This window comes from Pseudomonas paraglycinae, from assembly GCF_021601625.1.
GTDB classification, from domain to species: domain Bacteria; phylum Pseudomonadota; class Gammaproteobacteria; order Pseudomonadales; family Pseudomonadaceae; genus Aquipseudomonas; species Aquipseudomonas paraglycinae.
The window spans coordinates 1-56048 of sequence record NZ_BQHR01000005.1 but is presented as its reverse complement, the minus strand read 5'-3'; the positions used below and the strand labels follow the sequence as shown (position 1 = coordinate 56048).

General features: G+C 60.2%; 53 protein-coding genes and 4 tRNA genes. 26 read left to right on the top strand and 31 right to left on the bottom strand.

The annotated features are described in order from the left end of the window. Window positions 1–112 precede the first annotated feature (112 nt). From clpB to L6D82_RS08930, 6 genes are all read left to right on the top strand, one after another. Complete coding sequence (gene clpB / locus L6D82_RS08955) at window positions 113–2677, top strand: ATP-dependent chaperone ClpB (RefSeq protein ID WP_102716614.1); 2565 nt, start codon at window positions 113–115, stop codon at window positions 2675–2677. Window positions 2678–2975: 298 nt separating this feature from the next. Beyond that, window positions 2976–3051, top strand: a tRNA-Asn gene (locus L6D82_RS08950). A gap of 9 nt (window positions 3052–3060) precedes the next feature. Continuing rightward, window positions 3061–3137, top strand: a tRNA-Pro gene (locus L6D82_RS08945). A 5-nt stretch (window positions 3138–3142) separates the two neighbouring features. Further along, window positions 3143–3218: transfer RNA gene (locus tag L6D82_RS08940), tRNA-Lys, on the top strand. 97 nt (window positions 3219–3315) lie between these two features. Continuing rightward, window positions 3316–3392, top strand: a tRNA-Pro gene (locus L6D82_RS08935). A 160-nt stretch (window positions 3393–3552) separates the two neighbouring features. Further along, window positions 3553–5175 (top strand): methyl-accepting chemotaxis protein, encoded by a 1623-nt coding sequence (locus L6D82_RS08930; protein WP_236188785.1) that lies wholly within the window; start codon window positions 3553–3555, stop codon window positions 5173–5175. 71 nt (window positions 5176–5246) lie between these two features. On the opposite strand, the gene L6D82_RS08925 is transcribed toward L6D82_RS08930, so the two are convergent. The 5 genes from L6D82_RS08925 to L6D82_RS08905 form a co-directional block, all read right to left on the bottom strand. Then, a complete protein-coding gene (locus tag L6D82_RS08925; RefSeq protein WP_007959573.1) occupies window positions 5247–5654 on the bottom strand; it encodes an HvfA family oxazolone/thioamide-modified RiPP metallophore in 408 nt (135 codons plus the stop codon). Between the two features lie 211 nt (window positions 5655–5865). Next, window positions 5866–7164, bottom strand: a complete 1299-nt coding sequence (locus L6D82_RS08920) for an NAD(P)/FAD-dependent oxidoreductase (protein WP_064599500.1) — start codon at window positions 7162–7164, stop codon at window positions 5866–5868. A gap of 63 nt (window positions 7165–7227) precedes the next feature. Beyond that, on the bottom strand, window positions 7228–7401 hold the full coding sequence (locus tag L6D82_RS08915) for a DUF3094 family protein (protein ID WP_003228304.1): 174 nt from the start codon (window positions 7399–7401) through the stop codon (window positions 7228–7230). 51 nt (window positions 7402–7452) lie between these two features. Next, window positions 7453–7980 (bottom strand): MOSC domain-containing protein, encoded by a 528-nt coding sequence (locus L6D82_RS08910; protein WP_102686306.1) that lies wholly within the window; start codon window positions 7978–7980, stop codon window positions 7453–7455. After that, entirely contained in the window at window positions 7977–8603 is a 627-nt protein-coding gene (locus tag L6D82_RS08905; protein WP_007959580.1) for a DUF1780 domain-containing protein, read from the bottom strand. The genes L6D82_RS08910 and L6D82_RS08905 overlap by 4 nt, the downstream gene beginning before the upstream one ends. 130 nt (window positions 8604–8733) lie before the next feature. On the opposite strand from L6D82_RS08905, the gene L6D82_RS08900 reads away from it, so the two are divergent. From L6D82_RS08900 to L6D82_RS08890, 3 genes are all read left to right on the top strand, one after another. Beyond that, window positions 8734–9201, top strand: a complete 468-nt coding sequence (locus L6D82_RS08900; protein ID WP_085689765.1) for an FAD/FMN-containing dehydrogenase — start codon at window positions 8734–8736, stop codon at window positions 9199–9201. After that, window positions 9198–9887 (top strand): energy-coupling factor ABC transporter permease, encoded by a 690-nt coding sequence (locus L6D82_RS08895; protein WP_085747732.1) that lies wholly within the window; start codon window positions 9198–9200, stop codon window positions 9885–9887. Before L6D82_RS08900 ends, L6D82_RS08895 begins: the two co-directional genes overlap by 4 nt. Window positions 9888–9952: 65 nt before the next feature. After that, entirely contained in the window at window positions 9953–10168 is a 216-nt protein-coding gene (locus L6D82_RS08890; protein WP_007959584.1) for a hypothetical protein, read from the top strand. Between the two features lie 6 nt (window positions 10169–10174). On the opposite strand, the gene yacG is transcribed toward L6D82_RS08890, so the two are convergent. The 5 genes from yacG to pilB are packed head-to-tail and all read right to left on the bottom strand — an operon-like array spanning window position 10175 to window position 14786. Continuing rightward, window positions 10175–10375 (bottom strand): DNA gyrase inhibitor YacG, encoded by a 201-nt coding sequence (yacG, locus tag L6D82_RS08885; RefSeq protein WP_011335983.1) that lies wholly within the window; start codon window positions 10373–10375, stop codon window positions 10175–10177. After that, window positions 10372–10995, bottom strand: coding sequence for a dephospho-CoA kinase (gene coaE, locus L6D82_RS08880; protein WP_007959586.1), 624 nt, complete (start codon window positions 10993–10995; stop codon window positions 10372–10374). The genes yacG and coaE overlap by 4 nt, the downstream gene beginning before the upstream one ends. Next, window positions 10992–11864 (bottom strand): prepilin peptidase, encoded by an 873-nt coding sequence (locus tag L6D82_RS08875; RefSeq protein ID WP_102686305.1) that lies wholly within the window; start codon window positions 11862–11864, stop codon window positions 10992–10994. The genes coaE and L6D82_RS08875 overlap by 4 nt, the downstream gene beginning before the upstream one ends. Window position 11865: 1 nt before the next feature. Continuing rightward, a complete protein-coding gene (locus L6D82_RS08870; RefSeq protein WP_085747735.1) occupies window positions 11866–13083 on the bottom strand; it encodes a type II secretion system F family protein in 1218 nt (405 codons plus the stop codon). 2 nt (window positions 13084–13085) lie between these two features. Continuing rightward, a complete protein-coding gene (gene pilB, locus L6D82_RS08865; protein ID WP_085747736.1) occupies window positions 13086–14786 on the bottom strand; it encodes a type IV-A pilus assembly ATPase PilB in 1701 nt (566 codons plus the stop codon). Window positions 14787–15012: 226 nt separating this feature from the next. On the opposite strand from pilB, the gene L6D82_RS08860 reads away from it, so the two are divergent. Further along, entirely contained in the window at window positions 15013–15435 is a 423-nt protein-coding gene (locus L6D82_RS08860; RefSeq protein ID WP_236188784.1) for a pilin, read from the top strand. A 297-nt stretch (window positions 15436–15732) separates the two neighbouring features. Beyond that, entirely contained in the window at window positions 15733–16089 is a 357-nt protein-coding gene (locus L6D82_RS08855; protein ID WP_011335977.1) for a BON domain-containing protein, read from the top strand. Window positions 16090–16256: 167 nt separating this feature from the next. Here the strand turns inward: L6D82_RS08855 and L6D82_RS08850 are convergent, their stop codons facing one another. The 14 genes from L6D82_RS08850 to dksA form a co-directional block, all read right to left on the bottom strand. Beyond that, window positions 16257–16553, bottom strand: coding sequence for a DUF2845 domain-containing protein (locus L6D82_RS08850; RefSeq protein ID WP_085747738.1), 297 nt, complete (start codon window positions 16551–16553; stop codon window positions 16257–16259). Beyond that, on the bottom strand, window positions 16553–19504 hold the full coding sequence (locus L6D82_RS08845; RefSeq protein WP_236188783.1) for a DUF748 domain-containing protein: 2952 nt from the start codon (window positions 19502–19504) through the stop codon (window positions 16553–16555). Before L6D82_RS08845 ends, L6D82_RS08850 begins: the two co-directional genes overlap by 1 nt. 133 nt (window positions 19505–19637) lie before the next feature. Then, complete coding sequence (locus L6D82_RS08840; RefSeq protein ID WP_085747740.1) at window positions 19638–20654, bottom strand: class I SAM-dependent rRNA methyltransferase; 1017 nt, start codon at window positions 20652–20654, stop codon at window positions 19638–19640. A gap of 145 nt (window positions 20655–20799) precedes the next feature. Then, window positions 20800–22737, bottom strand: a complete 1938-nt coding sequence (gene acs, locus L6D82_RS08835) for an acetate--CoA ligase (protein ID WP_236188782.1) — start codon at window positions 22735–22737, stop codon at window positions 20800–20802. A gap of 114 nt (window positions 22738–22851) precedes the next feature. Continuing rightward, a complete protein-coding gene (gene pgi / locus L6D82_RS08830) occupies window positions 22852–24516 on the bottom strand; it encodes a glucose-6-phosphate isomerase (protein ID WP_011335972.1) in 1665 nt (554 codons plus the stop codon). Window positions 24517–24865: 349 nt separating this feature from the next. After that, the gene (gene panC, locus L6D82_RS08825; protein WP_236188781.1) at window positions 24866–25726 is read right to left on the bottom strand and encodes a pantoate--beta-alanine ligase; all 861 of its coding nucleotides are present in this window, start codon (window positions 25724–25726) and stop codon (window positions 24866–24868) included. Beyond that, complete coding sequence (gene panB / locus L6D82_RS08820; protein WP_102718631.1) at window positions 25723–26523, bottom strand: 3-methyl-2-oxobutanoate hydroxymethyltransferase; 801 nt, start codon at window positions 26521–26523, stop codon at window positions 25723–25725. Before panB ends, panC begins: the two co-directional genes overlap by 4 nt. Window positions 26524–26843: 320 nt before the next feature. Next, entirely contained in the window at window positions 26844–27329 is a 486-nt protein-coding gene (folK, locus tag L6D82_RS08815) for a 2-amino-4-hydroxy-6-hydroxymethyldihydropteridine diphosphokinase (protein WP_236188780.1), read from the bottom strand. 3 nt (window positions 27330–27332) lie between these two features. Next, entirely contained in the window at window positions 27333–28733 is a 1401-nt protein-coding gene (locus L6D82_RS08810) for a polynucleotide adenylyltransferase PcnB (RefSeq protein WP_007959609.1), read from the bottom strand. A gap of 734 nt (window positions 28734–29467) precedes the next feature. Further along, window positions 29468–30904 (bottom strand): sigma-54-dependent transcriptional regulator, encoded by a 1437-nt coding sequence (locus L6D82_RS08805; RefSeq protein WP_085747746.1) that lies wholly within the window; start codon window positions 30902–30904, stop codon window positions 29468–29470. A gap of 22 nt (window positions 30905–30926) precedes the next feature. Beyond that, entirely contained in the window at window positions 30927–33881 is a 2955-nt protein-coding gene (locus tag L6D82_RS08800) for a sensor histidine kinase (protein WP_236188778.1), read from the bottom strand. Then, the gene (locus L6D82_RS08795; protein WP_003176118.1) at window positions 33865–34041 is read right to left on the bottom strand and encodes a hypothetical protein; all 177 of its coding nucleotides are present in this window, start codon (window positions 34039–34041) and stop codon (window positions 33865–33867) included. The genes L6D82_RS08800 and L6D82_RS08795 overlap by 17 nt, the downstream gene beginning before the upstream one ends. A 77-nt stretch (window positions 34042–34118) precedes the next feature. Continuing rightward, window positions 34119–35015 carry a tRNA glutamyl-Q(34) synthetase GluQRS gene (gene gluQRS / locus L6D82_RS08790; protein WP_085747747.1) on the bottom strand — a complete coding sequence of 299 codons (897 nt, stop codon included), beginning with the start codon at window positions 35013–35015 and terminating at the stop codon, window positions 34119–34121. 83 nt (window positions 35016–35098) lie between these two features. Continuing rightward, complete coding sequence (gene dksA / locus L6D82_RS08785) at window positions 35099–35542, bottom strand: RNA polymerase-binding protein DksA (protein ID WP_039771633.1); 444 nt, start codon at window positions 35540–35542, stop codon at window positions 35099–35101. 334 nt (window positions 35543–35876) lie between these two features. Between dksA and L6D82_RS08780 the strand changes: the two genes are divergently transcribed. Next, entirely contained in the window at window positions 35877–37049 is a 1173-nt protein-coding gene (locus L6D82_RS08780; protein ID WP_236188774.1) for a pyridoxal phosphate-dependent aminotransferase, read from the top strand. After that, window positions 37049–37762 (top strand): DNA/RNA nuclease SfsA, encoded by a 714-nt coding sequence (gene sfsA, locus L6D82_RS08775; RefSeq protein ID WP_102686298.1) that lies wholly within the window; start codon window positions 37049–37051, stop codon window positions 37760–37762. The genes L6D82_RS08780 and sfsA overlap by 1 nt, the downstream gene beginning before the upstream one ends. On the opposite strand, the gene L6D82_RS08770 is transcribed toward sfsA, so the two are convergent. After that, window positions 37759–38076, bottom strand: a complete 318-nt coding sequence (locus L6D82_RS08770) for a Rieske (2Fe-2S) protein (protein WP_085747750.1) — start codon at window positions 38074–38076, stop codon at window positions 37759–37761. The genes sfsA and L6D82_RS08770 overlap by 4 nt on opposite strands. A gap of 162 nt (window positions 38077–38238) precedes the next feature. On the opposite strand from L6D82_RS08770, the gene L6D82_RS08765 reads away from it, so the two are divergent. The 4 genes from L6D82_RS08765 to L6D82_RS08750 are packed head-to-tail and all read left to right on the top strand — an operon-like array spanning window position 38239 to window position 41785. Next, the gene (locus tag L6D82_RS08765; protein ID WP_236188772.1) at window positions 38239–39111 is read left to right on the top strand and encodes a heme/hemin ABC transporter substrate-binding protein; all 873 of its coding nucleotides are present in this window, start codon (window positions 38239–38241) and stop codon (window positions 39109–39111) included. A 50-nt stretch (window positions 39112–39161) separates the two neighbouring features. Further along, entirely contained in the window at window positions 39162–40145 is a 984-nt protein-coding gene (locus L6D82_RS08760; RefSeq protein WP_178083780.1) for a FecCD family ABC transporter permease, read from the top strand. After that, window positions 40145–40912 carry a heme ABC transporter ATP-binding protein gene (locus L6D82_RS08755; RefSeq protein WP_134021086.1) on the top strand — a complete coding sequence of 256 codons (768 nt, stop codon included), beginning with the start codon at window positions 40145–40147 and terminating at the stop codon, window positions 40910–40912. The genes L6D82_RS08760 and L6D82_RS08755 overlap by 1 nt, the downstream gene beginning before the upstream one ends. Window positions 40913–40933: 21 nt before the next feature. Beyond that, window positions 40934–41785, top strand: a complete 852-nt coding sequence (locus L6D82_RS08750; RefSeq protein WP_236188762.1) for a ChaN family lipoprotein — start codon at window positions 40934–40936, stop codon at window positions 41783–41785. Window positions 41786–42011: 226 nt separating this feature from the next. Here the strand turns inward: L6D82_RS08750 and L6D82_RS08745 are convergent, their stop codons facing one another. The 4 genes from L6D82_RS08745 to L6D82_RS08730 form a co-directional block, all read right to left on the bottom strand. Next, window positions 42012–42794, bottom strand: coding sequence for a Crp/Fnr family transcriptional regulator (locus L6D82_RS08745; protein ID WP_134021092.1), 783 nt, complete (start codon window positions 42792–42794; stop codon window positions 42012–42014). A 15-nt stretch (window positions 42795–42809) separates the two neighbouring features. Then, entirely contained in the window at window positions 42810–43082 is a 273-nt protein-coding gene (locus L6D82_RS08740) for a TfoX/Sxy family protein (protein ID WP_003228231.1), read from the bottom strand. 220 nt (window positions 43083–43302) lie between these two features. Next, entirely contained in the window at window positions 43303–43647 is a 345-nt protein-coding gene (locus L6D82_RS08735) for a pentapeptide repeat-containing protein (RefSeq protein WP_007959639.1), read from the bottom strand. Between the two features lie 91 nt (window positions 43648–43738). Continuing rightward, complete coding sequence (locus L6D82_RS08730) at window positions 43739–45295, bottom strand: bifunctional aminoglycoside phosphotransferase/ATP-binding protein (RefSeq protein ID WP_236188758.1); 1557 nt, start codon at window positions 45293–45295, stop codon at window positions 43739–43741. A 118-nt stretch (window positions 45296–45413) separates the two neighbouring features. Between L6D82_RS08730 and mrcB the strand changes: the two genes are divergently transcribed. From mrcB to L6D82_RS08715, 3 genes are read left to right on the top strand one after another with little or no spacing between them, the layout of a single operon-like run. Then, a complete protein-coding gene (gene mrcB / locus L6D82_RS08725) occupies window positions 45414–47738 on the top strand; it encodes a penicillin-binding protein 1B (RefSeq protein WP_007959641.1) in 2325 nt (774 codons plus the stop codon). 16 nt (window positions 47739–47754) lie between these two features. Beyond that, entirely contained in the window at window positions 47755–48501 is a 747-nt protein-coding gene (locus tag L6D82_RS08720; RefSeq protein WP_236188757.1) for a tetratricopeptide repeat protein, read from the top strand. Continuing rightward, window positions 48501–48836 (top strand): YqcC family protein, encoded by a 336-nt coding sequence (locus L6D82_RS08715; protein ID WP_064599443.1) that lies wholly within the window; start codon window positions 48501–48503, stop codon window positions 48834–48836. Before L6D82_RS08720 ends, L6D82_RS08715 begins: the two co-directional genes overlap by 1 nt. An 18-nt stretch (window positions 48837–48854) precedes the next feature. Here the strand turns inward: L6D82_RS08715 and L6D82_RS08710 are convergent, their stop codons facing one another. Then, window positions 48855–49271, bottom strand: a complete 417-nt coding sequence (locus L6D82_RS08710) for a DUF4124 domain-containing protein (protein ID WP_236188756.1) — start codon at window positions 49269–49271, stop codon at window positions 48855–48857. Window positions 49272–49671: 400 nt separating this feature from the next. On the opposite strand from L6D82_RS08710, the gene L6D82_RS08705 reads away from it, so the two are divergent. The 6 genes from L6D82_RS08705 (at window position 49672) to msrQ (ending at window position 55660) form a co-directional block, all read left to right on the top strand. Then, window positions 49672–51396 (top strand): acetolactate synthase 3 large subunit, encoded by a 1725-nt coding sequence (locus L6D82_RS08705; RefSeq protein WP_085608788.1) that lies wholly within the window; start codon window positions 49672–49674, stop codon window positions 51394–51396. 2 nt (window positions 51397–51398) lie between these two features. Then, a complete protein-coding gene (ilvN, locus tag L6D82_RS08700) occupies window positions 51399–51890 on the top strand; it encodes an acetolactate synthase small subunit (protein WP_003176102.1) in 492 nt (163 codons plus the stop codon). A gap of 48 nt (window positions 51891–51938) precedes the next feature. Next, window positions 51939–52955 carry a ketol-acid reductoisomerase gene (gene ilvC / locus L6D82_RS08695; protein WP_007959661.1) on the top strand — a complete coding sequence of 339 codons (1017 nt, stop codon included), beginning with the start codon at window positions 51939–51941 and terminating at the stop codon, window positions 52953–52955. A 148-nt stretch (window positions 52956–53103) separates the two neighbouring features. Continuing rightward, entirely contained in the window at window positions 53104–53961 is an 858-nt protein-coding gene (gene pssA / locus L6D82_RS08690; RefSeq protein WP_039771608.1) for a CDP-diacylglycerol--serine O-phosphatidyltransferase, read from the top strand. A gap of 62 nt (window positions 53962–54023) precedes the next feature. Beyond that, complete coding sequence (gene msrP / locus L6D82_RS08685; RefSeq protein WP_102686289.1) at window positions 54024–55037, top strand: protein-methionine-sulfoxide reductase catalytic subunit MsrP; 1014 nt, start codon at window positions 54024–54026, stop codon at window positions 55035–55037. Then, window positions 55037–55660, top strand: coding sequence for a protein-methionine-sulfoxide reductase heme-binding subunit MsrQ (gene msrQ / locus L6D82_RS08680; RefSeq protein ID WP_007959665.1), 624 nt, complete (start codon window positions 55037–55039; stop codon window positions 55658–55660). Before msrP ends, msrQ begins: the two co-directional genes overlap by 1 nt. Before the next feature lie 110 nt (window positions 55661–55770). Here msrQ and L6D82_RS08675 read toward each other — a convergent pair. Beyond that, the coding region (locus L6D82_RS08675; RefSeq protein WP_236188754.1) for a hypothetical protein at window positions 55771–56048 on the bottom strand (278 nt) is incomplete at its 5' end.

Below are 56048 nucleotides of genomic sequence, written 5' to 3'. Positions count from 1 at the left end.
ACTCCCTGACGCTTGAATCTTCCAGAATCGACCGCATCTATAGCGGTATCTGGCAGGTTTCTTTATTCAGGATGGTTTTTTAGGTCCGGCCTGCTCAAAAGGAAGGTGACCCATGCGTATAGACCGTTTAACCAGCAAATTGCAGTTGGCGTTGTCCGATGCCCAATCCCTGGCTGTCGGCCACGATCATCCTGCCATCGAGCCGGCGCATTTGATGCAAGCCATGCTTGAACAACAGGGTGGTTCGATCAAACCCCTGTTGATGCAGGTGGGCTTCGACGTCAACAGCTTGCGTAAAGAGCTGACCAAAGAGCTCGATCAATTACCGAAAATCCAGAACCCGACCGGCGACGTGAACATGTCGCAGGATCTGGCGCGTCTGCTCAATCAGGCCGACCGTCTGGCCCAGCAGAAGGGCGACCAGTTCATTTCCAGCGAGCTGGTGCTGCTCGCCGCGATGGACGAGAACAGCAAGCTCGGCAAGTTGCTGCTCGGCCAGGGCGTGAGCAAAAAGGCGCTGGAGAATGCGATCAACAACCTGCGCGGTGGCGAGGCGGTGAATGATGCCAACCACGAAGAGTCGCGTCAGGCGCTGGATAAATACACCGTCGACCTGACCAAGCGCGCCGAAGAAGGCAAGCTTGACCCGGTGATCGGCCGTGACGACGAGATCCGTCGCACCATTCAGGTTCTGCAACGCCGCACCAAGAACAACCCGGTGCTGATCGGCGAGCCTGGCGTGGGTAAAACCGCGATTGCCGAAGGGCTGGCCCAGCGCATCATCAACGGTGAAGTGCCGGACGGCCTGCGTGGCAAACGCCTGCTGTCTCTCGATATGGGTGCGCTGATTGCCGGCGCCAAGTATCGCGGCGAGTTCGAAGAGCGCCTGAAAGCGCTGCTCAACGAGCTGTCGAAGCAGGAAGGGCAGATCATTCTGTTCATCGACGAACTGCACACCATGGTCGGCGCCGGTAAAGGCGAAGGCTCGATGGACGCCGGCAACATGCTCAAACCGGCCCTGGCCCGTGGTGAGCTGCATTGCGTCGGCGCGACCACGCTCAACGAGTACCGCCAATATATAGAGAAGGACGCGGCCCTCGAGCGGCGCTTCCAGAAAGTGCTGGTGGACGAGCCGAGCGAAGAAGACACCATCGCGATCCTGCGTGGCCTCAAGGAGCGTTACGAGGTTCACCACAAGGTGGCGATCACCGACGGCGCGATCATCGCGGCAGCCAAGCTCAGCCATCGCTACATCACTGACCGGCAACTGCCGGACAAGGCGATCGACCTGATCGACGAGGCGGCCAGCCGCATCCGCATGGAGATCGACTCCAAGCCGGAAGTGCTGGATCGTCTGGAGCGGCGCCTGATTCAACTGAAAGTCGAATCCCAGGCACTGAAGAAAGAAAGCGACGAAGCGGCGATCAAGCGCCTGGAAAAACTCCAGGAAGAAATCGTCCGCCACGAGCGTGAGTATTCGGATCTGGAAGAAATCTGGAACTCGGAAAAAGCCGAGGTGCAGGGTTCTGCACAGATTCAGCAGAAGATCGAACAGTCCCGTCAGGAACTGGAAGCCGCGCGCCGTAAAGGCGACCTGAACCGCATGGCCGAGTTGCAGTACGGGGTGATCCCGGATCTGGAACGCAGCCTGCAAATGGTCGACCAGCACGGCAAGAGCGAAAACCAGTTGCTGCGCAGCAAGGTGACCGAAGAGGAAATCGCCGAAGTCGTTTCGAAGTGGACCGGTATTCCGGTGTCGAAAATGCTCGAAGGCGAGCGCGACAAGCTGATGAAGATGGAAAGCCTGTTGCATCAACGCGTGATCGGCCAGGACGAAGCAGTGGTTGCTGTGGCCAACGCGGTGCGGCGCTCCCGTGCCGGGTTATCCGACCCGAATCGCCCGAGCGGCTCGTTCATGTTCCTCGGCCCGACCGGTGTCGGTAAAACCGAGCTGTGCAAGGCGCTGGCCGAATTCCTCTTCGACACTGAAGAGGCGATGGTGCGGATCGACATGTCCGAGTTCATGGAGAAACATTCCGTGGCGCGGCTGATCGGTGCACCACCGGGCTATGTGGGCTACGAAGAGGGCGGTTACCTGACCGAAGCGGTACGGCGCAAGCCTTACTCGGTGATCCTGCTGGACGAAGTCGAGAAGGCGCACCCGGACGTTTTCAACATCCTGCTGCAAGTGCTGGAGGATGGCCGTCTGACCGACAGCCACGGCCGTACGGTGGACTTCCGCAATACCGTGATCGTCATGACCTCCAACCTCGGTTCGATGCAGATCCAGGAACTGGTCGGCGATCGTGAAGCACAGCGGGCAGCGGTGATGGATGCGATTTCCACCCACTTCCGTCCGGAGTTCATCAACCGGGTCGACGAAGTGGTGATCTTCGAGCCATTGGCGCGGGATCAGATCGCGGGCATTACCGAGATCCAGCTGGGCCGTCTGCGCAGCCGTCTGGCCGAGCGCGAGCTGAAGCTGGAGCTGAGCCCGGAAGCGATGGACAAGCTGATTGCCGTCGGCTACGACCCGGTCTATGGCGCACGGCCGCTGAAGCGGGCGATCCAGCGCTGGATCGAGAACCCGTTGGCGCAGTTGATCCTGTCGGGACGCTTCATGCCGGGCGAGACTGCGACCGGTGTGGTGGAGAACGACGAGATCACGTTCAACTGACGCTCGACGGTGGTGAAGTAAGGAAGGCCTCGCGATGCGAGGCCTTTTTTTTCGCCAGGCTGTTGAACTCAAAGGAAAAGGCTTGTAAAGTGCGCCCCGCAGTCAGTCACCAACACGGTTTCAGCTCACTGGGCAGAAATCTGAAATAAGTTGCAAATCATTAACTTGAAAGCAATTTAGGGGGTTGACAGAGGTGTTCTAGGTTGTAGAATAGCGCGCCTCAGACACACGAACGCAGCGATGCGAAAACGATGTCGAGAAGCTGCAAGTTTCACCGTTGTAAATTGAAATATGTAGTTCCGTGATAGCTCAGTCGGTAGAGCAAATGACTGTTAATCATTGGGTCCCAGGTTCGAGTCCTGGTCACGGAGCCAATTTCAAACCGGGGTATAGCGCAGTCCGGTAGCGCGCCTGCTTTGGGAGCAGGATGTCAGGAGTTCGAATCCCCTTACCCCGACCATTTTTGGGTCGTTAGCTCAGTTGGTAGAGCAGTTGGCTTTTAACCAATTGGTCGTAGGTTCGAATCCCACACGACCCACCATTTTTGAAACCAGGTAATACTGGGATCGAATCTTAAGATCAGAAGCCAAAAGCGCTGATCGAAGAAGGCGATCTTTGAAAGGTCGCCTTTTTTTTACCGGGGTATAGCGCAGTCCGGTAGCGCGCCTGCTTTGGGAGCAGGATGTCGGGAGTTCGAATCCCCCTACCCCGACCATATTAAAAATCCTCGTATCGAAAGATACGGGGATTTTTTTTGCCCTGCGGAAATGTTTCATTCAAGTCGTCATACAACTTGCCGATAGCCCGCTAACGAAAGGGGCCTGCCGCATCAAGCGCTCCTGAATTCTGCCAATACAAGAAAAAGGGCGTTCGTCATGTTGCTTCGTCAGTTGAATATTGCTCCCCGTGCCGCCCTGAGCTTTGCCCTGATTGCGGTGCTCGTGGCGTTGCTCGGGGTGTTTGCGCTGGGGCAGATGTCGAGCATCCGCGACAGCGAAGTGGCGGTAGAGACGCAGTGGCTGCCGAGCATTCGCGGCGGCGACGAGATCCGCGAAATCATGTTGCGCATTCGCACCATTTCCCTGCGCATGGCGCTGGATCAGGATCCGGCCAACATCGCCACCTACCGCAGCCAGATGGACACCCGCGACAAGGAACTGAGCGAGAAAATCGCCGCCTACGACCGGCTGGTGACCACCCCGGAAGGCCAGCAGTTATACGATCAGTTCAAGAAAACCTTCGCCGCCTACCGCACCGGCATCGCCCAGTCGTTCACCCTCGCGGAGCAAGGCAAGCGCGATGAGCTGACCAAGCTGCTGCTGGTCGACATGAAAACCGTGGTCGACGGCTCCGGTAAGCAACTCAACGATCTGGCCGATCTGTTCGCCCGCCAGGTCGCCGCCGAAAGCCAGAACTCTGCCGCCCACTACGAAACCTCGCGCACCATCGTGACCTTGTTCATCGCTCTGGCGGCGTTGGCAACCGTGGCCCTGGCCATGTTGCTGACCCGTAGCATCGTTCGCCCCTTGAGCGCCGCCGTCGACGCTGCCGAGCACGTCGCCAGAGGCGATCTGACCCGTCCGATCGAAACCCACGGCAATGATGAAGTCAGCCGCTTGCTCAAGGCGTTGGCGACCATGCAGCAGAACCTGCGCGAAACCCTGCAGGGCATCAGCGGCTCGGCCACGCAACTGGCGACTGCTTCCGACGAACTGAGCGCGGTGACCCACGACAGCACGCAAGGGCTGCAACAGCAGAACAACGAGATCGAACAGGCCGCCACCGCCGTCAACGAGATGACCACGGCGGTCGAGGAAGTTGCCCGCAATGCGGTGTCGACGTCTGACGCTACCCGCCAGTCCAGCGAGTCGGCACAGTTGGGCCAGGAACGGGTCAGCGAAACTGCTGGGGCCATCAACGCCCTGGCCAGCGAAGTCGAGCACACCGGCGAACTGGTGCAATCGCTGGCCAATCAGTCGCAAAACATCGGCAAAGTGCTGGACGTGATCCGAGCGATCGCCGAACAGACCAACCTGTTGGCGCTCAACGCAGCCATCGAAGCCGCGCGGGCCGGGGAGAGCGGGCGCGGATTTGCGGTAGTTGCCGATGAAGTCCGGGCGCTGGCTTATCGCACGCAGCAATCGACCCAGGAAATCGAGCAGATGGTGCAGGGCATGCGCAGCGGTTCGAGCCTGGCGTTGGAGTCGATGCAGGCCAGTGCCTCGCGCGCCGCCACCCTGGTGCTGGCCGAGCGGGCCGGTGAAGCGTTGCAGACGATCACAGCCTCGGTCCACGAAATCCACGAACGCAATCTGGTAATCGCCAGCGCCGCCGAAGAGCAGGCGCAGGTGGCGCGGGAAGTGGATCGCAATCTGGTGAACATTCGCGATCTGTCGGTGCGCTCGGCGGCGGGTGCCGATCAAACCAACGCATCCAGCCATGAACTATCGCGACTGGCCAACGCCTTGCAGGGCATGGTGCGACGCTTCCAGCTGTAATCGTGCAGGCGTGAAAAAGCCGCGCTTCTCGTCAGAGATCGCGCGGCTTGTTTTGTCGGGCAGGCTGAAAATCAGGCACCATCCTGGTCTTTCAGGTGTTCGAACAGGCCTTTCGGCATTTTCTTGCCATTGGCTTCGAAATTGGCCTTGACGTTGTTGTACGCCTCTTGCTCGTCGATGAAGCCGTCGTGGTTGGTGTCGATCTTGTCGAAGTCGGACTTCGGCGCGACCTTCAGGAACTCGGCGCGCGAGACCTTGCCGTCGCCATCGGTGTCGGTCTTGGCCATCGACGCATCGCCGCATTTGCCTTCACCGCATTTGCCTTCCGGGGTTTTCACCGAGGTTTCAGCCGAGGCAACCATGTAGCCCTGGGCCAGCGGTTGCGCGGCGAACACCGAGCCGGACAGCATCAGGCCGCCGGCCAGTACGGCACCGACCAGGCCAAGGGAGTTTTTGCCGATTTTCGAAGTACGGGACATTGCATTCTCCTTCGGTTGCACTGCGCAACCACACGTTAAGGGCGATCAAGCCGGAGCAGTTGTGCTCGGGTGTGGCCATTAAGCGGTGGCGGTGTATCGCGTCTGTGTCGAGGAGCGGGACGTTTGTAAGCGAAGGTGGGGAAAGCAGGGGGCAGATACAGTAGAAGACAAAACACCGTGAGGGCGAGCCCGCCCCCACGGTGTTATTACATCAGTGCAGCTTCAGGCGTGGCTCGGTGCCGCGTCCGATCTTGCTGCCCAGCATCAGCATCGCCGTGCGGAACGGCCCGTACAGCGCCATCTGGTGCATGCGGTACAGCGACACGTAAAACATCCGCGCCAGCCAGCCCTCAAGCATCACGCTGCCGGTCAGGTTGCCCATCAGGTTACCCACCGCCGAAAAACGCGACAGCGAAATCAGCGAGCCGTAGTCGGTGTACTTGTACTCCGGCAGGGTCTTGCCTTCGATGCGCAGTTTCAGCGACTTGGCCAGCAGCGAGGCCTGTTGATGCGCGGCCTGGGCCCGAGGTGGAACGTTGCGATCCGAGCCCGGTTGCGGGCAGGCGGCGCAGTCACCGAAGGCGAAAATGTTTTCGTCGCGGGTGGTCTGCAGCGTCGGCAGCACTTGCAGCTGATTGATGCGGTTGGTTTCCAGACCGTCGATGTCCTTGAGGAAACCCGGTGCGCGGATCCCGGCGGCCCAGACTTTCAGACTGGCCTTGATCTCGTTGCCATCGGCGGTGATCAGGCTGTCGGCGGTGACCTGACTGACCGACGCGTTGGTCATCACGTTGACCCCGAGTTTCTCCAGAGTCTTGTGCACCGGCCCGCTGATGCGCTCAGGCAGGGCTGGCAGCACCCGTGGCCCGGCTTCGATCAGGGTGATGTGCATGTTTTCCGGTTTGATTCGGTCCAGACCGTAAGCCGCCAGTTCATGGGCGGCGTTGTGCAGCTCGGCCGCCAGTTCGACACCCGTGGCGCCGGCGCCAACGATGGCCACGCTGATCTGCTGGACCACATCGGTCTGCCCGGCGTGAGCACGCAGATAGTGATTGAGCAGTTGCTGGTGGAAGCGCTCGGCCTGTTTGCGGGTGTCGAGGAACAGGCAGTGTTGCGCGGCGCCCTGGGTGCCGAAATCGTTGGTGGTGCTGCCGACCGCGATCACCAGCGAGTCATAGGGCACTTCCCGCGCCGGAACCAGCTCAACGCCGTTTTCGTCGTAGGTGGCAGCCAGCTGGATCTTCTTCTGCTCACGATCGAGCCCGCTCATGCGCCCCAGCTGGAACTCGAAGTGGTTCCATTTGGCCTGGGCGACATAGTTGAGTTCGTCTTCGGAAGAGTTCAGCGATCCGGCGGCCACTTCGTGCAACAGCGGTTTCCAGATGTGCGTGAGGTTCGCGTCAACCAGCATGATGCTGGCGGTGCCGCGTTTGCCCAGAGTCTTACCCAGACGGGTAGCCAACTCCAGACCGCCGGCGCCGCCGCCGACAATGACAATACGATGGGACATAGGGATAGCTCGCAAGGTTTTGAAAGGAAATCGGTACGGCTACCCGAGCGAGCGCGATGCAGCTCATAGCGTCAGGTAACTGATAAGTCGGCTCAACAGGCCCAGACCAATAGTCACTGCCAGCACCAGCACCAGGAGCATCCACGGCCGGAATGGCCGGCGCTCGACACGGTGTTGGGACAACTGCAGGTACTCTTCGACATGCTTCTGGTCTTCGGGGTTCAGGCGGCTGGTCATAAAGGCCTCGTCAGGTAGACGTTACTGAATGAGAACACGCTACAGCGGTTTTCAACCGGGATTGAACGCAGCATAGCCACTGTCCGGGACCGGTTCGACAGACACACTGTCCCCGAGGCGAATGATCCCGCTTTGTAACACTCGTGCGGTGATTCCGCCATGCCCGCGCACGGCCTGGAATGTTCCGGGGCCAAGGTTGTTTTGCAGGCGCGCACACGGCTGGCACCAGCCCGTGGTTTCGAAAATCGCCTGACCAATGCGAAAGCGCCGCCCCTTGAGGCTGAACAGGTTGATCCCGCTTATAACGAGATTGCGCCGCAGATCTTCAGGCGTGACCGGTTGTTCGGCCGACCGGCCCATCAGGGCGCTGATCACGGCCAGATGCTCCCACTGAATCAGCGTCACCTGCCGCGCATTGCGCACCCCGGGACGAGCGTGATCGCCAGTGAGCCCGGCTTCAAGCCGCGCCTCCACCGCATCGAGCGCAAGCATCGGCCCCCGTGACTCGGGGCGCACGCCAATCCAGCGCACGCATCCGGTCTGCGGAACATCGGCAATCAATTGTTGAAGTGGCGTCACAGGCTGATCCCGACATCGAACACGATGCTGCGCCCCAGGTTACCGCGCAGAAAGTCCGGGGCATCGGGATGGGCGAACAACACCCGGGCAAAGGTCGGCCCGACCAGCGACAGCGAACGCCAGCCCTGACGCAAATATTCGGTGGGCGGCGGAAAATGGCTGTTGAGGTCGAGCACTTCGCGTTTGAGGCTGGCGAAGGCAATGATGTCCAGCTCGCCGAGATCCATGCCGCGTTCCTTGTAGTTGTGCGCTTTCTTGCGCAAGGTCGGCGCCAGTCTCAGCAGAAATTCATTGGCCGGAATCCGCCGCGGCTTGGCTTCACGCCTCACCAGTTGGCTGAGGGAAAACGCACTGCGCCGACGTTGCAGCTCATCGCGCCATTCGTCGTTCAGCCGACGACCTTCGTCGAGGACGAAAAACACCTCGAAATTGGCGTCGCGAAACAAAACGTCCGGCGGCTCACCGGCCGGGGCGAATTCGTCGGCGCGATAAGGAATGTTCAAGCCTTGCAGCAGGCGCTGGCAGACCCAACGCTCACGCTCCCATTTGCGGGCATTGGACAGGAATGCGTTGGCTTGCTCGGCCGCGATGGTCAGCAGGCGTAAATAATCTGAGTCATCCATAGGCCCTAGCTTAGCGTTCAATTGCGACAAGCAGAAAGCGTTCGCGCGGCAAAGTGCATCAGTGGGCAGTCGGGAGGGGCGGTGTAGACTGAGGGCACCGTGTATTAACGTCGAATGAAAGGGGCTGAATGTGAAATTTCGCTGGCTGTTGTTGTTCGCTGTCGTTCCGCTATGGGCCCATGCGCTGGAAATAGGTGAGCGACTGGCACCCTGGACGCTGCTGGACCAGTACGATCAGCCGTTTACTCTCGATGACCGCACTACGACGCTGTTGGTGGCGCGTGACATGGACGGTGCGAAACTGCTCAAGCAAGCCATGGCCGATCAGCCCAAGGGCTATCTGGAGGCGCGGCACGCGGTGTTTGTCGCCGATATCCAGCGCATGCCGGCGCTGATCGCGAAGATGTTCGCCGTTCCGGCGATGCGTGATTACAGCTATCGAGTGTTGCTTGATCGCGAAAGTCGCGTGGCCTCGCGCTACCCCGGGGCCGAAGGCGCGGTGCTCTGGCTGCAGCTCAAGGACGGGCGTTTGCTGGCCCGGCACGAATACACCCAGGCGGCTGAACTACGTGAGGCGCTGGAGCAGGCTCGCCCATGATCGGCGCCGAGCTGCTGTCGTCTGCGAGCCTGCTGCTGGGATGGTTGATTTACCTGCCGGTGCTGCTCTGGGCGATTGTCCGCGCACCGTGGGTCGAGCTGTTCAGCGATAACCGCCGTCAGCATTTGCTGTTCGGCACGGTATTCGCGTTGTTTCTGCTGTGGCTGGTGCGCAGGGATTTCGACACCGGCGTGTCCTACCACTTCATCGGCATGACGGCTGTGACGCTGCTGCTGGACTGGCCGCTGGCGATCGTCGGCGGACTGGTGGCGCAACTGGGACTGGTGCTGTTGGGGCGTCAGGACCTGGTGGCCGTCGGGGTCAATGGCGCCTTGCTGATCCTGTTGCCGGTGCTGATCACCGAATGCGTGGCAATCCTGGTCGAGCGCGCCCAGCCGCGCAATCCGTTCGTGTACATCTTCTGTTCCGGTTTTTTCGCCGCCGCGCTATCGGCGTTGTTGTGTCTGACGCTGAGTCTGACGTTGCTCTGGTACGACGGCCTCTTTGCCATGCCGGAATGGCTGGAGGATTTCATCGGTTACCTGTGGTTGCTGATTTTTCCCGAAGCCTTCATCAACGGCATGGTGGTCAGCGCGTTGGTGGTGTTCTGCCCGGAATGGCTGGAGACCTTCAACCGCACACGCTACCTTTCGGCGCCGTGGAAGGACGACGATCCCAAGTCTTGATCCACATCAAATCGACTCTGCGCGCGGCATTTCATGCTCGGCCAAATCCCTTCAGGAGCAGCGGCATGAGCGTGTACGAGTGGGCGAGGCAGGAAACCCGGCAGAGTCTGGAGATGGCGCAGGAGGTGGGATTCGATCCGGGCCTGAGCCTGCGCGCCTTGCTCAGTGCGGTGGTGCAGCAGAGCAAGGCGGTGCGCAATGCCGAAGACCTGGCCGACGAGTTGCGTTTTCTGGCGGAAAACCTCGACGACGATCAGGACTACGGCTTCATGCGGCCCTGAGCGGGATCAGTGACGCGGGTCGAAATCGCCGGAAAACAGTTCGTCCTCGGCATCCGGGGCCACCGGAATCTTGTGCTCTTCCGACGCCCAGGCGCCGAGGTCGATCAGTTTGCAGCGGTCCGAGCAGAACGGACGGTATTTGTTTTCCGGGGTGAATTCCACGGGCGCGCCGCAAGTCGGGCAGTTGACGGTTGGGGTCTGGCTCATGATTGGCCTCCGGATAAAGTCAGGTAAAAGTGATGCAGGCGCTCGACCTCGCTGTGCAGCCAGGCGAGGTCGCGGTCGTTGACCACCACGTCGTCGGCACGGCTGACGCGGTCTTCGCGGCTGGACTGGGCCTTGAGGATCGCCTGAACCTGCTGTTCGCTGGTCTGGTCACGCTGCAAGGTGCGTTCGATCTGCAGTTGTTGCGGGGCGTCGATCACCAGGATTCGCTGAGTCATCGCGTATTGCCCTGATTCGATGAGCAGCGGCGAGACCAGAATCGCGTAAGGCGATTGTGCCAGCGCCAGATGATGGGCGATTTCCTCGGCGATCAGCGGATGCAGCAGCGCTTCGAGCCAGCGCCGTTGCTCCGGCACCTCAAAGATAAGTTTGCGCAGGGCCGCACGATCCAGCGTGCCGTCGGCCTGCAACACATCGGGGCCGAAGTGTTCGGCGATCTTCGCCAGCGCCGGACGGCCCGGTTCGACCACCCAGCGCGCCGCGTGGTCGGCGTCCACCACGTGGATGCCAAGATCGATGAAGTGCTGGGCGGCAGCGCTTTTGCCGCTGCCGATGCCGCCGGTCAGGCCGAGAATCCAGGGTTTTTCCACAGGGGTATTCATTTCAAACCGACAAACTGCCAATAGAAGCCGGTTATTTGACCACCCCAGAGCAAGGCAATCCAGCCGGCAATTGCCAGATACGGGCCGAAGGGAATCGGCGTCGAGGTTTTCTGGTCCCGCAGCTTGAGCAAAATCACCCCTAGCACGGCACCCACCAGCGAGGACAAGAGGATGGTCAGCGGCAAAATCTGCCAGCCGCCCCAGGCCCCAAGCAGCGCCAGCAGCTTGAAATCGCCGTGACCGATGCCGTCCTTGCCGGTGATCAGCTTGAACAGCCAGAACACCGACCACAGCGCCATATAACCCAGCACCGCGCCCCACAGGGCGTCGTGCAGCGTTACGAACAGCTCGAAGCTGTTGACGATCAGCCCCAGCCACAGCAGCGGCAGCACCAGCACGTCGGGCAGTAACTGATGCTCGGTGTCGATCAGGCTCATGGCCAACAGGCCCCAGGTCAGCACGATCAGCAGGCACGCCGGCCAGCCGAAACCCAGGTGCCAGGCAATGAATGCCGAGAGCAGGCCGCAGACCAGTTCGGTGAGCGGGTAGCGCTTGCTGATCGGGGCGCTGCAACTTGAGCAGCGCCCGCGCAGGAACACGTAACTCAACACCGGAATGTTTTCCCACGCGCGGATCCGGTGGCCACAGTGCGGGCATTGCGAGTGCGGCAGCATCAGGTTGTAAGTGGGCAACGGCGCTTCAACGGGCAGCCCCAAAACATCGTGAGCCTGCTGGCGCCATTCACGCTCGAGCATTTTCGGCAGGCGCCAGATCAACACATTGAGGAAACTGCCGACCACCAGCCCCAGCAGCAGGGCGGTGAAGACAAAGGCCAGTGGATAGAGACTGAAGAGTTCGTCGATAGGCATGTCAGATCGCTGAGCCGAGTTGGAAGATCGGCAGGTACATCGCCACCACCAGACCGCCGACGATCACCCCGAGCACCACCATGATGAACGGCTCCATCAGGCTGGTGAGGTTGTCGACCATGTTGTCCACTTCGTCCTCGTAGAAACCCGCGACCTTGTCGAGCATCTCGTCCAGTGCGCCGGACTCTTCGCCGATGGCGGTCATCTGCACCGCCATGTTCGGGAAGATGCCGGTGGAGCGCATCGAGAAATTCAGCTGCATGCCGGTGGAAACGTCCTGACGGATACGCAGCACGGCGCGCTTGAACACCACGTTGCCGGTGGCCCCGGCCACCGAGTCCAGCGCTTCAACCAACGGCACGCCGGCTGCGAAGGTGGTCGACAGGGTCCGGGCGAACCGCGCCACTGCGGACTTGTACATCAGCGTGCCCACCAGCGGCAGCTTGAGAAACCAGGCGTCACGCCGGTCGCGCATGGCCTGGGATTTTTTCAGGGCATGGCGGGTGCCGAAAAAACCGGCCACCAGCAGACCAAGAATCGCCCACCACCATTGCTGCATGAATTCGGACAGGCTGATCACCATCAACGTAAAGGCTGGCAGTTCGGCACCGAAGCCAGAGAACACCGACTGAAACTGCGGCACCACCTTGACCAGCAGAATCCCGGTAACCACCGCCGCCACCAGCACCACGGCCGACGGGTAGGTCATGGCCTTCTTGATCTTGGCCTTGAGGCTTTCGCTCTTTTCCTTATAGGTCGCGACCCGTTCCAGCAGGGTGTCGAGCGCGCCGGACTGTTCACCGGCATCCACCAGGTTGCAGTACAACTCGTCAAAATACTGAGGCTTCTTGCGCAGCGCGGCGGCGAAGCTGTTGCCGGCGGCGACTTCCTGTTTCACCTCGTCGACCAGTTTGCGCATGGCCGGGTTCTCGAAGCCTTCGCCAATGATGTCGAACGACTGCAACAGCGGTACGCCGGCCTTCATCATGGTCGCCATTTGCCGGGTGAACAGGGCAATGTCCTGGGCCTTGATGCGCTTGCCGAAGCTCAGCAACGAGGCGGATTTCTTGCGCACCTTCCCGGGGTTGATGCCTTGCTTGCGCAACTGGGCCTTGACCAGTGCGGGGTTCTGGCCACTCAACTCGCCGGTCACCTTGCTGCCTTTGCGGTCCGTACCTTCCCAGGCGTAGATGCTGATTTTCGCTGCCTTGACCGCCATGTTCAGTCCTTGGTGACCCGGTTGATTTCTTCAAGGCTGGTGATGCCTTGCATGGCCTTGATCAGGCCCGAGGTGCGCAGGTCGTTGAAGCCGTCCCGGCGCATCTGGGTATCGATTTCCAGTGAGTTGCCCTCGGCCATGATCAGCCGTTGCAGTTCGGGGGTGTTCTTCACCACTTCATAAATCCCCACGCGACCCTTGTACCCGCCGTTGCAGTGATCGCAACCGGCGGGCTCATAGATCGTGAAATGGCCGATGCGTTCCTCGGGGAAACCTTCCTTGATCAGGGTTTCGCGGGGGATCTCGATGGGTTTCTTGCAGTGGCTGCAGAGTTTTCGCGCCAGACGCTGGGCAATGATCAGGCTCACCGAGGTCGCGATGTTGAAGCCGGGGATGCCCATGTTGTGCAGGCGGGTGAGGGTCTCTGCTGCGCTGTTGGTGTGCAGGGTGGACAGCACGAGGTGACCGGTCTGGGCGGCCTTGATCGCGATTTCGGCGGTTTCGAGGTCGCGGATCTCGCCGACCATGATCACGTCCGGGTCCTGACGCAGGAACGAGCGCAGGGCCTGGGCAAAGTCCAACCCTTGGCGTGGATTGACGTTGACCTGGTTGATGCCTTCCATGTTGATCTCCACCGGATCTTCGGCGGTGGAGATGTTGATGTCGACGGTATTGAGGATGTTCAGCCCGGTGTACAGCGACACGGTTTTGCCGGACCCCGTGGGGCCGGTTACCAGAATCATGCCTTGGGGCTGCTTGAGGGCGGCCATGTACAGGTCTTTCTGTTCCGGCTCGTAGCCGAGGGCATCGATGCCGATCTGGGCGCTGGAGGGGTCGAGGATCCGCATCACCACTTTCTCGCCCCAGAGCGTGGGCAGGGTGTTGACCCGAAAATCGATCGACTTGCTCTTCGACAGACGCATCTTGATCCGCCCGTCCTGGGGTTTGCGCCGTTCTGAAATGTCGAGGCTGGCCATGACCTTCAGGCGCGCGGCAATGCGCCCGGCGAGCTGAATCGGCGGCTTGGCCACCTCCCGCAGAATGCCGTCGGTGCGCACCCGCACCCGGTAGTTCTTTTCGTAAGGCTCGAAGTGCAGGTCGGACGAGCCGCTCTTGATCGCGTCCAGCAGCATCTTGTGCACGAAGCGCACCACCGGAGCGTCGTCGGCGTCGATTCCGCCGAGGGTGTCCTGTCTGCTGTCGTCGGCCGACTCGATGTCCAGCCCGTCGAGGTCGACATCGGCCATCTCCTCCAGGCCGGTGGCGTGGGTGTCGAAGAATTTTTCAATGGCGTCGGTGAGTTTGTCGTCTTCGACCAGAATGGCTTCGGTGCTCAGCCCGGTGCTGAACTGAATGTCATTGATCGCCTGGTGATTGCTCGGGTCGGAAATCCCCACGAACAGTTTGTTGCCGCGCCGCCAGAGGGGCAGGGCGTGGTGCTGGCGCACCAGTTTTTCACTGACCAGGCCCTTGGGCTGGGTTTCCTTGTCGAGACAGTTGAGGTCGAGAAATGCCATGCCGAAATGCTCCGAGGCTATTTCGGCGACCTGCCAGCTCTTCACCAGTTTGTTCTGCACCAGGTAACTGACCAGCGACAGGCGATTGCGCTGCGCCTGCTGCCAAGCCTGCTGGGCACTCTTTTCCGTGAGCAATTCGGCCTGGACCAGTTGTTTGGCCAGACCGCTCAGAGCGATGTCATTCATGGGGTTTCCACGTGCTTGCCGTTCATGACTTATAGCCTAGTCAAGTGACAGCGCCAAACACCCGGGGTGCAGGTGACAAAAAGTGTCAGATAGTGCGGTTACGGGCTGTAGGAATCGGCACGATGTCCGGTTCACGCCCAGCAGGCCGGGGCTGCGAGCGCTTGGCACGGGCTGTGCTGATTCCTGTTCAGATCATGAGATTCCGACTCATGCATGGAGCGTGTCTATGAAGAAACAACAAGGTTTCACTCTGATCGAGCTGCTGATCGTTGTGGCGATCATCGGTATTCTCGCGACTGTGGCGCTGCCGCAGTACTCCAAATATCAGGCGCGGTCGAAGGTGACGGCGGGGCTGGCCGAAATCTCGGCGATGAAAGTGCCGTTCGAAGACATCATCAATCAAGGGACGAACCCCACGCTGGCTGCCGTTAAAGGCGATGCGGGCACTACCACCTCCAACTGTACACTGACCGCCTCGGGGACAGCTGCAGATGGAGCGGGCACCATCGTTTGTACGCTGGCCAATGCGCCGGCACCGGTGGTGGGCAAAACCATCACGCTCACACGAACCGCTGCCAACGGCTGGTCGTGTGCAACGACCGTTGCGCCGGACTACTCCCCTAAAGGCTGTACAGCAAGCGGTACCTGATCCATTTGGAAGTCCGAACGATGCCCCGCTCTGCGGGGCATTTTCGTTATGTCGACTACCTGGCAAAAGGTTCAATAATTTCAGTGCTTTAGGAACTTTTCGAAAAGCCGCAACTTGCATGTAAATATTTCACCGGTCATGCAATTTGCATGATTCCGAAAATATTCATAGTTTTTAAGTTGTTGATTTATAAGGGATTATTAAGATTTTAAAAGTTGGCACAACGTTCGCAATATCTACGGTAACCCTGCTGACAAGACACGCAGCAGACTTTCCAGAAAAACAGGAGTTACTCGTATGAAGAAGTTCGCTATCACTGCCGCTGCTGCTACCGCGCTGACCCTGACCATGGCTTCCGGTGCATTTGCTCAATCGACCCAGACCACTCAGGCTCCAATGACTTTGGCTGCCGGTGAAGTCACCAAGGCTAAAGAAGCTACTTCCGATACCTGGATCACTACCAAAGTCAAAAGCGACCTGGTAACCGAAAAAGGCATTCCTGGTACCGACATCAAAGTCGAAACCAACAAAGGTGTGGTTTCCCTGTCTTCTGACGTCGCTATCACCGAGGCTCAGAAAACCACCGCAGTGAACATCACCAAGAAAATCAAAGGCGTGAAAGCGGTCTCCGCTGACGGCCTGAAAGCCGAGTAAGGCAAGACTTCTCGCCTGAACCGGGAGAAGACGCGACAGGCGGGCCGAGCAATACGTCTGCCGCACTTTAGAGTTCATGCGACCGGCCACACGGAATGTGGCCATTACAGGCCCCGGCACATGTGTCGGGGCCTGTTCTATTCAGGGGCCGGAAAAGGCGGGGAAGGTCAATTGCCGCGTTTGCTGTTGATCTGCTTCAGGCGATTGCCTTCAAAGCGCAGGTATTGATACATGCCGTTGCTCGGGCCGTAGGTCCATTCCTCGACCTGAAACTCTTCACGACGGTTGGCGCTGCGTTTGTAACCGAGCAGATCGCGACCAACCGGCTCACCACATTTTTGCAGCACCTCGCTGGCGCGGTCGCCAAGGCTGACGAGTTGGCTGCCGCAGCGCAGGGTATCGGACGCCGCAGCCTGGCTGGCGATCAATGCCAGCCCCATTGCAGTCAGCCAGTTTCGGTTCATCACTCGGCATCCAGATGCATTTGCGTCACCACTCGCCCGTCGCTCTCCGCTTCGCCGAGATTGGCGTCGATGAAGTACACGCGATCGTCGGCCAGTTGGCCTTTATCCACCAGGTAGTCCTTGATGCTGCTTGCACGGTCCTGACCGAGCTGGCGCAACAGCACGTCGCTGGAGCTCCAGAACTTGATCACGTCGGCACGCATTTTCGCCGTGCGTTCTTCCTTGCCCAGATCCTTCCATTCGGCCGGTGGCTGGGTTTTCAGACGGGTGCGATAGATGCCCTCAAGCAGCGGGCCTTTTTCGTTATCCGGTACCTGAATCAGCGAAGCCTGAGCCGGCACCTTGTCGCCCCGGCGCTGGAGCATCTTGTAGTAGTTGTACTGGTATTCACGTTCCAGGCGCTGTTCTGCGAGCAACGGACCGTCGCTGCTTTTTGCCGCGGTGCCTTCGATTTCCAGGCGCAGGGCCGGACGCTCCTTCAGCGCTTGCGACAGCTTCACCAGCGCCGCTTCGGCGTCCTTGCTCAGGTCGCTGGATCCCGGTGCGAAGGACACGGTGCCGAGGTCTTCCGAGCTGCCACCGCTGACCAGTCCGCCGATCAGCTTGAACGGTGCGGCGGCGGCCTTGACGATCAGGTTGCGCAGGGTCTGCCAGACAATCGGCATCACGCTGAATTGGGGGTTGTTCAGGTCGCCGGTGACCGGCAACTCAATGGAAATCTTGCCGTCGACGTCCTTGAGCAGGGCGATCGCCAGTTTCAGTGGCAGGCTCACGGCATCCGGGCTGTCGACTTTCTCACCCAGTTGCAGTTGCTCGACCACCACTTTGTTCTCGGCCTTGAGCTGGCCTTTGGTGATGAGGTAATGCAGGTCGAGGTTGAGCCGGCCCTTGCGGATCCGGTAGCCGGCGAACTTGCCGGAGTAGGGAGTCAGGGTGGTCAGTTCGACGCGTTTGAAACTGGTGGCGATGTCGAGACTGGCCATCGGGTCGAACGGGTTGACCGCGCCCTTGATGGTCACCGGCGCATAGCGGTCGACCTTGCCCTTGATGTCGACGCTGGCCGGTTTCGCCTGACGGCTGTCGATGGTGCCGATCTGGCCGTTGAGCTGCTGGATCGCGGTGGCGAAGTTGGGGGTCAGGCTGAAGTCGGCGAAGTTGGCCGAGCCGTCGTTGATCGCGATGCCGCCGATGTGAATACCCAGCGGTTTGTCATTGCTCGCCGGTTTCGCCGCGGCGGTCTTCGCCCCGGAATCGGCCGGCTGCGGAATGAGCAGGTCGTCAATGTTGGTGGTGCGATCATCGTTGATCATGAACCGCGCATACGGCTGGAACAGGTTGACCCTGTCGATCGACAGGCTGTCGCCGTGCTGATAGTTCAGGCCTTCGACCACCACCTGCTGCCATTTGAGGAAGTCGCGGGTTTTCAGGGTGTCGAGGGTGTGCAACTGATCGACCTGAGCACGACCGGTGACGCTGAGGGCCAGCGGGTCAGTGCTTTTCAGGTTCACTTTCAGGTCGCTGCCGAGCATGCCGCTGCGCAGTTCGAGACGAATGAACGGGTTGATGTAGGACTGCGCGACCCGCAGGTCGATGTCCTGGGTTTTCACGTTGAGCTGCGCGCTGACCGGGGCCAGATTGACCACGCCGTCGGCGCTGATCTTGCCTTGCTTGCCCAGACCGGTATCGAGTTTGAGGTTGAAAGGCGAGCCGTTGAGGCTGTCGAAGTTTTGCAGATCGACGTTCAGCGGGGTGACGTCCAGGGTGACTTCCGGCTTCGCCGAACGGTCGGCCAGATGCACTTTGTAGTCACGCAGTTGCACGTCCTTGATCAACACTTGCCACGGTTTGCTCGGCGCGGTCGGTTCAGGTTTCGGCGAGTCGGCGGCCGCCGGGGTGCTTTTCGGCTCCGCTGCAGCTTTGGCAGCGGGTTTCGATGGCTGGCTGGCGAACAGTTTTTGCCAGTCCAGTTTGCCGTCCGCTTCCAGCGCCGCCCAGGTTTCCAGTTTCTGACTGCGGATCTTGCCGACCACCACTTGCTGTTTGGCCAGGTCCACCGTGGTGTCGCTGACGTCGAGACGCTCGAGTTTCGCCAGCTGACGTCCGTCCGGCGCCTTGATCGCGAACGGCGCGATGTTGACCGCGACGTTGCTCAGCAGCAGTTCGGTTTCCTTGGACAGGTTGAGCTGGTAGTCGGTGCTCAAGCTGACGACACCCTCTTCCAGCACCAGTGGCACGGCGTCGCGCACGTAAGGCCAGAAGGCTTTCATCTTGCCATCGGTGATCTTGAGGGTGCCTTCGGAGGCGATCGGGATCAGGGTGAAATTGCCTTTCCAGTCGATCTGCCCACCGGCCGGGCCGATCGCGACGAGGGTCATGTCGGCGTTGTCTTCGGGCAGGGTGCTGAGGTTTTTCAGCTCGAAGTCGAGCTTGTCGTAGAGAAATTCGATCGGCTCGCTGGGCCGCGCATCCACAAAATGCAGGTTGCCGCCAGCCAGCTGGATGCGGTCGATGCGCAGCGGAAACGGTTTGGCGTCGGGATCGGCCGGGGTGGGCTCGCTGGCCGGGAGCTTGAACAGACCGAGAAGATTGAGCTGACCGTCTTTGGCGAACAGGATCTCGGTTTTGGATTTTTCCAGTTCGATGTCGGACAGATGCAGGGCTTTGGTCCACAGACTGTCGAGTTGCAGGTTGGCGTACAGACGTTCGAAGCCGACCTGTTCCTTGCCCGGCTCGCCGATCACCAGGCCCCACAGTGTGAGTTCAAGGCTGAACGGGTTGAGTTCGATGCGCTGCAGATGCGCCGGTACCGTGGCGTAGTTGGCCAGTTGCTGATTTACCACCCTGAGCGCAATGCCCGGCAAAATCAGGAACCCCAGCAGGCTGTAGAGGGCCAGGGCAGTCAACAGGGCGCCAATCGCGCGAATCAATCCTTTGGGCATGTGCGGCTTCATCTGTCTGAATCGGAGTGCCTTGGAGTATGGCACGCGATTCCGGTTCCGAAGTACATCGCACGAGACAGGATTGTTCAGATTTGTCTGCAATTTCTGTAGGAGCTTCCGAAGGCTGCTCCTGCAGGGGTAAAGATCAGAGCTGCAGAATCAGCGTCTTCAACGGCGGTTGTTGATCCATCGACGGGAAGTCCCGGCCCGGAGTCATCACGCTCCATTCACGCACCGGCCGCCCGGCTTTTTCGGCGCAGCGCAGCACTTGTTCGCGCCAGTCGTCCATGCTGACTTTCGCCAGATTGTTGCAGCAGATCAGCACACCATTTTCGGCGGTGGTCAGCAGGGCCGGCTTGAGCAGGCTTTGATAATCGCGCAGCAGGTCGACGGTGCCGAACGCGCTCTTGGCCCACGCGGGCGGGTCGAGGAGCACCAGATCGTACTGGCGCTGTTCCAGGCGCTGATAGCTCGGCAGTTTCTGCCCGCGACGCTGACTGATCGGCAGGCCGGCGAGTTGGCGGATCGCCGGGAAGTAGTCGGACTGGATGAATTCCATGGTCGGCAGTTGCGGATTGAGCTGACCGTTCTCGCGCCCCACCGCCAGATTGCCCTCGGCGAAATCCAGGTTGCACACCTCACGTGCACCGCCGGCTGCTGCGCTGAGGCCGACGCCGCAGGTGTAGGCAAACAGGTTGAGCACGCTTTTGCCCTTGGCGTGATCCTTGACCCAGCCGCGGGTGTTGCGCAGGTCGAGGAACAGCAGCGGATCCTGTCCGGCATGGCGTCCGCGCACACGATAATTCAGGCCCCATTCGTGGCCGACCAGATCGGCCAGCGCGGCGTCGTCGGCGCGGTAGACGCTGTCTTCACGGTCGATTCGCGAGTTGCCACGGGAGCGGTCGTTGTAGACCAGCAGGGTTTCAAGGCCCAGGGTCTGGTTGACCATGGCGTGCAGTTGCAGCAGGTCTTCGCGTGCCAGGGTCTGGTGGAAACTTTGCACCATCAGTTGCGGGCCGTAGCGGTCGATGGTCAGGCCACCGGCACCCTCCTGGCTGCCGTGGAACAGCCGATAGCAGTCGGTGCCCTGGCGGTGCAGCTCGGCGAGCAGATCCTGGCGTTGATCGAGGGCGGCGCGCAGCGCCAGGTTCAAGGAAGACATGCGGGCGCCTTGCTGGAGGGAATCGGGGCGCGGGAGTTTAGCAGTTTGGCAGGCAATCGAGGGGTTCCCATCGCGAGCAGGCTCGCTCCCACAGACGATCATTAGTCCCTGTGGGAGCGAGCCTGCTCGCGATGCTTCTGCGCGCTTACTGATTCAAGCGTTTATCGATCAAGCCCTGCACCACGCTCGGATCCGCCAGAGTCGAAGTGTCGCCAAGGCTGTCGAGTTCGTTGCAGGCGATCTTGCGCAGGATCCGCCGCATGATCTTGCCCGAGCGGGTCTTCGGCAGGGCCGGGGCCCACTGGATCAGGTCCGGTTTGGCGAAGCTGCCGATTTCCTTGCTGACGTGGGCCAGCAGTTCTTTCTTCAGCTCATCGTTGGGTTCGGTGCCATTCATCGGTGTGACGAACGCATAAATCCCCTGACCTTTGACGTCGTGGGGATAACCGACCACGGCGGCCTCTGCAATGCTGTCGTGCAGCACCAACGCACTTTCCACCTCGGCGGTACCGATGCGATGGCCGGAGACATTGATCACGTCATCGATGCGCCCGGTGATCCAGTAATCGCCGTCCTCGTCGCGGCGGGCGCCGTCGCCGGTGAAGTAGTAACCGGGATAGGGCTTGAAGTAGGTGTCGACCATGCGCTGCGGATCGCCGTAGACGCTGCGAATCTGCGCCGGCCAGCTCGACTTGATCGCCAGCACGCCACTACCGGCGCCCTTGATCTCCTTGCCGTGCTCATCGAGCAGCACCGGTTGCACGCCGAACATCGGCTGGGTGGCGCAGCCCGGTTTGATCCGCCGGGCGCTGACCAGCGGGCTGAGCATGATGCCGCCGGTTTCGGTCTGCCACCACGTATCGACAATCGGGCAGCGCTGTTCGCCTACGACGTTGAAATACCATTCCCACGCTTCCGGGTTGATCGGCTCACCGACACTGCCGAGCAATCTGAGGCTTTGTCGCGAAGTTTCCTGCAAGGGCCCGGCGCCTTCACGCATCAATGCGCGCAGGGCGGTGGGGGCGGTGTAGAAGATGTTGACCTTGTGTTTGTCGATTACCTGCCAGAACCGCGAAGTGCTCGGGTAGCTCGGCACGCCTTCGAAGATCAGGGTGGTGGCGCCATTGGCCAGCGGGCCGTACACGATATAGCTGTGGCCGGTGACCCAGCCGACGTCGGCGGTGCACCAGAACACTTCGCCGTCGCGGTAATCGAGGACGTACTTGAAGGTCATCGCCGCTTGCAGCAGGTAACCGCCGGTGGTGTGCAACACGCCCTTGGGTTTGCCGGTGCTGCCGGAGGTGTAGAGGATGAACAGCGGGTCTTCGGCGTCCATCGGTTCTGGCGGGCAATCGTCGCTGACGTCGCGCACGGCCTGGTGATACCAGAGGTCGCGACCTTCGACCCAGTCGACTTTGTTCTGGGTACGCTCGACCACCACGACGGTGCTGACATTCGGACAACTCTGCAGGGCTTTGTCGACGTTCTGTTTCAGCGGCACGAATTTGCCACCGCGCACGCCCTCGTCGGCGGTGATCACGGTGCGGCAGTCGGCGTCGAGAATGCGGTCGCGCAGGGAATCCGGAGAGAAACCGCCAAACACTACCGAGTGAATCGCGCCGATCCGCGCGCAGGCGAGCATGGCGTAAGCCGCTTCGGGGATCATCGGCATGTAGATGCACACCCGGTCGCCTTTTTTCACGCCACGGCTTTTCAGCACGTTGGCCAGGCGGCAGACGTGGTGATGGAGTTTGCTGTAGGTGATTTGCGTCGATTCGGCGGGGTCGTCGCCTTCCCAGAGGATGGCGGTCTGATCGCCGCGCGTTTCCAGATGGCGGTCGATGCAGTTGTAGCTGACGTTCAGCTTGCCACCGGCAAACCAGGCGGCGTCGCCGGTCTTCAGGTCATAGCGCTGGACGGTCTGCCACGGCGTGCTCCAGTCGAGGAAGCGGGTGGCCTGTTCGGCCCAGAAGGTGCTGGGGTGTTCAATGGATTCGCGGTACAGGCGCTGGTAGTCGTCCTGACTCAACTGTGCAGCCCGGCGGACGGCATCGGCTTTGGGGAACGTGCTGATATCGAACATGACGGTTCCTTATTCTTGTTGTGCGACAAGGATAAAGATGCGCCGAGAGCGGTGAGGGTTCAATACCTGTAAACAAACACCCCCTCATGGCGAGGGGGTGTGTTCAAGGCTGGATCAGCCGCGGTGACGGCCGCGGAAGTAGTTGATCAGGCCCTGGGTGGACGCGTCTTCAGCGGCGGTTTCTTCGCTGCCGACCAGACGGTTGTAGACGCCCTTGCCCAGTTCCTTGCCCAGTTCCACGCCCCACTGGTCGAAGGCGTTGATGCCCCAGACCACGCTTTGCACGAAGACTTTGTGTTCGTACATCGCCACCAATGCACCGAGACGACGCGGGCTGATGCGTTCTACCACCAGGGTGTTGCTCGGACGGTTGCCCGGGATCACCTTGTGCGGTGCGAGTTTCTGCACCTGGTCTTCGCTCATGCCCTTGTCGCGCAGTTCCGCTTCGGCTTCCGGCAGGGTCTTGCCGAGCATCAGCGCCTGGCTCTGCGACAGGCAGTTGGCGTACAGCCACTGATGGTGGTCGGAGACCGGGTTGAAGCTGACGATCGGCACGATGAAGTCGGCCGGGATCAGTTGGGTCCCTTGGTGCAGCAACTGGTGATAAGCGTGCTGACCGTTGCAACCGACGCCGCCCCAGATCACCGGGCCAGTGTCGGTCGACACCGGGGTGCCGTCCTGACGCACGCTCTTGCCGTTGGATTCCATGTCCAGCTGTTGCAAGTGCTTGGTGATATTACGCAGGTAGTGGTCGTACGGCAGGATCGCGTGGCTTTGCGCGCCCCAGAAGTTGCCGTACCACACGCCGAGCAGGGCCAGCAGCACCGGCATGTTCTGTTCGAACGGCGCGCTCTGGAAATGCTGGTCCATGGTGTAGGCACCGGACAGCAGTTCCTTGAAGTTGGACATGCCGATGGCCAGCGCGATTGGCAGGCCGATGGCGGACCACAGCGAGTAACGACCGCCGACCCAGTCCCACATCGGGAAGATGTTTTCTTCGCGGATACCGAAGGCCACGGCGGCGGCATTGTTGCTCGATACGGCGATGAAGTGGCGATACAGCTCGGCTTCCGAACCACCCTGGGCCAGGTACCAGGCGCGTGCGGCCTGGGCATTTTTCAGGGTTTCGAGGGTGTTGAACGATTTCGACGAAACGATGAACAGCGTGGTCTCGGCGCGCAGTTTCTGCGTCAGCTCGTGGAACTCGCTGCCGTCGATGTTCGCCAGGTAATGGCAACGCACGCCTTTCTGGGCGTAGGACAGCAGGGCTTCGGAGACCAGCTCGGGGCCGAGGAACGAGCCGCCGATGCCGATGTTCACCACGTCGGTGATCGGCTTCTCGGTGTAACCGCGCCACAGACCGTCGTGGATGCGGCCCACGAGATCGGTGATCTGGTTCAGCACCTTGTGTACCTCAGGCATCACGTTGACACCGTTGACCGACAGCTTGTCGCCGACCGGGCGACGCAGGGCGGTGTGCAGCGCCGGGCGGCCTTCGGAGGAGTTGACGATTTCGCCGTCGAACAGCGCCTTGATCGCGCCCTTGAGATCGACTTCGTTGGCCAGACCCACCAGCAGATTGCGGGTCTCGGCGTTGATCAGATTCTTCGAATAGTCGAGAAACAGTCCGCAGCTGCTGAGGGTGAACTGATTGAAGCGCTGCGGATCGGCGTTGAAGGCTTCGCGCATGCTGAAATCCTGCATGGCTTGGCGGTGATCTTTCAACGCTTGCCAGGCAGGCAGAGCGGTAACGTCATGAGGAGTGCGGTAGTACGCCATCGCTGCGGTTTTCCTTTTTACTTGAACGGCCTTTTGAACTCTGAAAAGACCTCCCCGCCATGTTTGGGCGAGGGGGCAACTGCGTCGACACGATTACTTGGGCGCAGGGCGAATACAGTAAACCCAGCGCCGCGATCTGTCTTGGCTTTGTCTGACCTGTTTTCGGTACTTTTTTAACATTGATAACAGACGGGGCCGACAGACGGCGAGTAATGCGAGCAAGTCCCTGCTTATCGCGTGGCGTCGAACGGCAGGAAGTTTGCCCGATGGGCAGGTGCTCAGCAATACGGTCTGGAAGCGCGTGCAAACGCTGTGGGAGCGGGGTTGCTCCCACAGCGCTTGCCGGTGTTCAGGCGGGGGTATCGAGATTCAGGTGCAGGTTGTCGATCAACCGGGTGGTGCCGAGGAAGGCCGCGACCAGAATCACCAGATCGCGATCCTCGGCCGTTGCCGGGCGCAGGGTCAGGGCGTGGCGGATCTCCAGATAATCCGGGCGCAGGCCGGCGGCTTCCAGTTGCTGGCGTTGCGCCTGGATCAGGGCAGGGAAGTCGCGTTCACCTTGCTTGATCGACTCGGCAATGCTGCTCAGGGTGCGATAGACCACCGGCGCCACAGCGCGCTGTTCTTCACTGAGGAAACCGTTGCGCGACGACAGCGCCAGACCGTCGGCGGCGCGTACGGTCGGCTCGCCAATGATCTGGATCGGCATGTTCAGGTCATGCACCAGCGCGCGGATTACCGCCAGTTGCTGGAAGTCTTTCTGGCCGAAGATCGCCAGGTCCGGCTGGACCATGTTGAACAGCTTGCTGACCACCGTCGCCACGCCTTCGAAGTGCCCCGGACGGCTGGCGCCGCACAGGCCTTCGGACAGTTGCGGCACGCTGACCCGGGTCTGACCGGCCATGCCGTCGGGGTACATTTCCTCGACGGTCGGGGCGAACAGCAGATCGCATCCGGCTTCCAGCAGTTTTTCCTGATCTGCCGCCAGGGTGCGTGGGTACTTGTCGAGGTCTTCGCCGGCGCCGAACTGCAGCGGGTTGACGAAAATGCTCGCAACCACGAAGTCCACTCGCTGTTTGGCCTTGGTGATCAGCGCGATGTGGCCGCTGTGCAGGTTGCCCATGGTCGGCACGAAGCCGATGCGCTTGCCTTCACTGCGGGCGCGCGCCACGGCGGCGCGCAGTTCACGTACGGTTTTGACGGTGTTCATGCAGAGAATCCGTGTTCGATCCCGGGGAAAGTGGTGGCTTTGACTTCACTGACGTAAGCCTTCAGCGCGGACTGGATGCTGTCCTGACCCTGCATGAAGTTCTTCACGAATTTCGGCACACGGCCGCTGATCGACAGGCCGAGCATGTCGTGCAGCACCAAGACCTGACCGTCGGTATTCGAACCGGCGCCAATGCCAATCACCGGGATTTTCACGGCCTGGCTGATTTCAGCCGCCAGTTCGCTCGGCACGCATTCGAGCAGCAGCATGGCTGCACCGGCCTGCTCCAGCGAGATCGCGTCGGCGCGCATCTGGCGTGCCTGGTTCTCGTTGCGACCTTGCACTTTATAGCCACCGAGAATGTTCACGGCTTGCGGGGTCAGGCCCATGTGGGCGCAGACCGGCACACCGCGTTCGGCCAGCAGGCGGATCGAATCCGCCAGCCACAAGGCGCCTTCGACCTTGACCATGTGCGCGCCGGCCTGCATCAGCAGGGCGCTGTTGGTCATGGTTTGCTCGAGGGTGGCGTTGGCCATGAACGGCAGGTCGGCCAGGATCAAGGCATCAGAGTTGCCGCGTTTGACGCTGGCAACGTGGTAGGCCATTTCTGCGGTGGTCACCGGCAGGGTGCTGTCGTGACCCTGCAGGACCATGCCGAGGGAGTCGCCCACCAGCAGCACTTCGACACCGGCCTCGTTGCAGGCGTGGGCGAAGGTCGCGTCATAGCAGGTCAGCATGGTGATCTTTTCACCTTTCTGCTTGAGGCTCTGGAGCGTGGTCAGGGTGATGGCTGGCATGTAAGAAATCCTCGTTCAGGCGCTTTGGAAACTACTGCGAGTAACGCGCGTGATTCGTCATCTATTCAGGCGCACGCTCTTTTGTCGTGCTTATAAGGCCTGGATTGCGCCCTTGTATGCCGGGTTGGCGGCAGCGGGACGCCTATAGTCGTGATGAGGCCTCAGGAAGTCAATTGCATGTGTTACCGCATTGTTACGAGGGGAGTGTTACCGGCGTTACTGATGCGATTCAGCGGGCCGGCGGGCCTGATCTGCGGGGTTTTTGTCCTACAAGAACGCAAAATGCGGGAGCCGGTTGGCTCCCGCATCAGCGGTTTGTATCAGGCGTGAGAGAGGCGTTCTAGGCCGACGAACGGGCAGGCTGCGAGAAGATCGGCAAGATCACGGCCATCGGCCAGACGCAGATATTCGGGCGCCAGTTCGGCGAGGGGATAGAGAACGAACGCGCGTTCCTGCATGTGGTAATGCGGGACTTTCAGGCGCGGCTCGTCGATCAGGCGATCACCGAACAGCAGAATGTCCAGATCCAGCGTGCGCGGGCCCCAGCGCTCCAGGCGTTCGCGGCCCTGATCGTTTTCGATCGCCTGCAAGGCATCGAGCAGATCCAGCGGGGCAAGCGCGCTGTCGAGTGCGGCAACCGCGTTGGTGTAACGCGGTTGGCCAGGCAGCAGCGAGTCGCTTTGGTAGAAGGCAGATACGCCGACCAGTTCGGTCTCGGGCAATTGCCCCAGCGCGTCGACCGCGCTGCGCAGTTGTTCGGCCGGGTCAGCCAGGTTGCTGCCCATGCCGATGTAGATGCGTTCCATGCCTTATTCGCCCGTGGCGCTCGGTGCGCCAGCGCGTTTGCGTTTGGAGCCGCTGCTGCGGCGACGCTTGCGCGGTGCGCCACTGGCGTCATCACCCTTGCCACTGAGGTCGCGGATCATGTCGCGACGTTCGCTGTCGTTGGCGTCCTGATAATCGGTCCACCATTCACCCAGGCCATCGGTCTGCTCGCCAGCGCTTTCACGCAGCAGGAGGAAGTCGTAGCCGGCGCGGAAGCGCGGATTGTCCAGCAGCAGGTCGGCGCGTTTGCCGCTGCGGCGTGGCAGGCGTTCCTGCATGTCCCAGATCTCGCGGATCGGCATGGTGAAGCGTTTTGGAATCGCGATGCGCTGGCACTGTTCGGCGATCAGTTCGTGAGCGCCTTCCTGCATGGCTGGAATTGGCGGCATGCCGCGCTCTTGCAGACGTAGCACTCGGGCCGGCAGGGCAGGCCACAGCAGGGCAGCAAACAGGAACGCCGGGGTTACCGGTTTGTTCTGCTTGATCCGCAGGTCGGTGTTGGTCAGTGCTTCGCTGATCAGCGTGTGGGTATATTCCGGGTTGTGTTCCAGCGCATCGGCACTGGCCGGGAACAGCGGCGCGAACAGTTGCAGGTCGACCAGCATCTCGAACGTGATCGCGCCATGACCGGAGAGGAACAGCTTGAGCACTTCCTCGAACAGGCGGGCCGACGGAATCTCGCGCAGCATCGGCGCCAGTTCGCGGATTGGCTGGACGGTGTGCTTCTCGATACCGAAATTGAGCTTGGCGGCGAAACGCACGGCCCGCAGCATCCGCACCGGGTCTTCCTGGTAGCGTTGCTTCGGGTCGCCGATCAGACGGATCAGGTGATTGCGGATGTCGTGTACGCCGTTGGCGTAGTCGAGGATGCGCTCGCTGACCGGATCGTAATACAGGGCGTTGATGGTGAAGTCGCGGCGTTGCGCGTCTTCTTCCAGGGTGCCGTAAACGTTGTCACGCAGAATGCGCCCGCTCTCGTTGCGCGAAGACTGGTTGCTGTCTTCGTCGTCTTCGTTTTGCGGGTGATTGGCGCGGAAGGTCGCGACTTCAATGATTTCGCGACCGAAATGGATGTGTACCAGCTTGAACCGGCGGCCGATGATCCGCGCATTGCGGAATTCGGCGCGAACCTGCTCGGGGGTGGCGCTGGTGGCGACGTCGAAGTCTTTGGGCGTGATGCCCAGCAGCATGTCTCGCACGCAACCGCCAACCAGGTAGGCCTGGTAGCCGGCGCCCTGCAGACGTTCGACGATGTTGACCGCGTAACGGCTGAATTGCGCCTTCTGCAGCGAGTGTTGGCCGCTGTTGAGGACTTCAGGCGTGCTACGGATGTGTTGCGTACGACGCAGGGGAGTTCGGAATGACTGGAACAGCTTCTTCAGCATGGGATGCACTGTTTGAAGGAATGTTCGGCCATACCAGAGAATGACCGCATGATGGGCCGGGATTCTAGCATTTAGTCGAGGGATGGTGTAGGACGCTGCCGTTTTGCGCTGAAAGCCGCAGTCTAGAGGGGGTGGAGATGCGTCAGAAGGGGGGATTTGCCAGAAAGGAGAAACTACAAGGGGAGCCGAAGCTCCCCAAGAAGTAGTTGCGTGCTCTTTTTATTATTGATTCGGGCTTCTTGTTTTTGTTGAGTGCCCTCGCCATGAAGCTTTTCCTTCATGACCCTCCCAATCGGGAGCCAAGAGCAAACGGATTGCTTTGGTCGCTGTGTTGCAGTGATCTTGCGATCCAACCAGTACAGGCTCTGTCTTAAGACAGTTTTTGTTGTTCTCGGCCTGGTCGTGGGGCTAGCCCCAAATACAACGCCTCTCCAAAAGAATCAGTTAGCTGCGCCTCTCGCCGTCTTGTTTTTATTGTGCGTGAGTCGATTCGTCTTATTTTTATTGTCTTGTGCATTGCTTGTTATTGTTCTTGTACCAAACATATAGCAGGTGCCGTGCCAACTTTTGCGAACCCCAATAAAACAAGGGGTTAGGTCGATATAACCATTTTCGCAGGTCGAAAAAAAGCCGGGGTTTCGTTACCGATAACCCCGGCTTCTGTTACGTGAAAAGACTGAGGTAACAGTTTTTTCACCTCTTCAACGGTAGCCCGCACACTCGACAGGTAACGTTCAGCTCTCGCTGGCGACCCCGGTCTTGCGCCGTGGAATGCCCAGACGCTGACGGCGTTCCCACAGGCATTTGCGGCTGACGCCCAGTTTGCGCGCCAGTTCGGTCTCGGTCATGTGGTCCTGATGCTCGAGTACGAAATGCTGGAAGTAGTCTTCCAGTGACAGGTCTTCGGTCGGCTCGTGGCTGCTGTTGCTGGCGTTACCGGCCGTTTGCGCCGGCAGGCCGATGAATTCGTCGTCCTCCAGATCGCCCAGCTCGATGTCGATACCCAGCAGGTCGGCAGAGATTTCCGGGCTTTCGCTCAGAATCACCGCGCGCTCGACGGCGTTTTCCAGCTCCCGCACGTTACCCGGCCAGGAATAGTGCCGGATCGCCTGTTCGGCATCGGCGGCAAATTTCAGGTCGGTGCGGTTGATGCGGGCGCTCTGACGAGCGAGAAACGCATTGGCGATTTCGTTGACGTCGGCGCCACGCTCGCGCAGGGCCGGCAGTTTCAATGCGATCACGTGGAGGCGGTAGTACAAGTCTTCACGGAACTGGCCGATTTTCGCCAGGCTCTTGAGGTCCCGGTGGGTCGCGGCGATCAACCGGACATCGACTTTCTGAGACTGAACCGAGCCCACCCGGCGAATTTCGCCTTCCTGCAATACGCGCAGCAAACGAGCCTGGGCTTCGAGTGGCAGTTCGCCGATCTCGTCGAGGAACAGCGTGCCGCCGTCCGCCGCTTCCACCAGACCGGCGCGACCGGCGCTGGCGCCAGTGAACGCACCTTTCTCGTGGCCGAACAGTTCGGACTCGATCAGGCTTTCCGGGATGGCGGCGCAGTTCACCGAGATCATCGGCGCCTTGGCGCGTTTCGACAGGTTGTGCAGGGCGCGGGCCACCAGTTCTTTACCGGTACCGGACTCGCCCTGGATCAGCACGTTGGAATCGGTCGGGGCGACTTTACGGATCTTGCCGTAAAGATCCTGCATCGGCGGACACGAGCCGATGATGCCGATTTCGCCATTGCTGTTGTCGATGGCGGATTTGCCGCTGCCATTGGCCGATTTGGCGGGAGCTGCTTCGCCGACGGCAGGCGCCGACTGGCGATCGCGCAGGATCCGCGCGACAGCCTGAAGCATTTCATCGTGGTCGAAAGGCTTGGCGATGTAATCCACCGCGCCCATCTTCATCGAGTCGACCGCCGAGCGCAGGCTGGCGTAGCTGGTCATGATCAGCACCGGCGTGCCCTGGCCGAGCTTGATCAGCTCGGTGCCCGGAGCACCCGGCAGACGCAGGTCGCTGACGATCAGATCGAATGTGGGAATACTGAAGCGTTCTTGTGCTTCCTGCACTGAACCGGCTTCGCTGACCTGGTACTGGTTGCGTTCCAGCAGGCGGCGCAAGGCGGAGCGGATAATGGTTTCGTCTTCGACGATCAAAATGTGCGGCATTGATTCGATACTCTCGACGGTCTCAGTTCACAGCGGACGTCGCTTCGACATGGCGCGGCAATGTCACCCGGATACGGGTGCCGCGCTGGCTCTGAACATCAGCCGGGCTGTCGATGGTGATTTGTCCATAATGCTCTTCAACGATGGAATAGACCAGTGCAAGGCCCAGACCGGTGCCTTCGCCAGGATCCTTGGTGGTGAAGAAGGGTTCGAACAATCGGTCCATGATGCTCGACGGAATACCGCTGCCTTCGTCTTCGACGATCAGATCGACCGTGTGTTCGCCGGCTTCGCTCTTGACCCGCACCGCACTGCCGGCAGGCGAGGCGTCACGGGCGTTGGAGAGCAGATTGATCAAAACCTGGGCGAGCCGCTGCGGGTCGCCTTCGACCCAGTGATCGGGATCGCACAGGTTATAGAACTGGACTTCGAAATTGCGCCGGTTCAGGGCCAGCAGGCCGATGGCGTCCTGGGCCACTTCCGCCAGACAGACGGGCTCGTCGCTGTGCTGATGGCTGCCGGCGTGGGCGAAGCTCATCAACGACTGGACGATGCGTGACACGCGTTTGGTCTGTTCGAGGATCTGGCCGCTGATTTCCGTTAGCTCACCGTCCTCTTCGCGCTCTTCGCGCAGGTTTTGCGCGAGGCAGGCGATGCCGGTGATCGGGTTGCCGATTTCGTGAGCAACACCCGCTGCGAGTCGACCGATACTGGCCAGGCGCTCTGAATGCACCAGCTTGTCTTCGAGCATCTGGGTTTCGGTCAGGTCTTCCACCAGCAGCACGAGGCCGCTGTTGCCCGGTGCCAGCGGCTCGTCGATGGCCGCTTTGTGCAGGTTCAGCCAGCGGGTCTGGCCGTCGAGGGCCAGATGCTGTTTGTGCAAGTGTTCGTCGGGCAGGTGGATGAAGCCTTGCAGCAGATCTTTCCACGGATTGGCGATGGTACTCAGGCGCGAGCCGACCACCCGCTGCGCGGCAATCCCGGTCAGCTCTTCCATGGCCTTGTTCCACATCAGGATCTCCTGATCCTTGGCCAGCGAGCAGACGCCCATCGGCAGTTCCTGCAGGGTCTGGCGGTGGTAACGGCGCAGGGCATCGAGTTCGGCGGCCAGCCCGGTCAGGCGCGAGTGGTAATCCTCGAGGCGGCTTTCGATGAAGTGGATGTCTTCGGTGACGTAGTTTTCACCGCCGGCCTTGTACGGCAGGAAGGTTTCCACCATGTCCTGGGCGACGCTCGGGCCCATCAGGCCGGAGAGGTTGGCTTCGATCCGGTCACGCAGGCGGCGCAAGGCATAAGGGCGGCGCTCGTCGAAGGGCAGATAAAGGTCGCGCAGGGCCTGCTCGACTTCTTTCTGCGCAGCCTTGGCGCCCAGCGGTTTGGCCAGCTGCGTGGCGAATTCCTGCGGCGAGGCTGCGTGCAATTCGCGGCGCTGCGGGCGACGTACGTTGTCCACAGCGCAGGCTTCGGCGGCGCTGGCCTCTTCGGGGCTGGCATTGGTGAACAGCGAAATCAGCGTGAACATCAGGACGTTGGCCGCCAGCGAGGCGATGGCCGCCATGTGCCAACTGGTGTCGTCCAGCACGTAGATCATGTTCAGCAGCGGAATATACAAACCCTGCAGATTGCCGACCAGCGGCAACAGCATGGTCACGACCCACACCACAATCCCTGCCAGCAGACCCGCGATGAACCCCCGACGATTGGCGGTCGGCCAGTACAGCACCGACAGCACACCTGGCAGGAATTGCAGGGTCGCAACGAAAGCGACGATGCCGAGGTTGGCCAGATCCTGCTCGGCGCCGAGCATCAGGTAGAAGCAGAAGCCGGCCATGATGATCGCGACGATCAGCGCCCGGCGGGTCCATTTCAACCAGCGATAGATATTGCCCTCGGCCGGTGGCTGATAGAGCGGCAGCACCAGATGGTTCAGGGCCATGCCCGACAGCGCCAGCGTGGTGACGATGATCAGACCGCTGGCCGCCGACAGTCCGCCGACATACGCCAGCAACGCCAGCGACTTGCTGTTGGCGGCGATGCCGATGCCGAGGGTGAAGTATTCCGGATTGGTTGTGGCCCCGAGTTTCAGGCCAGCCCAGAGAATCAGCGGCACGGCCAGACTCATCAACAGCAGGAACAGCGGCAGGCCCCAGCTCGCGCTGACGAGCGAGCGCGGGTTGAGGTTTTCGGTGAAGGTCATGTGATACATGTGCGGCATCACGATCGCCGAGGCGAAAAACACCAGCAGCAACGTGCGCCACGGGCCTTCTTGCAACGGGGTGTGCAGGGCGGCGAGGGCGGTCTGGTTCTGCAGCAGCCACAGTTCAAGTTGCTGCGGGCCGTCGAACACGCCGTATAGCGCGTAGAGGCCGACGCCGCCGAGGGCTGCCAGTTTGATCACCGATTCGAAGGCAATCGCGAATACCAGCCCTTCGTGCTTTTCACGGGTGGCGATATGACGGGAACCGAAGAAGATCGTGAACAGAATGATCAGCGCACAGAACGCCAGGGCCACGCGATTCTGCACCGGTTCGCCGGTGAGGATGCCGATGGAATCGGCCACGGCCTGGATCTGCAACGCCAGCAGCGGCAATACGCCGATCAGCATGAAAATCGTGGTCAGCGCACCGGCCCAGGTGCTGCGAAAGCGGAAGGCGAACAGGTCCGCCAGCGACGACAGTTGATAAGTGCGGGTGATCTTGAGGATCGGATACAGCAGCACCGGCGCCAGCAGAAACGCGCCGGATACCCCGAGATAACTGGACAGAAAACCATAGCCGTACTGATAGGCCAGACCCACCGTGCCATAGAACGCCCACGCACTGGCGTAGACCCCCAGCGACAGGGTGTAGGTCAACGGATGGCGAATGATCGCCCGCGGGATCATGCCCCGTTCACTGATCCACGCCACACCGAACAACGCGGCCAGGTAGGCGGCGCTGATCAGCAGCATCTGGGTCAGGCTAAAGCTCATCGGCATCTTTTTGGCTCTGCAGGATGAAGGTCACGACAATCAGGATCAGCCAGAGCAGATAAGGGCGATACCAGGCGCCCGTAGCGTCGATCCACCAATCCATGATGGCGGGAGAAAACAGGTAGATCCCCACGACCAGAAGCAGGACCAAGCGATAGATGTACATCCCGGCCTCTCTTTTTTATGCGCGTGCCCGAAAACGTGCGGCGATGGTAACGGATGGGCGCGCCACTGCAAGTGTCGTCACAGCAGTTGCGCTTCGGGCAGGGTCAGTGTGCGCGGGATTTTCAAGGCATCCCAGTGGACGCTGCCCCAGTTCAACAGTTCTTGCGGCGTGGCGTGGGCCAGTTCGGGCCCCGGGTCTTGCCCCAGTGCGCGCAGGGCCCGCAGCAACAATGGCGTGGCCTGATCGGCTTCCAGTGGTGGCGAGCGATAGGACTTGCCGAGCTTGTTGCCGTCCGGCTGGGTAATCAGTGGCAGATGCAGATAGCGCGGTTGGCGCAGGCCCAGCAATTCCTGCAGGTAGAGCTGGCGCGGTGTGGAGTCGAGCAGATCGGCACCGCGCACGATGTCGGTGATGCCCTGCCAGGCGTCGTCCAGAACCACCGCCAGTTGGTAGGCGTAGAGGCCGTCGCGGCGGCGGATCACGAAATCTCCCACGTCACGGCCCAGATGCTGGCGGTATTCGCCCTGCACCCGGTCGATGAAGTGGTATTCCAACTCCGGCACGCGCAGGCGAATCGCCGCGTCTTCCTGGCCATGGCCGGCATTGCGGCACAGTCCCGGATAAATGCCGTGGTATGGCTCCAATTGTTTGCGCGAGCAGGTGCAGGCGTAGGCGAGGCCGTGATTGAACAGGCTGTCGAGCACTTGCGCGTAGGCCTCGTGCCGATCGCTCTGGCGAACCATCTCGCCGTCCCATTCGAAGCCATAGCTTTCCAGCGCCTTGAGAATCGCCGCTTGCGCGCCCGGCTCTTCCCGGGGCGGATCGAGATCCTCCATGCGCACCAGCCAGCGACCGCCCACCGAGCGTGCGTCCAGATAAGAGGCCAGGGCGGCAACCAGCGAACCGAAGTGCAGGTGCCCGCTGGGGGTCGGGGCAAAGCGGCCAATATAGGCGGGGGATGTGTTGGCAGTCATGAGGGCGATGTTACTTGAGAGTCAAAAAACGGCAGAAACAAAAACGGAGCGTTCGCACGCTCCGTTTTTCGTTCAGGCCGGGATTATTTGCCGACCTGCTTTTCCTTGATTTCCGCCAGGTTCTTGCAGTCGACACACATGTCGGCTGTCGGACGGGCCTCGAGGCGCTTGACGCCGATCTCGATACCGCAGGAATCACACCAGCCGTACTCTTCGTCTTCGATCAACTGCAGGGTCTTGTCGATCTTCTTGATCAGTTTGCGCTCGCGGTCGCGGGCGCGCAGCTCGAGGGCGAACTCTTCTTCCTGACTGGCACGGTCGGCCGGATCAGGAAAGTTGGCCGCTTCGTCTTTCATGTGATCAACAGTGCGGTCGACTTCCTGCATCAAGTCGAGTTTCCACTTGGTCAGGATCTTGGTGAAATGCGCACGCATAGGCGCGCCCATGTACTCTTCGCCCTCTTTAGGGACGTAAGGTTCGAAACCGCTGAGTGTCTGACTTGCCTGTTGCTTTGCTTGGGTGGGCATGAAATGGACCGCCTCTACTCTTGTAATCCATTGCGCAGGATTGCTCCATCACCGACACCTGCCGGCCCTGCGGCTGCAAGCGGGCGAACTTACCAGATCAATTCGACCCGCGCTACTCCCGGATGTCGAGCGCGTGGCCGAGGGGACTTGCAAATGTTTGCCAAGCCATGTCCGGCGGTGCTGCAAACCTGCTCAATCACTGATTTTAGTCAATCCTGGAGCGTACGCGCGGGTCGTTACAGTCCAGTGTTCTTGAGGCTGTGACCGCTGCGGGTTCTCGCTCGTTCCGGCAGATGGGTAGAATCGTTTCTTTTCCCCCGTTGAAGGAAGGCCAATGGCTCAGCCCTACAGTGCGCGCAGTCGTGCGATCGAACCGTTCCATGTCATGGCGTTGCTGGCGCGGGCCAATGAATTGCAGGCCGCCGGCCACGACGTGATCCACCTGGAAATCGGCGAACCGGACTTCACTACCGCCGAACCGATCATCCGCGCCGGCCAGCAAGCCCTGACAGCCGGGAAAACCCGTTACACCGCAGCCCGTGGCATTCCCGAACTGCGTGAGGCGATTTCCGGCTTCTATCAGACGCGCTACGGCCTGAACATCGATCCTCGACGGATTCTCATCACCCCCGGCGGTTCCGGGGCGTTGCTGCTGGCCAGTGCGTTGCTGGTGGATCCGGGCAAGCACTGGCTGCTGGCCGACCCCGGCTATCCCTGCAACCGACACTTTCTGCGATTGGTTGAAGGCGCGGCGCAGCTTGTGCCGGTGGGCCCGGACGTGCGTTATCAACTGACGCCGGACCTTGTGGCGCGCCACTGGGACCACGACAGCGTCGGTGCGCTGGTCGCCTCGCCGGCCAACCCGACCGGTACGATTCTGACCCGCGATGAGCTGGCCGGGTTATCCACAGCCATCAAGGCCCGTCAGGGGCATCTGGTGGTGGACGAGATCTATCACGGCCTGACTTACGGCACCGACGCCGCGAGTGTGCTGGAAGTGGACGACAGCGCCTTTGTCCTCAACAGTTTCTCCAAATATTTCGGCATGACCGGGTGGCGCCTCGGCTGGCTGGTGGCGCCGGACGCAGCGGTCAGTGAGCTGGAAAAGCTCGCGCAGAACCTCTATATCAGTGCGCCAAGCATGGCCCAACATGCGGCGCTGGCCTGTTTCGAGCCGGACACCATCGCGATTCTCGAAGAGCGCCGCGCCGAATTCGGCCGTCGCCGTGACTTCCTGCTGCCGGCATTGCGGGAGCTGGGCTTCGACATTGCCGTAGAGCCGGAAGGCGCGTTCTATTTGTATGCCGATATCAGCCAGTTCGGCGGCGATGCCTTCGCGTTCTGCCGGCATTTCCTCGAAACCGAGCATGTAGCCTTCACGCCGGGGCTGGATTTCGGTCGCTATCAGGCCGGTCATCATGTGCGCTTTGCTTACACGCAAAACCTCCCACGCCTACAGGAAGCGGTAGAGCGTATCGCCCGTGGCTTGAAGAGCTGGCAAGGCTGATGCGCTTTCATCCTCCGCTCGAAGAAGGCCGGTTGATCCGGCGTTACAAGCGTTTTCTCGCCGATATCGAAACCGTTGGCGGCGAGTTGCTGACCATTCATTGCCCGAACACCGGCTCGATGCTCAATTGCCAGGTCGAGGGCGGGCAGGTCTGGTTCAGTCGCTCCACAGATCCGAAACGCAAACTGCCCGGTACTTGGGAAGTCGGTGAAACCCCGCAGGGCCGGCTGTTTTGCGTGAACACCGGACGCGCCAACGCACTGGTCGAAGATGCCTTGCAGGCCGGTGTCATCAGCGAATTGAGCGGGTTTACCGGGCTCAAACGTGAGGTGGCGTACGGGCAGGAAAAGAGCCGGATCGATTTTCGCCTCGACTACCCGACGGGCCCGGCGTATGTGGAAGTGAAAAGTGTCACGCTGGGTTTCGACGGCACGGCGGTCGCGGCATTTCCCGATGCAGTGACCGATCGCGGCGCCAAGCATTTGCGTGAGCTGGCGCATCTGGCCAGGGACGGGATTCGCGCGGTCCAGTTGTACTGCGTCAATCTCTCCGGCATTGAAGCAGTGCGTCCGGCCGAGGAAATCGACTCGGCCTACGCCGCTGCGCTGCGCGAGGCGGTGGCGTGCGGGGTCGAAGTCCTGGCGTACGGCGTGCGTTTGAGCCATGAAGAGATGGTGATCGACCGGCGCCTGGACGTGCTGCTCAACGGTTAAACATCGATCCACAGCCCTTGCGCGTCTTCACGGCAAGGGATGGCCGTCAGCGATTGCCCGGCGCACGGGCCGGCGACGCATTCACCGTCTTCGATCAGAAACAGTGCGCCGTGGGTGGCGCACTGGATCAGGCTGTTGCTTGGGTCGAGAAACTGGTCGGGCTGCCATTCCAGTCCGACGCCCCGATGCGGGCAGCGATTGAGGTAGACATAAGCCTGCCCCGCGCGGCGCACGGCGAACAGTTTTTTCCCGTCGATATCGAAACCGCGACTGCCGTCCTCAACCAGATCGGCACCCGCGCAAAGAAACTTCATGGCTATCCTCAAATGTCGGCTCGTGTCCGGATATGTCCGAGCTTGACGTTCAAATGCAAACAATTATCAAATGGCCGCCTTCACCCGTGGCGAGGTGACCGCTGCCGAGGATACTTGGCCTGCCGTCCCGATGTCCGGGAAAACATTTCAAGGAAGCTGTCTATGCGCCTGAGTACCCGCGTTGCCGTGCTGTGTGTCGGACTTTTGGTCAGCCACCAGGCTGCAGCGGCCGAGTTGCCGCAACGTTGGGTCAGCGCCGGCGGCGCGTTGTCGGAGTGGGTGAGTGCGCTGGGTGGCGAGGCCAAACTGGTAGGCGTCGACACCACCAGCCAGCATCCCGAGTCTCTCAAGTCGCTGCCGAGCATCGGCTATCAGCGCAGCCTGTCGGCCGAAGGCATTCTCAGCCTGCGCCCGGACATCCTGATCGGCACCGAAGAAATGGGCCCGCCGCCAGTGATTTCGCAAGTTCGCAGTGCCAAGGTGCAGGTGGAACTGTTCTCGGCTCAGCCGGATCTGCCGACATTGGAAAAAAACGTTACCCATCTGGGACGGTTGCTGGGCGCTGAAAGCCAGGCCGTGCAGCTGCTGCAACGTTATCAACAGCAACTTGATGCGCAAAAGGCGCGTGTGGCGCAAGCGCAGACTAAACAGAAAGCGCAGGGCGTGCTGTTGCTGCTTGGACATGCCGGCGGCAAACCGCTGATCGCCGGCAAGGACACCGCCGCCGACTGGCTGCTGCAGCAGGCGGGCGGGCATAACCTTGCGACCCACACCGGTTACAAACCGTTTTCCGTGGAATCCCTGGCCAGTCTCGATCCTGAAGTGCTGGTGTTCGCTGACCGTGCGCTAACTGGTGAGGCGGCGAAAGCGGCTCTATTTAAGGAAAACCCGATCCTCAATTCCAGCCGTGCGGCCAAGACCGGACGTGTGCTGGAGCTGGACCCGACGCTGCTGGTGGGCGGGCTCGGGCCGCGTTTGCCGGCAGCGCTGAAGGCCCTGTCTGACGGTTTCTACCCGGCCAAGAGCGGCCAATGACCACGCTGGTCAAACCCCGTGGCTTGTTTATCGGCCTGATCCTGCTCTGCCTGCTGGCGATCTGGCTTTCGCTGGCGCTGGGGCCGGTCAGTCTGCCGTTGTTCGACACCTTGCGCGCAGCGTTGCGCATGATCGGTGTGCCGCTGGCGCCGGACGGGCTGGAACAGGCTGAACTGATTCTCGGGCAGATTCGTCTGCCGCGTACGTTGCTCGGGCTGGCAGTTGGCGGTGTGCTGGCGTTGTCCGGGGTGGCGATGCAGGGGCTGTTTCGCAATCCGCTGGCCGATCCAGGGTTGGTGGGCGTCTCGAGCGGCGCGGCGTTGGGCGCGGCGATCGCGATTGTCGGTGGCTCGTTTTTTGGCGGACTGCCCGAGTGGTTCGGGCCTTACCTGCTGTCGGTGTGTGCGTTTCTCGGTGGTTTGGGTGTGACGGCGCTGGTTTATCGGCTCGGCCGCCGCAATGGGCAGACCAATGTCGCGACCATGTTGCTGGCGGGTATCGCTCTGACGGCGTTGGCCAGCTCGGCGGTGGGACTGTTTACCTATCTGGCTGATGACGCGACATTGCGCACGTTGACGTTCTGGAACCTGGGCAGCCTTAACGGCGCGAGCTATGCGCGGTTGTGGCCGCTGCTGATCATCACCGCCGGTGTTGCACTGTGGCTTCCACGTCGGGCAAAGGCGCTCAATGCGTTGCTGCTCGGCGAATCGGAAGCCGGGCATCTGGGAATCGATGTAGAACGGCTCAAGCGCGAGCTGGTGTTCTGCACGGCGCTGGGTGTCGGTGCAGCGGTGGCAGCGGCGGGCATGATCGGCTTTGTCGGGCTGGTGGTGCCGCATCTCGTGCGCTTGCTCGCGGGGCCGGATCACCGGGTGTTACTGCCCGCATCGGTGCTGGCCGGTGCGAGTCTGTTGCTGCTGGCGGATCTGGTGGCGCGGCTGGCGCTGGCACCGGCGGAGCTGCCGATCGGCATCGTCACCGCGTTCATCGGTGCGCCGTTCTTTCTTTATCTGTTGCTGCGAGGGCGTGCCTGATGTTGCGTGCGCACAACCTGCACATCCGCCGTGGCCGCAAGACCGTTTTGGCCGACATCAGCCTGCAACTCGAACCGGGCGAAGTGCTGGGTGTACTGGGGCCGAATGGCGCCGGCAAGAGCACTTTGCTCGGCGCGTTGTGCGGTGAGCTGAGCGCACACGAAGGGGAAGTGCTGCTGGACGGTGAGGCACTGAGCCATTGGGGCGGCACTCAGCGCGCTCAGCGGCTGGCGGTGTTGCCACAGGTGTCGACCCTGGATTTTGCCTTTCGTGTTGAAGAAGTGGTCGGCATGGGGCGTCTGCCTTATCAGAGCGGGCGGGTGCGCGATGACGAGATCGTCGCTGCCGCGTTATTGGCGGCCGATGCCGGGCATCTTAGTGGCCGCAGTTATCTGGCGCTGTCCGGCGGCGAGCGTCAGCGGGTGCATCTGGCGCGGGTGCTGGCGCAACTCTGGCCGGGTCAGGCGGGGCAGACGTTGCTGCTCGATGAGCCGACCTCAATGCTCGATCCGTTGCATCAACATACGACGCTGCAAGCGGTGCGCGAGTTTGCCGATCGTGGCGCGGCGGTGCTGGTGATCCTGCATGATCTGAATCTGGCGGCGCGCTATTGTGATCGCATCCTGCTGCTGGAGGGCGGGCGCCCGGTGGCGCTGGATACGCCGCAACAGGTGTTGCGCCCGGAATCGCTGAAGGCGGTTTTCGGTCTGGAAGTGCTGGTGCAGCCGCACCCGGAGCGCGGGCATCCGCTGATCATCGCCCGCTGATTTCGTCATCGAGGTGAGTGTATGCGCGGGATTCTGCTGTTGGCGGTGTTGTGGCTTGCAGGTTGCCAGCATGTTGCGGCGCCGCCGGTCGTGGGCGAGATCCGTGATCTGCGCAGCGGCGAGCGTCTGACGGCGCAGCAATTACTGACGCAATTGAGCGAGCCATCGCGGCTCATCATTGGCGAGCAGCATGACAACGCCGATCACCATGCACTTCAATTGTGGTTGTTGCAGAACCTCGAACGAACGCGACCCCAAGGCAGTCTCCTGTTGGAAATGCTGACGCCCGATCAACAGTCGCGCGTCGATGACGTGCGCCATGCCGCAACGCCACCCACTGATCTTCCTGCAGCATTGGCCTGGCAGGACGGTTGGGACTGGAATCTCTACGGACCGATTGTTCGGTTTGCCCTGACACAATCCTGGCCAGTGCTGGCGGCCAATCTCGATAACATCGAAATTCGTGCGTTCTATCGTGATCCTCCGGTTTTGAGCGGTGAGCGCAGCAACTCCAAATCTGTGAAAGAGACGCTGTTGGAGCAGATCGGCGATTCTCACTGCGGCTTGCTGCCGTCATCGCAAATGCCGGCGATGCTGGCCGTTCAGCAACAACGGGATCGGCGCATGGCCTCGCGTTTGTTGGCGGCGCCCGCGCCTGCGTTGTTATTGGCGGGTGCGTATCACGCGCGCAAGGATGTGGGGGGGCCGTTGCATGCGCTGGATCTGGGCGCGCCCGAAGCGCCGACGGTGCTGATGCTGGCGGAGCAAGGCAACCAGATCACGGCGGCGATGGCTGATTATGTCTGGTACACACCGGCCACGCCGAAACAGGATTATTGCGCCGAGATGCGTAAACAGTTCAGTAAGAAATGACTTTTCCACAGGCAAAAAAAGACCCGGTAAAAACCGGGTCAAATAACCGTGATTAGCCTGATGAGGAGATAATCTGAGAGTCCGAACCAAGGGCTTTTCAGAATATCGACTGATCTCGCGACCAGTTGTGATAATCATAGCGATTCTCATTACCAAGTCAACTGCTGTTTTTTCATTTCTTTCGTTTTGTCCCGGCAATGGCGTAAACGCCCCGTGAATACGGGCGTCAGGTCTGGGCTGTGAGCTGCTTGTTGAGCTGGTCGATACGCCTCGCCATGCTTTCGATCAGGCTGTGGGCGATTTTCGGATTGGTGCGGGTCATGCTCAGAAACTGATCGCCGGGAATCAGCATTACCGTGCTTGCCTCCCGGGCTATGACCGTCGCGTTGCGCGGCTCGCCCGTGAACACAGCCATTGCACCGAATATTTCATCCTTGGGCACGTCGCCTACCTTGTGCCCGTTAACAAACGCTTCGGCGTGTCCTTCGATAATCACGAACACATGGTCGGCGTCATCGCCCTCACGAATCAGAACGTCTCCGGCTTCAACCCGCTTGAAACCGTTGGTGCTGCGAAACTCGCGCGGCTTGAACTCGGCAACGGCGTGGGCCAGCAGCGCCATTTGCCCGAGCAGGTAGCGCAGAAACTGCTCCGAGCGCGATGGTTCGCCATACACATGTTGAAACAAATCACTTCGGCGATAGGGCAGTAATGTCAACGGGTTGTCTGAGTACAGCGTGCAATCCGCCCATTCCGGCCCTTGTTGCAGACCGATCAAATCTCCCTCGTGCCAGTAGAACAAGCCTCGACCGCTGACTCGGCCGGTGATGACACCTTGCGTGAGCAAGAACAACTGATCGTCCGGCAAGGGTGCCAACAGATCATCCGTTGCTTCCAGTTCCAGCGCTGGCCCGCACGGCGCCAGGCCCTCAAGCCATTGCGCAGGCAAGCACTGCAAGTGGTTGATCAATGCATCGGCCTGGGCCGATTGTTCCCCGAGCAGGTACATGACGGTCGGTACCCGTTAGTTCTTGTGGCGAGAGGAAATGGCTTCCAGCTGCTTGTTCAGCGCGTCCTTGCGTTCGGCGGGAATGTCGTTCCAGTGCACGTCCATCAGCGCCCCTTCGATCGCGTACAACAACACCTTCGACGCCCGAAACCCGCGAGTGCGCACGGCCCGGTAGGCATCCACCGCACCGAGGCGACGCAAGTCCGAGGCGCTATGGATGCCCACGGCATGCAGCCATTGCGCCGACGTCTTGCCAAGATTCTTCAGGTGTTGCAGTTCATCATTCATCAAGCCTCCTTGCGACGGCCGAATGGTGCGTGGGCGAGCTTCTCAGGAGTGTAGCCATCAGTAGGAAAAGCGTGGTTGTTTGGTCGGATTCGACGCAAACGCTTCTAAGAAACGTCAGCTTCCGCTGATGAATCAGGATGGGGAGGGCGAGGGAGAATTACCAATAGCACGCAGTCCAGCGCAAAGCGGGGGCGCTGGACGAGTTTGGGTGGTGCGAGGCTCAGCGGGTGCGATAACGCAGGCGCGTACCGAAATTCATCGACATCAGGATTTCGTCGGCACTCAGCTCTGGCGGGAAGTAGGCCCCGGAGATCTGCGCGTGGGCCAGGCTCGCGCCTTCCAGCGAGGCGTTGCGAAAGTCGATGCCGCGCAGGTCGGCGGAGCGGAAGTAGGCGTCCCGGAAATCCACGCCATCGGCGTTCAGTTCACGCAGGTCCAGGCCGCGAAAATCACCACCAACCATGTCGATCGGACCGTCTTTCGGGCGTTCATTGTTGAAACCTGTGATGTCGTCTTTGTGCAGCAAGGCATAAAGCGGGGTGTCGAGTAGTTTTGGCTGGCTCATGTCAAATCACCTGTTGGTTTTATGACGCCAGTATAGTGCCACTATTTGACGGCCGTGAAGCAAGCGAGGGCTTCACGGCCGAAATAGTTTCTTACAGGCCGGGCAGGCGCTGGCGAATCTGCGCCACGACGGTGTCCAGGGTCCCGGATTCATTGGTCTGCACGCGTTTGCTGCGCAGAATTTCTTCCGGGGTCAGGGCTTCGCGGTTGGCTTGTTGAGCTTCGATCACGGCGAGGGTCGCGTCGGACGGATCTTTTTTGTCTGCCTGACGAATCGCCAGCCAGCTCTCGATCACTGCCTGCGGAGCGTTGCAGTCAAGGATCAGGAAAGGCGTGCCAGTGGCTTCAGCGACTTTGGCGGCGTTGTCGCGTTGTTCGCGCTTGAGGTAAGTGGCATCGATCACCACCGGGAAACCGGCGTGCAAAATCACTTCGGCAATTTCATGCAGACGCGCATAGGTTGCAGTGCTGGCGTCGGTGCTGTAGATCCCGGCCTGAACATCATTGGCAACGGTTTGCTCACCGAACAGGCGCTTGCGCTCGACATCGGAACGCAGGCGGATCGCGCCCAGTGCTTCGACCAGACGCATGGCCACGTGGCTTTTGCCTACAGCGGACACGCCGTGGGTAATCGCCATGAAGCGCGAAGGAATGGTGCTGTAGCTTTCCGCCAGGTTGGCGTAGTTGCGGTACTGGCGCAGGGTGGTGGCACGCTGCACCGGAGTGGCATCGGCCGGCATGCTGAACAGTGCGACTTTCGCACGTACCAAGGCGCGGTAAGCCTTGTAGAAGTTCAGTACTTCCAGGCCTTGGTAGTCGCCGGTCAGTTCCAGGTACTGGCTGATGAAGCGACGGGCCAGGGATTTCAGGCCACGGTCTTCCAGGTCCATTGCCAGGAAGCCGGTGTCGGCCCAGACGTCGGTGAAACGGAACGGTTCGTTGAATTCGATGCAGTCGAAGATCACGACTTTGCCGTCGATCAGCGTGGCGTTGCCCAGGTGAATGTCACCGTGGCATTCGCGAGTGAAGCCGTCCGCCTTGCGCTGGGCGAACAGCGGTTTCAGGCGATCGAAGCTGCTTTCGGCCCACGCTTGCAGGGCGTCGAGTTGCAGAAGATCGTTCTTGTCGCTGAGGAATGGCAGGATCTGTTCGAAATTCTGGCGCACCGGCGCCATTACGCTTTCAGGCGTGCCGGCATCGTGTTCCGCCGGGACTTTCGGCGCGTTGAGGTGGAAGCGGGCGATCTGTTCGGCCATTGCGTCGACGTGCGCGGTGGTCAGCTCGCCGTTGGCTTGCAGGGTGCTGAGCAGGCCGCTCTGCGGGAACTGGCGCATTTTCAGCAAGTATTCGATGGCCGGGCCTTCGCCGCCCAGTTGCGGAGCTTCCGCACTGCCGGTTACGGGAATCACTTCCAGATACAAATCTTCGGTCAGGCGCTGGTTCAGGCGCAGCTCTTCACCGCAGAAGTGTTCACGGGAATCAAGGCCGGTGAAATCGAGGAAGCCGAAATTCACCGGCTTCTTCACTTTATAAGCGTAGGGACCGGTGAGCAGTACCCACGAGATATGGGTTTCGATGACCTGGAACCCTTCGACGGGATGCGGGTAGAGGGCCGGGTTTTGCAGGGCAGCGATCAGGGACTGGCTCACGGACGATCCTTCAGAGACTGGGGGAAATTCAAGGCGCTCATTATGGCCGCTCGCCAGCCCGACGCAAACCTCGGAGCGCTCCTGTTGAGTATGAATAAAGTGCGTATAATCCGCCGCCATGACTCGTACTCGATCCCCCCGTACCCCTAAAAAACCAGCTTCCCGGGGCCTGCGCCCATGGTTGGGCTGGGCCCTTAAACTCAGTCTGGTCGGCCTTGTGGTGCTGGCCGGCTTCGCCGTTTACCTCGATGCCGTGGTGCAGGAGAAGTTCTCCGGCAAGCGCTGGACCATCCCGGCCAAGGTTTACGCGCGCCCGCTCGAGCTGTTCGTCGGACAAAAGCTGAGCAAGGACGATTTCCTCACCGAACTCGATGCCCTGGGCTATCGCCGCGAAGCCGTGAGCAACGGTCCCGGCGCGGCGGCGGTCAATGGCAATACGGTTGATCTGAATACCCGTGGCTTCCAGTTCTATGAAGGCCTCGAGAAACCGCAGCCGGTGCGCGTGCGTTTCTCCGGCGATTACGTGGCCGAACTCTCGGCGACCAACGGTTCGAAGCTCTCCGTGGTACGCCTGGAGCCGCTGATGATCGGCGGTATCTACCCGAAAAACCTTGAAGACCGGATTCTGATCAAGCTCGATCAGGTGCCGCCGTATCTGCTGGAAACCCTGGTCGCCGTGGAAGACCGGGATTTCTACAGCCACTGGGGCGTGTCGCCGAAATCGATCGCCCGTGCAGTCTGGGTCAACACCTCGGGCGGCAAGATGACTCAGGGCGGCAGTACGCTGACCCAGCAACTGGTCAAAAACTTCTACCTCACCAACGAACGCAGTCTGACCCGCAAGCTCACCGAAGCGATGATGGCGATGCTGCTCGAGCTGCATTACGACAAAAAGGAAATCCTTGAGGCTTACCTCAACGAAGTCTTTGTCGGTCAGGACGGTCAGCGTGCAGTGCACGGTTTCGGTCTGGCCAGCCAGTTCTTCTTCGCTCAGCCTTTGTCCGAGTTGAAACTGCATCAGGTCGCGCTGTTGGTCGGGATGGTCAAAGGCCCGTCCTATTACAACCCGCGCCGCAACCCGGAGCGTGCGCTGGAACGACGCAATCTGGTGCTCGACGTGCTGGAGCAGCAGGGCGTCGCTTCTGCCGAACAAGTCGCCGCCGCGAAGAAAATGCCGTTGGGCGTGACCACACGCGGCAAGCTGGCCGACAGCTCGTTCCCGGGCTTCATCGATCTGGTCAAACGCCAGTTGCGTGAAGACTATCGCGACGAAGACTTGACCGAAGAAGGCCTGCGGATTTTCACCAGTTTCGATCCGATCCTGCAGATGAAAGCCGAAGCGTCGGTCAACGACACCTTCAAGCGTCTGTCCGGCCGTAAAGGTTCCGACGACGTGGAAGCGGCGATGGTCGTAACCAACCCGGAAACCGGTGAGGTCCAGGCCATGATCGGCAGCCGTCAGGCGAGTTTTGCCGGGTTCAACCGCGCGCTGGATGCGGTGCGGCCGATCGGCTCGCTGATCAAACCGGCGGTTTATCTGACGGCACTGGAGAAACCAAGCCAGTACACGCTGACCAGTTGGCTGTCGGACGACCCGCTTTCGATCAAAGGCGCAGACGGACAGGTCTGGAAACCGCAGAACTATGATCGTCGCTCCCACGGCACAGTGTTCCTATATCAGGGGCTGGCGCATTCCTACAACCTCTCGACCTCGCGTCTCGGTCTGGCGGTCGGTGTTCCGAATGTCCTCAAGACGCTCGCGCGACTGGGCGTAACCCGCGAGTTTCCGGCGTTCCCGTCGATGCTGCTCGGTGCTGGCGGCATGACCCCGATCGAAGTCGCGACCATGTACCAGACCCTGGCCAACGGTGGCTTCAACACGCCGATGCGCGGGATCCGCAGCGTGCTGACTGCCGATGGCGAGCCGCTCAAGCGTTATCCGTTTCAGATCGAGCAGCGTTTCGATCCGGCCTCTATCTACCTGATCCAGAACGCCATGCAGCGGGTCATGCGTGAAGGTACCGGCAGTTCGGTTTATAACGTGTTGCCAAGAACCCTGACACTGGCGGGCAAGACCGGTACCAGTAACGATTCGCGCGACAGCTGGTTCGCCGGTTTCAGCCAGGATCTGCTGGCGGTGGTCTGGCTCGGCCGTGACGACAACGGCAAGACGCCGTTCACCGGGGCCACCGGTGCGTTGCAGGTCTGGACCAGTTTCATGCGCAAGGCCGATCCGCTGCCGCTGGACATGCCGCAGCCGGACAACGTGGTGCAGGCCTGGGTCGATTCGCGTACCGGCCAAGGCTCCGATGCCAACTGTCCGGGCGCCGTGCAGATGCCGTATATTCGCGGCAGCGAACCGCCACCCGGCGCCTCCTGTGCGGGCGAAAGCCCGGCATCGGGCGAGTCGGTGATGGATTGGGTCAAGGGCTGGATGAATTAAGCAAAGAGGGTTTCAAGTGAACAAGTGGTTGATTCCAGCGGTGACCGCCGTGGCTTTGCTCAGCGGCTGCTCCACCGTACAGCGTGGTTCGATCCCGGTCGTGGATTCCGGCGCCGCAGTGTCCAACAGCGAGCGCATTTCGGCCAATGGCGGTTTCCGTCAAACGACGGTGAAACGTCCTGCACAGGCCCAGACCCAGGCGATCCCGCAAGACGATACCGGTGTGGTGGTGATGGTGCCGGGCGGCGCAGCGGCTTCGGCGCCGATCAGCACTTCGCCGATCGTTCCGGGCCCGGCGTCCGGCGGCATCACGCCGGGGCCGTACAACCCGTCGGCGGTCGAGTCGGCGCCGATCAGCTCCGGCAGCTACAGCATGCCTTCGACGCCGAGCGGCATTCCTTCGGCCAGCAGCGGCGGCGGTCTGTCTGCCGATGAACAACTGGATGGCCCGGTTCTCGCCCTGTTGACCACTGCGCAACAGCAGCAGGCCGGTGGCGACCTCAACGGCGCGTCCTCCAGCCTGGAGCGTGCGCAGCGTGTAGCGCCGCGCGAGCCGCAAGTGCTTTACCGTCTGGCGCAGGTGCGCATGGCCCAGGGCGATGCGCCGCAAGCCGAGCAGACTGCTCGTCGTGCACTGACCATGGCCAATGGTCGTCCGGACTTGCAGGCCAGTCTGTGGGAATTGATCGCTCAGGCACGTGAGAAACAAGGTGATTCCGCCGGCGCCACTCTGGCCCGTCAGAAGGCCAAGGTTTCGCTGTGATGGACAGTCGTTTCTCCAAAGTCGCCGATCAATTGCTGTTGATCGAGCGCGAACTGCGTGCCCAGGGCTGGTGGGATGACGTCCAGCCCTCGGTCGAAGCCCTGAGCAGCGTCGAGCCGTTTTCGGTCGACACGCTTGATTTCGAACAGTGGCTGCAATGGATCTTCCTGCCGCGGATGAAGATGATCCTCGAACAGGATCTGCCATTGCCCAATGCCTCGGGCATTCAGGAAATGGCCGAAATGGTTTTTGCCCAACGCAACCTGCAGGGCAAGGATCGGCAGCTTCAGGTGTTGCTCAAAGAGTTCGACCTGCTGATCACCGCTTCACGCTGAACCGAAAACTGCCAGTGGTTACTGGCAGTTTTCCGCAATCTGTTTTTGTGCCTCCGCAGTACGTTGCTGGCGCTGTTCGTCGCTCAGCCGCCGCAATTCTCCCTCCACTTCCTCCCTCAAGCGCGGATTGTTCTGCAGTTGCGCGAGATTCGTGCGCGCCTGTTCGCAAAATGCCTTGAGCTGATTCTGTTGCTCGGCCACTTGCTTCTTGACCTTGTCATCGATGGCTTTCTGATCGCCCAGCGCGCCGCTGCCAGGTAATGCGGCCGGTATTGGTGCGGGAGAGGAGGGCGTCTTCACGGCGGTGGATGACTGCCCTTGTGGTGGCTGCTGATCGAAATGGGTGACGCCCTGGGCGTCGACCCATTTGTAGATCTGAGCGGCCATGCACCATGGACTGGCGCTGATTAGCAGAGTTAAGAGAAGCGTTCGCATGCTGATTCCTTGGCAAAACTGCGCAATTGAAGCTAACAGAGTAGCGGTTTCCAGGTTTTTTCTTGCGTTCTCATGTGCTTACCCACAATTAAGCACATAGACGACTTGACTTGCAGAGGGCGAAACAGAAGAATCCAAAGTCCGCTGTACAGGGACTGCCAGAAGCAGACCCTCTCGGCAGATCATGAGGCGCATATCCGCGTCGACCTGTTACACCCGCAACGCGTTACCTCGCGCTGGGTGGGAAAGGCCCGCAACACTTGGGACGATCCCAATACTTGCTCAGTCAGTGCTGACGTAGTCGGCGACCACCGTCGCTCATGCTCTGCCGAGAAGTAAACCTATTAAGACCCGTTCGCTTTTTTGTGGACGGTATTCTGGCGTTTTAGAGGTGAACAACGTGGAGCTTTTATCTGGCGGTGAGATGCTCGTCCGCTTTTTGCGTGACGAAGGCGTCAAATATATCTACGGGTACCCGGGTGGTGCTCTCCTTCATGTTTACGATGCCCTGTTCAAAGAACCGGAAGTGACCCACATCCTGGTTCGTCACGAACAAGCGGCTACCCATATGGCTGACGGCTACGCCCGTGCCACCGGTAAAGCCGGCGTGGTATTGGTGACTTCCGGTCCAGGCGCCACAAACGCCATCACCGGTATCGCCACTGCCTATATGGACTCGATTCCAATGGTGATCATTTCCGGTCAGGTGCCAAGCACCATGGTCGGCACCGACGCGTTCCAGGAAACCGACATGATCGGTATCTCCCGGCCGATCGTGAAGCACAGCTTCATGATCAAGCACGCTTCGGAAATCCCGGAAGTCATGAAGAAGGCCTTCTACCTGGCGCAATCCGGTCGTCCGGGCCCGGTCGTGGTCGATATCCCGAAAGACATGACCAACCCGGCCGAGAAGTTCGAATACATCTTCCCGAAGAAAGCCAAACTGCGTTCCTACAGCCCGGCCGTTCGCGGTCACTCCGGGCAAATCCGCAAGGCGGCAGAAATGCTCCTGGCGGCCAAGCGTCCCGTGCTGTACTCCGGCGGTGGCGTAATCCTCGGCAACGGCTCCGCGCCGCTGACCGAGCTGGCGCAAATGCTCAACCTGCCGGTTACCAACACCTTGATGGGCCTGGGTGGCTACCCTGGCACTGACCGTCAGTTCATCGGCATGCTCGGCATGCACGGCAGCTACACCGCGAACCTGGCGATGCACCATGCCGACGTGATCCTGGCGGTCGGCGCGCGTTTCGACGATCGAGTGATCAACGGCGCGCCGAAGTTCTGCCCGAACGCCAAGATCATTCACATCGACATCGACCCGGCTTCGATTTCCAAGACCATCAAGGCCGACGTGCCAATCGTTGGTCCGGTGGAGAGCGTCCTGACCGAAATGGTCGCGATCCTTAAGGAAATCGGCGAAACCCCGAACAAGGAAGCCGTTGCCAGCTGGTGGAAGCAGGTTGATGAATGGCGCGGTGATCGCGGCCTGTTCCCTTACGACAAGGGCGACGGCAGCAAGATCAAGCCGCAGACCGTGATCGAAACCCTGTGCGAAGTGACCAAGGGCGACGCCTTTGTGACCTCCGACGTGGGCCAGCATCAGATGTTTGCTGCTCAGTACTACAAGTTCAACAAGCCGAACCGCTGGATCAACTCCGGTGGCCTGGGCACGATGGGCTTCGGTCTGCCGGCCGCGATGGGTATCGCGCTGAGCTTCCCTGACACCGATGTTGCGTGTGTCACCGGTGAAGGCAGTATCCAGATGAACATCCAGGAATTGTCGACCTGCCTGCAATACGGTTTGCCGGTCAAGATCGTCATCCTGAACAACGGTGTTCTGGGCATGGTTCGTCAGTGGCAGGACATGAGTTACGGCAGCCGTCACTCGCACTCCTACATGGAATCCTTGCCTGATTTCGTCAAGCTGGCTGAAGCCTATGGCCACGTCGGCGTGCGCATCACCGAATCGAAAGATTTGAAGTCGAAGATGGAAGAGGCGTTCGCCATGAAAGATCGCCTGGTGGTGATCGACATTTCGGTCGACACCAGCGAGCACGTCTATCCGATGCAAATCAAAGACGGCTCCATGCGCGATATGTGGCTGAGCAAGACGGAGCGTACCTAATCATGCGGCACATTATTTCCTTGCTTCTGGAAAACGAACCCGGTGCTTTGTCTCGCGTAGTCGGCCTGTTCTCGCAGCGCAACTACAACATCGAAAGCCTGACTGTGGCGCCAACCGAAGACCCGACCCTGTCGCGTCTGACGCTGACCACAGTCGGCCACGATGAAGTCATCGAGCAGATCACCAAAAACCTGAACAAGCTGATCGAAGTGGTCAAGCTGGTGGACCTGTCGGAAAGCGCTCACATCGAGCGTGAACTGATGCTGGTCAAGGTCAAGGCCACTGGCGCCCAGCGCGCCGAGATCAAACGCACCACCGATATTTACCGTGGACAGATCGTCGACGTCAGCGCCAGCGTGTATACCGTTCAACTGACCGGTACCAGCGACAAGCTCGACAGCTTCATTCAGTCCATCGGCACCGCATCGATTCTGGAGACCGTCCGCAGTGGCGTCACCGGTATTGCCCGCGGCGACAAAGTACTCAGCATCTAAACCAAATTAGCGAATGGCCTGAACGGCCTGGATATAAAGGGGAAATTCATGAAAGTTTTCTACGATAAAGACTGCGACCTGTCGATCATCCAGGGCAAGAAAGTTGCCATCATCGGTTACGGCTCCCAAGGCCACGCCCAGGCGTGCAACCTGAAAGATTCCGGTGTCGACGTTACCGTCGGTCTGCGTAAAGGTTCGGCCACCGTTGCCAAGGCTGAAGCCCACGGCCTGAAAGTGACCGACGTGGCTGCCGCTGTTGCCGGCGCCGACCTGGTCATGATCCTGACCCCGGACGAGTTCCAGTCCCAGCTGTACAAGAACGAAATCGAGCCGAACATCAAGAAAGGCGCCACCCTGGCCTTCTCCCACGGTTTCGCGATTCACTACAACCAGGTTGTTCCACGTGCCGACCTCGACGTGATCATGATCGCGCCGAAAGCACCGGGCCACACCGTACGTTCCGAGTTCGTGAAAGGCGGCGGTATCCCTGACCTGATCGCGATCTACCAGGACGCCTCGGGCAATGCCAAGAACGTTGCACTGTCCTACGCCGCCGGCGTGGGTGGCGGTCGTACCGGCATCATCGAAACCACCTTCAAGGACGAGACCGAAACCGATCTGTTCGGCGAACAAGCCGTTCTGTGCGGCGGTACCGTCGAGCTGGTAAAAGCCGGTTTCGAAACCCTGGTTGAAGCTGGCTACGCGCCGGAAATGGCCTACTTCGAGTGCCTGCACGAACTGAAACTGATCGTTGACCTCATGTACGAAGGCGGTATCGCCAACATGAACTACTCGATCTCCAACAACGCTGAGTACGGCGAGTACGTGACCGGTCCGGAAGTGATCAACGCCGAATCCCGTCAGGCCATGCGCAACGCCCTGAAACGTATTCAGGACGGCGAATACGCCAAAATGTTCATCAGCGAAGGCGCAACCGGCTACCCTTCGATGACCGCCAAGCGTCGTAACAACGCCGCTCACGGTATCGAAATCATCGGCGAGCAACTGCGCTCCATGATGCCGTGGATCGGTGCCAACAAGATCGTCGACAAAGCCAAAAACTAAGTCGTCGAACCTTGTATGAAAAAAACGCGGCCTCGGCCGCGTTTTTTCGTATGGGCGGGCGCTTCTGGTATAAAGCTGCATCGTTTGTGGCCGAACCGTCGTCCCAGACACCTGTCGAAAATGTCCAATCCGTTGCAAGGTACTGTCCATGAGCGAACGTCCCGAAGAGCCGAACCAGGCTTCCGACGCCGAAAGCCTGCTGCCCATCGATGAGCACATCGAAGAAGGGCATGACGCAGAAGGTCGTAAAGTCCGGCATCGTGGTATCTATCTTCTGCCGAATCTGTTCACCACTGCGAATCTGTTCGCGGGGTTTTATTCCATCATCAACTCGATGAGTGCCCAGGCTGCCTTGAGTGCCGGGGACGCGGCGAATGCGAGCAAGTATTTCGCCTTTGCCGCCATCGCGATTTTCGTCGCCATGGTGCTTGACGGCCTTGATGGTCGCGTGGCACGCATGACCAATACCCAAAGTGCGTTCGGTGCCGAGTACGACTCGTTGTCGGACATGGTTGCCTTCGGTGTCGCGCCGGCGCTTCTGGCTTTCGGCTGGGCACTGGGTGACATGGGCAAGGTCGGCTGGATGGTTGCCTTCATCTATGTGGCGGGTGCGGCGTTGCGTCTGGCGCGTTTCAACACTCAGGTGGGGACCGCCGACAAGCGCTACTTCATCGGTCTTGCCAGCCCGGCTGCTGCCGGCGTTGTTGCGGGGATTGTCTGGGCGTTCAGCGATTACGGGATCCAGGGTTCGAAGATGTCGTTCCTGGTCGCGCTGATGGTAGCGGCCGCCGGCATGCTGATGGTCAGTAACATCAAATACAACAGCTTCAAGGAGCTGGATCTGAAGGGGCGCGTGCCTTTCGTGGCGATTCTGGCGGTGGTGCTGGTGTTTGCCGTGGTGTTCAGCGATCCGCCTCGCATTCTGCTGCTGGTGTTCCTCGCTTATGCCGCGTCGGGCCCGGTGCAGTATCTGTTGCATCTTCGTCGTCACAAACACGCCGAGTGATGTAATTTCCCTCATACTCCGCAGTCTATGGTGCATCTGTCCTCCAAAGCTGCGGAGTTGCCATGCTGATCAAAGTCCCCAAAGCGTCCGACTGCCATGAGTCGGACGTCACGCCTGAATCCATTTATCTCTCTCGCCGACAATTGCTCGGAGCGACCGCGGCCGGTTTGGCCATGAGCACTTTGCCGCGCTGGGCCAGTGCTGAAGAGGCTGCCCGCTATGCCGATGTCGAAGCCGGAAAGGCGCCCGCCTGGTTTGCCGAGAAACTGCCTTCTGTCAAATGGGGAGCGGTGAACGTCAAGGATGAGGCAATCACACCTTTCAAAGACGCGACCCATTACAACAACTTCTATGAATTCGGTACCGACAAGGGCGACCCGGCGGCCAATGCCGGTTCGTTGAAACCCGAACCGTGGAGTGTTGTCGTGGACGGGGAGGTGGGTAAACCGGGGCGTTATGCTCTGGAAGACTTCATGAAGCCTTACCAGCTGGAAGAGCGTATTTATCGCCTGCGTTGTGTCGAGGCGTGGTCGATGGTGATTCCCTGGATCGGTTTTCCCATTTCGGCACTGTTGAAGCAGGTAGAACCTACTTCGAATGCCAAATACATTCGCTTCGAAACCTTACAGGATCCGAAGAGCATGCCCGGACAGCGTTCGGGATTTGCCCTGATCGACTGGCCCTATGTAGAAGGCTTGCGTCTGGATGAGGCGATGAATCCCTTGGCGATTCTGGCGGTGGGTATGTATGGCCGCGAATTGCCAAACCAGAACGGTGCGCCGTTGCGTCTGGTGGTGCCTTGGAAGTACGGATTCAAGAGCGTCAAATCCATCGTGCGGATCAGTCTGGTCAGCGAGCAGCCGAAGACGACGTGGCAGAGCATTGCGGCGGATGAGTACGGGTTCTATGCGAATGTGAACCCTACTGTCGACCACCCACGTTGGACTCAGGCGCGGGAGCGGCGATTGCCTAACAGTCTGTTCAAGCCGAATGTGCGTGATACGCAGATGTTCAACGGCTACTCGGATGAGGTCGCTTCTTTATATACAGGGCTGGATCTGCGGAAGAACTACTGATGCGATATCCGATCTGGCGTGTAGGCGTTTTCCTGGCTGCGGCGATCTGGCCGCTGTTGTGGTTCTATCAGGCTTTTGCGGATCTGCTTGGGCCAGATCCGGGGAAGGTTCTGGTTGATCGGCTGGGGCTTGGGACATTGGTATTGCTGTTGATCACCCTGAGTATGACCCCGCTGCAGAAACTTACGGGGTGGGCCGGGTGGATTGCTGTGCGCCGTCAGTTGGGGCTCTGGTGTTTTGCCTATGTGGTTCTGCATCTTTGCAGCTATATGGCGTTCATTCTCGGTTTCGACTGGTCGCAACTGGGTGTCGAGCTGCGCAAGCGTCCTTACATCATTGTGGGTGCTCTGGGTTTTCTGGGGTTGTTGGCATTGGCGATTACCTCCAACCGATACAGTCAGCGTCGTTTAGGTACCCGCTGGAAGAAATTGCACCGGCTGGTGTATGTGATTCTCGGGTTGGGATTGCTGCATATGTTGTGGATTGTCCGTGCTGATCTTAAGGAGTGGGCAATCTATGCCTTTATAGGTGTTTTCCTTTTGGCGTTGCGTATTCCTCCTTTGACCCGCCGGATCCCGCGTTTGATGGGTAAAAAGCAGGTTTTTCAGGAAAAGCGAAATTAAGGGTTGACGGCAGATTCTGAGTCTCTATAATTCGCCCCACTTCCGGCGCAGTCGAAACGGAAAACTCCTTGAGATTCAATGAGTTAAGTAGGTTTCGAAGGCGGGTCGCTTCAGTTCATCGAAGCCTGGAAGGAGTTGGAAATGTCGACTTGTTCGGCGCTTTTAACGGTTCGATCTTCTCGGTCGAAAGCGGAGAAAAAGAGGTGTTGACAGCAGCGTGTAACGCTGTAGAATTCGCCTCCCGCTAACGAGAGATCGGAAGCGCAAGTGGTTGAAGTTGTTGAAGAAATCTTCGAAAACTTCTGAAAATAATCACTTGACAGCAAATGAGGCTGCTGTAGAATGCGCGCCTCGGTTGAGACGAAAGATCTTAACCAACCGCTCTTTA

What these genes read in the sequence shown, in the direction of transcription:
- clpB (WP_102716614.1), top strand. Translation starts at nt 113, where the DNA reads ATGCGTATAGACCGTTTAACCAGCAAATTGCAGTTGGCGTTGTCCGAT.
- L6D82_RS08930 (WP_236188785.1), top strand. Translation starts at nt 3,553, where the DNA reads ATGTTGCTTCGTCAGTTGAATATTGCTCCCCGTGCCGCCCTGAGCTTT.
- L6D82_RS08925 (WP_007959573.1), bottom strand. Translation starts at nt 5,654, where the DNA reads ATGTCCCGTACTTCGAAAATCGGCAAAAACTCCCTTGGCCTGGTCGGT.
- L6D82_RS08920 (WP_064599500.1), bottom strand. Translation starts at nt 7,164, where the DNA reads ATGTCCCATCGTATTGTCATTGTCGGCGGCGGCGCCGGCGGTCTGGAG.
- L6D82_RS08915 (WP_003228304.1), bottom strand. Translation starts at nt 7,401, where the DNA reads ATGACCAGCCGCCTGAACCCCGAAGACCAGAAGCATGTCGAAGAGTAC.
- L6D82_RS08905 (WP_007959580.1), bottom strand. Translation starts at nt 8,603, where the DNA reads ATGGATGACTCAGATTATTTACGCCTGCTGACCATCGCGGCCGAGCAA.
- L6D82_RS08895 (WP_085747732.1), top strand. Translation starts at nt 9,198, where the DNA reads ATGATCGGCGCCGAGCTGCTGTCGTCTGCGAGCCTGCTGCTGGGATGG.
- L6D82_RS08890 (WP_007959584.1), top strand. Translation starts at nt 9,953, where the DNA reads ATGAGCGTGTACGAGTGGGCGAGGCAGGAAACCCGGCAGAGTCTGGAG.
- yacG (WP_011335983.1), bottom strand. Translation starts at nt 10,375, where the DNA reads ATGAGCCAGACCCCAACCGTCAACTGCCCGACTTGCGGCGCGCCCGTG.
- coaE (WP_007959586.1), bottom strand. Translation starts at nt 10,995, where the DNA reads ATGAATACCCCTGTGGAAAAACCCTGGATTCTCGGCCTGACCGGCGGC.
- L6D82_RS08875 (WP_102686305.1), bottom strand. Translation starts at nt 11,864, where the DNA reads ATGCCTATCGACGAACTCTTCAGTCTCTATCCACTGGCCTTTGTCTTC.
- L6D82_RS08870 (WP_085747735.1), bottom strand. Translation starts at nt 13,083, where the DNA reads ATGGCGGTCAAGGCAGCGAAAATCAGCATCTACGCCTGGGAAGGTACG.
- pilB (WP_085747736.1), bottom strand. Translation starts at nt 14,786, where the DNA reads ATGAATGACATCGCTCTGAGCGGTCTGGCCAAACAACTGGTCCAGGCC.
- L6D82_RS08860 (WP_236188784.1), top strand. Translation starts at nt 15,013, where the DNA reads ATGAAGAAACAACAAGGTTTCACTCTGATCGAGCTGCTGATCGTTGTG.
- L6D82_RS08855 (WP_011335977.1), top strand. Translation starts at nt 15,733, where the DNA reads ATGAAGAAGTTCGCTATCACTGCCGCTGCTGCTACCGCGCTGACCCTG.
- L6D82_RS08850 (WP_085747738.1), bottom strand. Translation starts at nt 16,553, where the DNA reads ATGAACCGAAACTGGCTGACTGCAATGGGGCTGGCATTGATCGCCAGC.
- L6D82_RS08845 (WP_236188783.1), bottom strand. Translation starts at nt 19,504, where the DNA reads ATGAAGCCGCACATGCCCAAAGGATTGATTCGCGCGATTGGCGCCCTG.
- L6D82_RS08840 (WP_085747740.1), bottom strand. Translation starts at nt 20,654, where the DNA reads ATGTCTTCCTTGAACCTGGCGCTGCGCGCCGCCCTCGATCAACGCCAG.
- acs (WP_236188782.1), bottom strand. Translation starts at nt 22,737, where the DNA reads ATGTTCGATATCAGCACGTTCCCCAAAGCCGATGCCGTCCGCCGGGCT.
- pgi (WP_011335972.1), bottom strand. Translation starts at nt 24,516, where the DNA reads ATGGCGTACTACCGCACTCCTCATGACGTTACCGCTCTGCCTGCCTGG.
- panC (WP_236188781.1), bottom strand. Translation starts at nt 25,726, where the DNA reads ATGAACACCGTCAAAACCGTACGTGAACTGCGCGCCGCCGTGGCGCGC.
- panB (WP_102718631.1), bottom strand. Translation starts at nt 26,523, where the DNA reads ATGCCAGCCATCACCCTGACCACGCTCCAGAGCCTCAAGCAGAAAGGT.
- folK (WP_236188780.1), bottom strand. Translation starts at nt 27,329, where the DNA reads ATGGAACGCATCTACATCGGCATGGGCAGCAACCTGGCTGACCCGGCC.
- L6D82_RS08810 (WP_007959609.1), bottom strand. Translation starts at nt 28,733, where the DNA reads ATGCTGAAGAAGCTGTTCCAGTCATTCCGAACTCCCCTGCGTCGTACG.
- L6D82_RS08805 (WP_085747746.1), bottom strand. Translation starts at nt 30,904, where the DNA reads ATGCCGCACATTTTGATCGTCGAAGACGAAACCATTATCCGCTCCGCC.
- L6D82_RS08800 (WP_236188778.1), bottom strand. Translation starts at nt 33,881, where the DNA reads ATGCCGATGAGCTTTAGCCTGACCCAGATGCTGCTGATCAGCGCCGCC.
- L6D82_RS08795 (WP_003176118.1), bottom strand. Translation starts at nt 34,041, where the DNA reads ATGTACATCTATCGCTTGGTCCTGCTTCTGGTCGTGGGGATCTACCTG.
- gluQRS (WP_085747747.1), bottom strand. Translation starts at nt 35,015, where the DNA reads ATGACTGCCAACACATCCCCCGCCTATATTGGCCGCTTTGCCCCGACC.
- dksA (WP_039771633.1), bottom strand. Translation starts at nt 35,542, where the DNA reads ATGCCCACCCAAGCAAAGCAACAGGCAAGTCAGACACTCAGCGGTTTC.
- L6D82_RS08780 (WP_236188774.1), top strand. Translation starts at nt 35,877, where the DNA reads ATGGCTCAGCCCTACAGTGCGCGCAGTCGTGCGATCGAACCGTTCCAT.
- sfsA (WP_102686298.1), top strand. Translation starts at nt 37,049, where the DNA reads ATGCGCTTTCATCCTCCGCTCGAAGAAGGCCGGTTGATCCGGCGTTAC.
- L6D82_RS08770 (WP_085747750.1), bottom strand. Translation starts at nt 38,076, where the DNA reads ATGAAGTTTCTTTGCGCGGGTGCCGATCTGGTTGAGGACGGCAGTCGC.
- L6D82_RS08765 (WP_236188772.1), top strand. Translation starts at nt 38,239, where the DNA reads ATGCGCCTGAGTACCCGCGTTGCCGTGCTGTGTGTCGGACTTTTGGTC.
- L6D82_RS08755 (WP_134021086.1), top strand. Translation starts at nt 40,145, where the DNA reads ATGTTGCGTGCGCACAACCTGCACATCCGCCGTGGCCGCAAGACCGTT.
- L6D82_RS08750 (WP_236188762.1), top strand. Translation starts at nt 40,934, where the DNA reads ATGCGCGGGATTCTGCTGTTGGCGGTGTTGTGGCTTGCAGGTTGCCAG.
- L6D82_RS08745 (WP_134021092.1), bottom strand. Translation starts at nt 42,794, where the DNA reads ATGTACCTGCTCGGGGAACAATCGGCCCAGGCCGATGCATTGATCAAC.
- L6D82_RS08740 (WP_003228231.1), bottom strand. Translation starts at nt 43,082, where the DNA reads ATGAATGATGAACTGCAACACCTGAAGAATCTTGGCAAGACGTCGGCG.
- L6D82_RS08735 (WP_007959639.1), bottom strand. Translation starts at nt 43,647, where the DNA reads ATGAGCCAGCCAAAACTACTCGACACCCCGCTTTATGCCTTGCTGCAC.
- mrcB (WP_007959641.1), top strand. Translation starts at nt 45,414, where the DNA reads ATGACTCGTACTCGATCCCCCCGTACCCCTAAAAAACCAGCTTCCCGG.
- L6D82_RS08715 (WP_064599443.1), top strand. Translation starts at nt 48,501, where the DNA reads ATGGACAGTCGTTTCTCCAAAGTCGCCGATCAATTGCTGTTGATCGAG.
- L6D82_RS08710 (WP_236188756.1), bottom strand. Translation starts at nt 49,271, where the DNA reads ATGCGAACGCTTCTCTTAACTCTGCTAATCAGCGCCAGTCCATGGTGC.
- ilvN (WP_003176102.1), top strand. Translation starts at nt 51,399, where the DNA reads ATGCGGCACATTATTTCCTTGCTTCTGGAAAACGAACCCGGTGCTTTG.
- ilvC (WP_007959661.1), top strand. Translation starts at nt 51,939, where the DNA reads ATGAAAGTTTTCTACGATAAAGACTGCGACCTGTCGATCATCCAGGGC.
- pssA (WP_039771608.1), top strand. Translation starts at nt 53,104, where the DNA reads ATGAGCGAACGTCCCGAAGAGCCGAACCAGGCTTCCGACGCCGAAAGC.
- msrP (WP_102686289.1), top strand. Translation starts at nt 54,024, where the DNA reads ATGCTGATCAAAGTCCCCAAAGCGTCCGACTGCCATGAGTCGGACGTC.
- msrQ (WP_007959665.1), top strand. Translation starts at nt 55,037, where the DNA reads ATGCGATATCCGATCTGGCGTGTAGGCGTTTTCCTGGCTGCGGCGATC.